Here is a 57,671-nt window from a genome sequence, read left to right on the forward strand (position 1 = left end):
TCGGAGAACTGGGGCGGGGCGGGCTCGGCGTGAACGGCCCGGGCACCGGCGGGCTGGGGCTGGGGCTGGGGCTGGGGCTGGGGCTGGGGCTGGGGCTGGGGCTGGGGCTGGGGCTGGGGGCCGAGCGTCGCACGCCCTGCCCCTGGGCGGTCGGATGGTCGCGGGTCACGGGGACCACGGGGGTGCGCTGAGCATTCCTGGCGGGCGAGTCCGACGACCCAGGCGGGCTCGTCCTCGCCGGAGGCTGGGGCATCGGGATGAGGCCGTCGAGGTGCGGTGCGGGTGCGGAAAGCGGGCCGTCGCCGGGGTGGTCCGGTTTCGGTGCGGTCGACCGCTGGACAGACGGCCCACTCCCCTGCGGTGTCGGCACCAGTCCTGGCGGGACGGCCGTCGCGGGGATGGTCGCGATCGGGGCTCCGATACCCGCCCGGGTGCGGGGAGGGGTGGGCTGATCGGGTTTCGGCGGCACAGCCGCCACCCGACCAGCGACGGGGAGGCGTCGGGCCGGTTGAGTGACGCGGCGGGCGACTGTCACGGCGGGGCCGAGAGGGCGCAGGGGGACGAGTTCCGGGCGGTCACCGGCAGCGGGGTCGGTCTCGGCACTCCGGCGGAACACTGGGACAGGCGCCGGACGAGTCCGCCCGCGCGAGCCCATCAGGGCAGAGTCGGGACCAGCAGGCCCAGTGGCGGACGCCGGGACATGGTGGGAACCAGCGGGCGCGGGACTAGCCTGCCCCTCCGGGAACACGGTGGCAGCCGCGGAAGTCCCCCCTCCCTGGGGAAAAGTCGGGCCGGGCGCAGGATTCTCCAGCCTTTCATGGTCGACCGGGGCGTGCGCGGACCGTTCCAAACCATGCCCACCAACCGGCCCAAGCACGCCACGCTCCGGCCCATGGCCAACCGAGCCAAACAAACCACGCCCCACTCCTTGACCACCAACCCGGGCAGGCGCAGGACCCTCCAGTCCACGGCCGCCCACCGGGCGATGCGCACGACGCTCCGCTCCCGGACCACCAACCGGGGCAGGGGCAGGACGCCCCGGTCCCTGGCCGCCAACCGGACCAAACGCACCACGCTCCAACCCATGGCCAATCGAGCCAAACAAACCACGCTCCACTCCTTGACCACCAACCCGGGCAGGAGCAGGACTAGCCGCTCCTTCGGGGAACGCCCGGGTGGCACCGGCCAGTCCGTGGAGGACGCCCGCGGGGGCTGTCGGGGTGACCGAGTGCCCCAGGTCCGTGCTGAAGGTGTGGTCCTGCCACGCCGCGAGGCCCGCCCGGAAGCGAAGGCCGTCGCTGACGCCCATCGCGGAGCGTTGGATCACATTGGGCATCGGGCAGGCCGCCTGCCAACCACCGTCCCAAGAGGACCGGTCGGGAACCGTCGCGCGCTGTCGCCGGAGTTTGGTCCACAGGCCCATGTGGTCACCTGCCCTCGTTCGCTCGTGTGTTGATGCGGGAGATCTCCTGCACCCAGCGCCTGCGCTCGTGGTGTTCCAGGTCCAGGATTTCCCCGCGCGGCCAGTGGAAGTGGTAGGCCACGTACGCGACCTCTTCGTGCAGCCGTTCGGCCGCGTACGTCACGATTCCCCCAGGCGGCCCCCGGCGAGGTCGACCTCGAAAGCGGTTCCGCAGGACGGGCAGGACACCCCGGCGCGGGTGTGTCCCTCGCTGTTGACGCGGCGGTAGAAGTCTTGCAGGAACGCGATGTCGGTGGCGTACATGAGCTCGACCACCCCGGCGTGCACGTCGGCGACCGTGCCGAGCTGGGTGATCACCTGGCTCAGCAGCACCACGCTCAGGTAGGCGGGATTCTCCTTGACGCGCAGGTCGATCTGTGGTCGCAGTTCGTCCCTGGCCGTCGCCAGGCGCATTCGGCCGCGCTTGTGCACCACACCGTCTTGGTCCACGTAGCCGCGGGGGAGCTCGAACTCGAACTCGGTGCGCGCGTGGGCGGGCTGCTGCTCCGCCGGGCGCGGCGCGGCGTCGACCAACTCGTCCAGGGTGACCGTGCGGCGCCTCATTCGACGACGATCTGCTCGAAGGTGATGGTCACCTTCTCCGTCGCGGCACTGGACTCACCGGCCTTGAGCGAGGGGCCTTCCCATTTGCTGGCCCAGCCGTTCATCAGCTGCAGCCTGCGCACGGTCGAGCCCTCCGAGTCCTTGATCTCGACGGTGAGGTTCTGCCGCGCCGCGCTCACCGCGCCCTTGTTCAGGGTCTCCTTGATCCACTTGGTGAACTCGCCGCTCTGGTCGAGGCCCCGGGTGATGGTGACCTCGCCGCCCTTCTGGGCGCCAGGCTGCTTGCGCACCAACGGTTTTCCCTGCGAGGTCACCTGGAAGACCTCGACCACGTCCTCTTCCACGGTCAACCCGCTGATCTCCTGGATCGACTCGACGGAGTAGCCGCCGAGCTGCACGCCGAACACGTGCGTGGAGAGAGCGTCACCTTCTGCCATGGCTGCTTCCGCCTTCCCGGGTCATGTCGCTCATTCGCTGACGAGGCTGGTGCTGTCGGAGTACTGGGAGAGCCGGAACACCACGAACTCGGCGGGTTTGACCGGCGCGACACCGATCTCGCACATCACCTGGCCGAGGTCGATGGACTCCTGCGGGTTGGTGTCGCGGTCGCACTTGACGTAGAACGCCTCTTCCGCCGTGCGGCCGAACAGCGCGCCCTGCCGCCACTGCTCGGTGAGGAACGCGGTGATGTTGCGCCGGATGCTCGCCCAGAGGCGGTCGTCGTTGGGCTCGAAGACCACCCACTGGGTGCCCAGGAGAATGGACTCCTCCAGGTAGTTGAACAACCTGCGCACATTGAGATAGCGCCACGCCGGGTCGGAGGAAAGCGTTCGGGCGCCCCAGATCCGGATGCCACGGCCGGGGAACGCGCGCACGCAGTTGACCCCGACCGGGTTGAGCAGATCCTGCTCTCCCTTGCTCAGCCCGGTTTCCAAGTCGATCGCGCCGCGGATCACCTCGTTGGCAGGCGCCTTGTGGACGCCGCGCTCGGCGTCGCTGCGCGCCCACACCCCGGCCACGTGCCCGGACGGCGGCACCAGTGTGTTGCGCCCGGTGGCCGGGTCGAACACCTTGATCCACGGGTAGTACAGCGCCGCGTAGCGCGAGTCGTACCCGGCCTCGTCCATGCGCCAGGCGCGCACCTTCTGCGCGGACAGCCCCGGCGGGGCGTCGAGCACCGCGACCCGGTCGGCCATCTGCTCGCAGTGCGAGATCATCGCCAGCTGCACGGCCTTGACGCCCTCAAGGCCGATCATGCCCCGCTGGTAGGCGCTCATCAGGTCGGGCACGGCCAGCATGGTGATCTCGTCGACCGCTTCGAGCCCGCCGAACCCGGTCCGTGCCTCGATGTCGCCGACGTACTCCTGCGCGTCGAGCTTCGCGGGCGCGCCACTCCGGCCTGCGGGCAGCGTGACGGACTGCCGGTCCGGCCGGGCCAGCGCCGTTCCGGACTGCTCGGTGACCTCGATCAGCCTGGACCGCTCGGCGACCTGGGTGACGACGTAGTTCTTGAGGTTCTTCTTGGTGGAGACGTCGAAAGTCTCCACGACCTTGCCGTCTTGGCGCACCAACAGCTTGAACCGGTCCTCCGGCGGGTTTTCTCCGTCCGCGTCGGCGATCTCGACGGCGATTTCCCCTCCTGTGGAAGGTTTCGCCGAGATCCGTAGACCGCCGAGCGTCGCGGGCACCGCTGCCTGCCCGGTTTCCTGCGTGGCACTGCCGACACGGACGATGTAGGCCGAGCCGCCGCCGTTGGCGAAGTAGCCGTAGACCGCGTGCGGAAGGTAGGCGTCCTCGCTGAAACCGCCGAAGTGCTGGGTGAACTGGTTCCAGTTCGTCACCAGGGTCGGCTCGTGGAAGGGGCCCTGCTCGGCGAAACCGACGAACGCGGCGACCGCGGTGCCGACCCCTTCGATGGGCCGGGCCCCGGACTGAACCTCCTCCACGTACACGCCTGGGGAGAGGTACGACGGCATGTTCGCTCCTTCGGTCATCCGCTCTGGCTTGGTTCAGCGTGTCCTCGCGGGGGCGGGGGCGACAGGTCTGGTGGGGCTCTGGTGGGGGCAGGGTGGCTGCCTTCTCAGGCATTGCTGAGGCTTGGGGGCCGGTTGTGGGGTTGCTCGATGGGGTGGAGTGGCAGATGCTCGGGTTTGCCGCACCGCAACCAGCGAGCACTAGACCTGGCATATGTGCGGGTGTGCTCTTCCTCCACCATCTGGCACCTAGCGGTATGGGTCAGCCAGGTCAGGAGGTTGGGTCGTGGCGGAGGGCTTCGGTGGCTGTGGCTTCGGCTGCGCGCTCGAAGTTGTCGGATGGGTCGCTTATGCGGAGGCCGTCGCCGTGGTCTTCGCCTGGCACTTTGCCTTGGCGTTGTTGGATTACGTGGGTTAGCTCGTGGGCCAGGGTGTGGCGGTCGCCGCCGTTGGGGCCTATCACTACGTGTTCACCGGAGGTGTAGGCGCGGGCGTTGATTTCGGTTGCCGAGCGGGCGGCTGCGGTGTCGGTGTGCAGGCGGACGCTGGAGAAGTTGTGGCCTAGGCGGGATTCCATGTCAGTGCGGAGGGCGGGGGGTAGGGGGGCGCCGGGAGACTTGAGGACGTCGGGGACGGTCGTGGCGGGCTCGTTGGCTGGGGCTAGCAGCCTGCTGGTGGCCTCGTTGCCCGCGGTGCGTTGCAGCGCGGCGATTCCGGCTGGCTCGTCGGGCTTGGGGGTGGCGGACGCGGGCCGTGCGGGGGTGGGGTGGTCATGGTCATGGTCATGGTCGTGGTCGCGCATCGGCTTCTCCTCGCTCGGGAATCAGGAACCGGGATCGTCCAGCCAAGGGCCGAATTCGCTTGCCAGGACCAGCCTTCCGAGCTTGCGGTACTCCTGGCGGACGGCCGCGATCACGTCGGCCATCGTCACGGGGCTGTCGGCTTCCGCTGCCAAGTAGGCCGCGGTCACCGCGCACGCTCGGATGGAGCCGCCTGCCAACTCGAAGCGCTCGGCGCAGAACTCCAGGTCCAGGTCGTCGGCGCGGGGCAGGGCCGTGCCCAGGCAGCGGTCCCAGAGGGCGCGGCGGTGGGGCGCGTCGGGCATCGGGAAGTCGGCGATGACGTCGAGGCGGCGGGTGAACGCGGGGTCGACGTTGGCGCGCAGGTTCGTGGTGAGCACGGCGATGCCGTCGAATGATTCCATGCGCTGCAACAGGTAGGCCGACTCGACGTTGGCGTATCGGTCGCGGGCGTCCTTGACCTCGGAGCGTTTGCCGAAGATCGCGTCGGCCTCGTCGAAGAGCAGGACACCGTGCACGCCCTCGGCCTCGGTGAAGATCCGTTCCAGGTTCTTCTCCGTCTCGCCGATGTACTTGTCGACCACTGTGGACAGGTCGACCACGTAGAGGTCCATGCCGACCTCGGCCGCGACCACCTCTGCCGACATGGTCTTGCCGGTCCCGGACTCGCCCGCGAACAGGGCGACCACGCCGCGGCCCCGCCCGCCGCCGGGGCGCATCTCCCACTGGCCCAGCACGCGGTCCCGGTGCCGCGCCCGCATCGCGAGTTCGCCGAGGTGCCGCCGGGTCTGCTCGGGCAGCACCAGATCGTCCCACCCGATCGACGGTGTGACCCGCCGCGCCAGCCGTTCCAGCCCGGCCCCGTTGCGTGCGCGCACTCCCGCGCGGACGTCCGCCAGGGTCACCGGCCGCCCGGCCAGGCAGGCGAGCCGGGTCGCCATGCCCACCGCCCGGTCGACGTCGTCCGCGCCGAGCCGGTAGCCGGTGAGTTCCGTGGCGAGCGCGTCGTCGCCCAGCGCCGTCGCCCACCGGGACCGCCGCTGATCGATGTCCGCCGCGGGCACCTGGACGGACACCACCGGGCACTGGGTCCACTGCGGATCCCAGTGCCGGGCGCCGTGGAGGATCATCGGAACAGTCAGCGCGCCGATCTCGCGGATCAGCCGAACCCGTTCCGCGACAAGGACATCCACCGGCCCCACGACAAGGCCCGCGCCGCGCAGCGTCGCCTCGCGGGCGGCGGCGGCCAGCGGCGGCTGGTCGGCCAACGCGGCCACGTCGAGCACCACCGCGCCGAGGCCCGCCGCCGCCAGCGCGGCCACCGCCAGCCTTCCCGCCTCGCCATCAGTGTCACGCAAGTGGACTGGTCCGGCGCTGAGGGCTGCCCCGATCGCCTGTGCCAGACCGTCTTGCGGATCTTCGGTCGCCACTATCCGGGCCATGCCCGCCAACACCGGGTCAGGCTCGTCGTCGCCGAGCAGGTGCGCCACCACCCGGTCGGGCACCCGCAGCACCCGGGACAACCCGGGCAGCCCCGGCTCCTGGACCTCGATCAGGCCGCCCGCCACCAGCGGCCCGGTCGCGGCGAACCGAAACCGGCCCGGGCCCGCCGGGGGCAGCCCGCACAGCTCCAACGCCAGCCCGATGGTCGCCCTGCGGCGGGTGACGTCGTCGTTGAGGTAGCCGTAAAGGCGCTCGAAGCGGGCGTCGATGTCCGGTGCCAGCGCGACGAGCAGCAGCTCCACCGCGACCGGGTCGAGGCCGAACCGCCGGGCCAGGGTCAGCAGCCGGGGGCCGGGCGCGGGCACCATCTCGGCGAGCAGATCGAGGTCCGGGTCTTCGACCGGCGGGACGAGCAGTGGCTCCCGGGGCGTGGAAAGCACACGCTGCACCGCTTCGGGAGTCAGGTAGAGCCCGCGGAACGGGTCGTCTGGCGTGGGGTCGGTCGTCCGCCGCGCCGCGACGGCCTGCCGGACCCGCTGCTCCACCGCCCCCAGCCGCGCCCACAGGTACATCAGGTCGGGCGCCTGCACGGACGCCACCGTGTCGGTCACCGGCTCGTCCCCCGCCGCCGCCGTCCAGGAGGCAGCGCCTTCGGCCGGGACACCGCGAAACCTTCGCCCTCGGCGCGGGTCGGGCCGTCGTAGCGGAGGCGGTGCGCCGGTTCGTGCCCGGAGCGCAGGACCACGCCCTCGGTGACCGGCGGCCCGGCCGGTGTGCGCTCCCCCGCCAGCGGCGCGGTGACCTTCAAGTCGATGGCAGGCTTGAGTTCCCCGCCGAGCGCCGACCACACGTCGGTGACCGCGCGGCCCTCGGAGACCGGTCCCGCTGTCTCCAGGGAGACCGGCAAACCCAGCTCCGCCAGGGAACCGGTGAGCCAGCGGGAAGCCAGCGTGTCGGTGCGGGTGAGGGTGGCCAGGGCCTCGGACAGCAGGCGGTGCTCGTCCTGCGGCCGGTTCGTCCACGCCGTCACCAGATAGGAAAGCTGGTACCAGCGCGGCGGTGGCCGCCACGCCACGACCATGCCGTCCGCGTCGTGCTCCTCGACCGTGCCGGTGCGCCGCAGGGCCAGGTCCTCACGGATGTCGTAGAGGAACACGTTGACCGTGGGGCCGTTGCGGCGGGCCGTCCACTCCGACGTCGGCGCGTCGAAGGCCAGTTCGCCACCGCCGCCGGGAACACCCGCCTCGGTGAGCAGTCTGCGGATGCCCTCGTCCACCTCGTGGATCACCAGCGCCTCCCGGTCATCTGCGCCGCACCCAGTCCGGCGGTCCGATGGTGCCGGGCACCACCAGGAACGGCGTGGTCACCGGCCCGAACCCGGGACCGGCCGCGGTGATCACCCGCCTGCCGGGCTGGTCCTTGCCCAGGATCAGCAGTTGGGCGGCGAACCCGCCGTCGGGCCGGGGAACCGCGGGCGCCGCGGGCGCGGTGATGCCGGGCGACCAGGTGAGCCCGACCGGCGCGCCGGGCGGGAAGTCCAGGCCGCGCACGGAAGTCACGAACCCGGGCTCGCCGATCGGCGGCACGGCGACGATCCTGGGCAGCAGCACCCGAAACGGCGTCGACGCGGTATTGTCGGCCGGGTCGGCGTCGGTTCCGGTGGTCCGCAGCGTCGCGGCCACAATGGACTCCCCCGGCGCGATAGGAGCCAGAACCACCCGCACCACCTGGGTTCCGCCCGAGGGCAGGTCCGCCAGCGCGCAGCCCGCCACCGTGCAGCCGGGTGGGACGGCCGCCACGGGCACCGACGCGGGCAGCCCGAAGTCCAGCCGCAGTCCGGTGGCCAGGCCGCCCGAACCGTTGCGCACGGTGTAGGTCACCGTCGATTGACCGCCCACATAGGACGGATTGGGCTGCGCCACGACGCTCACGCCAGGGCCTGCCCGCGGTGGTGGGGGTGGTGGAGCGGGTTCCGAACTGCCGACCGGGATCACCGTGCCCGCGGCGTTGTCGGACGGCAGCGGGTCGAGCACCGGCCCGGCGACCGTGAACCCGACACGGGGCCGTCCGGGCGCCACCCCGACCAGGTTCGCGGTGACCTCGATAGAGGCTCCCGGAGCCAGCACGTCGAAGACGCACCGCACCTCGGCCACGGCGCACCGGCCGCCGTCCGATCGCAAGTCCGCCAACCGGATCTCGTTCGGCACGGCGAGAACCAGCTCCGCGGCAGGCGACGGCGCGGGGCCGCGGTTGGTGACGGTGACGGTCACCGGCACACCGTCGCCGACGTCGACGACCTGCGCCTCCGGTGGCGCGGTGACCGCCAGGTCGACCGACTGCTGCCAGGTCGGCTCCTTCTGCCTGCCGGGCAGGCCCCAGTCGAGCGGGGTCAGCGCGCCGGTGGCCACGTCCAGCACCGCCAGCGCCTCCGGGGACCGCGCGTCGCCCGCGCGGCGGGTAGTCAGCACCAGTTGGCTGCCGTCCGGGGAAAACGTGGCGTCCCGGGGCTGAAATGGGCCTGTGGGCGCGTTGAGCGGTGTCGCGCAGGAACTCGCCGCCGCCGGGAGCAGCACCCGGCAGCCCAGGTCCGCGAGGGAGACGAGCAGCACGCCGTCGTTCTCCCGGTTGAAGACCAGCGACCGGCTGTCCGGGCTGAACGCCGAGCTGTCGTCGGTGACCGCGCAGTCGAACCCGCACACCTGGGCGCTGAGGTCGCGCTGCTGGTCCAGAGTCCCGGCCCGCGCCGTCCACACGTGGTTGTCGCGGACCTCGCCGTTCGGGCCGTCGAACACCCGGCCCCGGGTGAACGCGATCGTGCCGCCGTCCGGGGACCACGACGGCTGGGTGTCCTCCTCGCCCGCGGCTTCCGGCGGCGGGCGCAGTTCCGCGGTCACGGCGCCGGTGGCCACCTCGACCACGACGACCCGGCTGGGGCCGCCGTCCGGGCGCACCCCGCCGGGCGAGCGGCGGGCGAAGGCGATAAACCGGCCGTCGGGCGACCAGGCCGCGTCGAACTCCCAGTCGGTCGGCTGCCGGTCGGCGACCGGCAGCGGGCTCGGGTCGGCCCCGTCGGCGTCTACCAGCCAGATCCGCTGGACCCGCCTGCCGTCGACGTCCTCGAAGCGGCTCACCGCGATCCGCCGCCCGTCCGGGGAATAGCTCTGCCGCTGGTTCCACGGGTCGAATCCCGGCCGAGGGTGGAACAGCAGGTTGGGCTGCTCACCGGCGAGGGGATCTTCCCGCAGCACGGCCAATCCGAGGTCGCGCGGGTCTGCCCCGTCGGGGCGCATGTCCTGCAGGGTCGCGGTGATCCCGTCCGCGGCGGAAGTCCTGGACACCACCAGGTGTTCCCCGCGCGCGTCCTCCAGCCAGGTCGGCGAGCCGACTTGGCGGTCCTCGGCCAACAGCAGCTCGGGAATATTGGTGATGGGGATTCCGGGCGCGGTGTGGGCCTTGTAGACCTTCTCGACGTTCGGATCGGCCGTGCACGAGCAATCCTGGTCGCGGGAGAGGAACAGCAGGGCCTCTCCGTCCGGCTTCCAGGCGGGCCAGCGGCTGCCCCACCCGGCCTGGTTCCCGCCCAGCAGCGGCGTTCCCGCGCCGACGCCGTCGATCACGCGGACCTGGGACGCGGCTGCCCTGGGGAAGGGGTAGAGGGTGTAGGCGATGCGGTCGTCCACCGGGTTCCACGCCGGCTCCCTGGCGTCGCCGCCGGGCTCGCGGGTGACCTGGACGACCGGTCCGCCGGTGACCGGCCGCCGGTAGATTTCCCAGTCACCGCCCCGGTTTCCGGCGAAGGCGATAGTTCTGCCGTCCGGGGAGAAGGTCGGCCAGGTCTCGTCCGCCGCGCTGTCGGTGAGCCTGCGCAGGCCGGTCCCGTCGACACCGACCAGCCACAGATCCCGTTGCGTTCCCACGAATCCGGGCTCGGCTGAGTCGAACACCACGGTTCGCAGGTCGGGTGAGAGCTGCGGGTGCCCGGCGTCCCGGTCGGTCGTCAGCCGCCGCACCGCGCCGTCCGCGGCGCGCAGGTACACCTGGGGCCGGGTGTCGTCGCGCAGGCTGACGAACACGGCCAGGTCGCCGCGCGCGGAAACCTGGTCGTCGTAGTGCGCAGGACCCGGGCCCAGCAGCGGATCGGTCGGCCGCGGCCGGTCGGGCACCGGTTCGAGCACCGCGCCGAGACTGCGGTGTCCGGTGCCGGTGAACGCGATCCGGCCCGCGGGCGAGGGCGCCTCCTGGGCGGCGGCCCGCGTCCGCGCCGTGACTCCCCACACCACCGTGGTCCCGGCGCACAGCGCGGCGACCGCGGCGGCGGCGAGGTAGCGGGTTCGCGCCTTGTGCGCCACATCTCCACCTTCGGTCAGGTTCTGCCGCGATCCTCACCCGCGCCCGCCCGCGCCGCCGAGGTCCCCGCGGGCAGCGTCGCGGAAGACCGCGGGGACACAGGGGCAAGCGCGGATGCCCGATCAGATCAGCCCGTGCCGCAGCGCGTACCCGACCGCGTGCGCCCGGTTGCGCAACTCCAGGCGGGTGGTGACCTGGTGCAGGACGTTCTTCACGGTCCGCTCGGAGAACGACATCTTGGCCGCGATCTCGGCCGTGTCGAGCCCTTCCGAGAGCAGCCGCAGCATGTCCGCCTCGCGCGCGGTGAGCGTGGACATGCCCAGTCCCCGGGGGTCGAGCACGCTGCGCTGCAACCGGCCAACGTGGTCGAGCAGCTTGCCGAGCAAGTCGCCGGGCAGCACCGCCTCGCCCTTGGCCAGCGCGGAAACCGCGGCCACCAACCGGTCCTGGCTCGCCTCCGCGCGGCGGATCACCGCGGCCACCCCGCACTCGATGGCGGTCTGCAGCGAGTTCTGCTCGAACCGGCCGACCACGAGTCCGGTGCGGGTCGCCGACGACCGCTGCAACCGGCGCAGCAGCCGCTCGGCGTTCTCGTCCACCTGGTCCACCACCACCAGCGACACCCGCGCCCGGGACTCCTCCTCCGCCGCCAGCACCTCCACCTCGGGCCGGGGCCGCAACTGCGCGGTGATCCCGGCCCGCAGGACCGGGTCCTCCGCGTACACCGCCAGCGGAACTCTGGTCATGTCACCCCTCCTGAGCGCACCGACACCACAGCGCGAAACGGAGATCCGCGCCCGGTCCCATCCTGCGCGGATCACGCCCCGCGGGGCAGGCGCGCGCCGCCCGCTGTGCACCGCCATTGCCGGTTGATTGCCCTTTCCTCCCTGCCGCGGCCGAACCCGCGTCCCTACCGTTCGACAAGTGAGCACTACGACCGAGTTCGGGCTTCCCACCGTGGTCGTGCCCCCTGGTCTGGAGACCAGCACGACGCTTACCGTCCGCAACGACAGCGACATCGTCGAGGCGTACGAGTTCGACGTCGTGGGCGACTGCGCGCCGTGGACGAGCGTCGAGCCCGCCCGCCTTTCGCTGTATCCGGGCACTTCCGAGCGGGTGACGGTGCTGCTGCGGCCGCCGCGCTCGCCGGAGGTCCTGGCGGGCGAGACACCGCTGGGCGTGCGGGTGCTGCCGGTCGAGCGGCCGACATCGGTGGTCGTGGCCGAGACGACGGTGCTGGTCGAGCCGTTCGGGGCGCAGCGGGTCACGCTGGTCCCCGAGCGCCGCCGCGCCTGGCGCGGCGCCCGCTACCGGGTCGAGGCGCGCAACGAGGGCAACACGCCGGTCACGGTGTCGCTCGCCCCGGCGGCGGCGGACGACCAGATCGCCTACCGCGTCGAGGAATCCGCCGTCGTCCAGCCCGGCGCGGAGACCGAGGTCGGCGTGCGGGTCCGGGTCGGGAAGCTGCTGTGGTTCGGCAAGCCGGTCGACTGGCCGCTGCGGCTCACCGCGGTCGCCGACGCGGCGGGCCCGGTCGCCCTGGACCGCCAGGAGCACGACCTCGACGGCGAGTTCGTCCAGCTTCCGCTGCTGCCCAAGTGGCTGCTGGCGCTGGCCGCGCTGCTGCTGGCGCTCATCCTCGCCTGGCTGGCCCTGGTGCGCCCCGCCGTGCGCAGCGCCGCCCGCGAGGCGGCCGACGACCGGGCGCAGGAGATCGCCGACGTCGGCCGCCAGGAGCAGGACGCCCCGCCCCCGCCGCCCGCCGAGACCCCGAACCCCCCGCCCCCGCAACAGGAAGGCGGCGGCCAGGAGACCGGGCCGGGCACCGGGTCGGGCGGCGGCGGACAGCAGAGTTCGAGCACCATCGAGGTCCGCACCAACGCGGGCGACCGCGGCACGGGCAGCTACACCGTGCCCGAGGGCAAGGTGTTCCGCGTCACCGACATCCTGGTCGCCAACCACCAGGGCGACGAGGGCGTCGTCACCATCGTCTTCGGCGACCGCGTGATCACCACGATCGCCCTGGAGACCTTCCGCAACCAGGACTACCACTGGGTGACCCCGATCGACATCCCGGAGAACGCCGCCGTCTCGGTCGAGGTCGGCTGCGCCCGGCCGGGTACCCCGGCGAGCGGCAGGCAGGCCCGAAACTGCCTGCAACTGCTCAACGTCAGCGGCGAACTGGCCGACCTCCCCCGCTGACCAGGACGCGCCCGCTAGATCACTCCCGCGCGCAGGGCGTAGGCGACCGCGTGCGGCCGGTTGCGCAGGTTGAGCCGGTTGGTGACGGCGTGGATGACGTTTTTGATCATCCGCTCCGAGTAGCAGAGCCGGGCGGCGATCTCCGCGGTGTCGCACCCCTCGGCCATCAGCCGCAGCACGTCGATCTCCCTCGGGGTCAGCCCAGCGGAGTTGTGGCCCAGCGGAGCCAAGATCTCCCGTTGCAGCCGCTCGACGTGCTTGAGCAGCTCGCCGAGCAGGTTCGGCGGCAGGACCCCGCCGCCCGCGGCGGCGGCCAGCACCGCCCTCGGCAGCCGCTCGGTCGTCGCGGCCGCCCTGGGCAGCACCGCCACCACCCGGCACTCCACCGCGGTCAGCACCTCGGCCTCGCCGATCTCGTCGACCACCAGCACGACCGGCGGGCCGAGCCGGGCCGCGGCCGACCGCAGGGTCGAGACCAGCGCCGCGGTGAGCCGGGCGGCCGCGACGACGACCACCTGGGTGGCCGCGGTCGGCGCGCCCGGCTCAACGGCCAGTTCGGGGAACGACCGGAGCTGGCTGGTCAGCCCGACCAGGGTGAGGGGGTCCGCGGAGCTGACCGCGACTCGGACTCGTGTCACTTGTTCCTCCCCAATGCGGTTGTGTCTGCCCCAGCCTGGCCGGGCCGACTCCACGAACTCTTCACGCGGCCGCGGGCGCCCATCACCCGCCGCCGCCCGCGCGTTCCCTGCGGTTCCACTCATCGAGCAGGGCGTCGATCCAGGCGCGCAGCAGCACCGCGGTCTCCGCGTCGCCGCGTGCCCGGCGCAGGTCCCTGGCCGCCGCGGTGAGCTCGGCGACGAGATCGGCGGCGGCAACCTCCCCCGGCGCGCCGCTCACGGCCGCTCCCTGGCGCGCCGCGCGGCGATCCGGAATGCCTCGATGTACTTGGGCAGCTCGATGAGCGCCTGGTCCCAGTGGCCCGCGGTGACCTGTTCGGCGAACGCGGCGTCCACCGCGAGTTTCGCCACCCCCGGGGCGATGTCCGCGCCCGCGGCCGCGCGCAGCCTGCGCGCGATCTCGCGTCTGCGCAGCCGCGCTTTGACGATGTCCAGCGTCCGGTCCAATTCGGCGATCACCCGCTCGGCGTGCTCCGGGTCGACCACGAGCAGGCCCTTGTCGGCGAGGTAAAGGAAGAGGTCGCCAGCGAAGTCCTCAGCCGCGTCGCCCGCGTCATCGGGTCGCCTGCCCATCGCACCTCCGAACGGGTCCGGGAATCGACAGCGCTTCCCGGCGCCGAGATCGCGTCGCCGCACCGGCCTGCCGATCGAGCCCACCACGGCCCCGGCGCGCGGCAAAGCGTTGGGGCGCAGGTGTGCCCCCTCGGGCCCGACCGGGTGCCCGCATGGTCACTGCGCGCACGCGCGGACCGGATGCGCATGGGACCAGTCGGGGGCTCGCTTACTCCGGAAGGGCATTTCCGGCGCGATTAATGAGAATCACACCGGCTTGGTTGCGCGCACATCACAGCCGAGTGTAGGATCACATTCGGTGAATGCGAAATCACTCGCGCCGACCGGGCTACGTCGACGTTCCGCTGGTCTGAAATAAGAACAGGACAGGAAACGATGACGGCGAATAACTCGGCATCGTTGCGCATCGATCTGCTGGGCCAACCCGTCGCCCGGCGCGCAGGTGTCGAACTCGAGTTGGGCTCGGCGCGCAGACGGGCGGTGTTCTCGGTGCTCGCCGTGCGCGCGGGCGACGTGGTCACCCGGGAGCAGCTGATCGACGCGGTGTGGGACGGCGTCCCGCCCGCGAGCGCGGCGGCGATCATCCAGACCTACGTCTCCGACCTGCGCCGGGCGCTGGAACCCCGGCGGGAGCGGTGGTCCGCGGGCGAGGTGCTCACCACGACCGGCGGCGGGTACCGGCTGCTCGTCGCCGACAGCGGCCTGGACATCCGCCGCTTCGCCGCGTTGCGCGAGCAGGCGGGCAGGCATCGGCGCGACGGTGACCCGGTGGCCGAGCGGGCCGCGCTGGAGCGGGCATTGGCGCTGTGGCGCGGCGAGGCGCTCGCCGGGGTGCCTGGCCCCTTCGCGCACGGGCAGCGGGTCCGATTGACCGAACTGCGGCTGGCCACCTGGGAACGGCGCGCGGCGCTTCTTTTGCAAGCGGGCGAACATGACGAACTGGTCGGGGAATTGCCGATGCGCATTCACGAGAACCCGTTTCGGGAAGAACTTCACGGACTGCTCATGACCGCGCTCGCGCGCGGCGGTCGGCGGGCTGAGGCGCTGGCGGTCTACCGCGCGGCGCGGGAGACGCTGGCGGGCCGCACCGGGGTCGAGCCCGGCACCGCCCTGCGCGGCCTGCACGAGCGGATCCTCGCGGGCGAACCCGTCGGCGACGGCGACCCGGTCGCCCGCCCGCGCGCGGGTGGAGCCGAGGCCGTCTCGGCCAGACCCACCCGGTTCATCGGCAGACGCTTCGAGGTGTCGCGGCTGCGGGCGGCGGTGGCCGCGGTCGCGGCAGGCCGCGGCGGCTGCGTCTGGATCGAGGGCGAACGGGGAATCGGCAAGACCGCCGTGCTGACCGAGGGGCTCGCCGGGGCGGAGCGCGCTGGCTGCGGGCTGGTGTGGGCGACCGGCGACGAGGTGACCGGGACCCTGCCGCTGGCCGCGGCCATCGCCCCCGGCCAGGAAAGCCTGACAAGCCTGGGAAACCACGGAAACCTGGGCAGCCCCGAGGACATTCTGGCGCTGGTGCGGGCACGGTGCGGGCAGGCTCCCCAGGTGCTGGTGCTCGACGACGCGCAGTGGGCCGACGCGGCGACCGTCGCGCTCGGCCGCCTGCTGCACCGGCTCACCGCGACGCTGCCGCTGCTGCTGGTCGTGGCCTCCCGGTCGACCGGCGGCCGGGCGCCGGACCGGCTGCGCGCGCCGCTGGTCGGCGGCGGCGCCGAGGTGCTGCGGCTGCGGCAGCTGACCGACGAGCAGATCCGCGACCTGGTGTGGTCGCTGGCGCCCCGGCACGCCGACGCCGAGCTGGTCGCCTTCACCGCCCGGCAGGCGGGTGGGAACCCGCTCTACGCGCGGGCCGTCGTGGCCGCGGTCGTCGACGAGGGCATGGCGACCGACGACGCGGCCACCCCGCCGCCCGGGCTGGCCGAGACCGTGCGCGGGCACCTGGACGCCCTGCCCGAGGGGGCCTACGCGGCGCTGCGGTCGGCGGCCCTGCTCGGCGACGCCTGCGGTGTCGGCGAGCTCGCCGCGGCCATGGGGCTGCCGGTGGAGCGGGTGCTGCCCGACCTCGACAGCGCGATCGACGCGGGCGTGCTGGTGGTGTCCTGGGACCGGCTGCGGTTCCGGCACCCGGTGGTGCGGCGGGTGTTGCGCGGCGGCATCCCCGGCCCGATCCGGGCGGTGCTGCACCGGCAGCTGGCCGAGTCGCTGGCCGCGGCGGCCGCGCCGCCGGAGCGGGTGGCCGAGCAGCTGCTGGCGGGCGCGGCGCGGATGGACGCCTGGGCGTGCGCGTGGCTGGCCAACAATGTCCGGCAGATGTCGGAGCACGCCCCGGACACCGCGATCGATCTGCTGCGGCACACCACCGAGCAAAGCTGCGTGCCGCCGGTGCTGCGCGCGGCGTTCACCTCGACGCTGGTTCGGCTGCTGCTGAACAGAACCGAGGCGGCGAGCCGCCCGAGGTCCGAGAGCGAGACCGCGGCGCTGGACCTGGCCGCGCGGACCCGGCAGGCTCGATCACGGCGGCGCGCGGCGCCGGAGGTGCCCGCGCAGCGGCGGGCGGCGGCGTGCCTGGGCACCGGGACCCGCTCGACACGCAGGCGCGAACCACCCGGATAGCCACGAGCTCGGAAGCGGAGGGACCGTGCGGGCGTGCGACGCCGAACTGCGGGTCAGCGTTCTCGGCCCGCCACGCGCCTGGCTCGGCGACACTGAGATCGCGCTGGGCCCGGCCCGCCAGCGCGCGGTGTTCCTCGCCCTGGCCACCCGCATGGGCCAGGTCGTCGCGCGGCACGAGTTGATCGACGGCGTGTGGGGCGAGCGGCCCCCGGCGAGCGCGAACGGCAGCCTGCACACCTATGTCAGCGGACTGCGGCGCGCGTTGGGCCCGGCCCGCGCGCTGCTGGCGACCGGGGCGGCGGGCTACTCGCTGCGGCTGGCGGGGTGCGCGCTCGACGCCGAGATCTTCGACCGGGCCAGGGCGCGGGCGCAGCGGCGGTTCGCCGCGGGCGACTGGCGCGGGGCGGCGCTGGCGCTGGACGCGGTCGCCGGGCTGTGGCGCGGCGAGGCGTACGCGGGGGTGCCCGGCCCGTTCGCCGCCCTGGAGCGGGCGCGGCTGGCCGAGGCGCGGCTGAGCGCGCTGGAACTGCACGCGCGGGCGGCGATCGAACTGGGCGAGCACGGCTGCCTGCTGCCCCGGCTGCACGCGGAGATCCGCGCGCACCCGCTGCGGGAGTCGCTGCGGGAGGTGCTCATGCGCGCGCTGCACCGGTCCGGGCGGCCGGTGCAGGCGCTGGCCGCGTTCGTGGACGCGCGCCGGACCCTGCTGGCGGAACAGGGGATCGAGCCTGGACCGGCGCTGCGGGACCTGCGCGGCGCGATCTTCGCGCGGGTGGGCGCACCGGTCTCCCAGCCACCGGTCGAATCCGCTGCCTTTGTCGGCCGGGCCGACCAGGCCGCGCTGCTGCGCGGCCTGGTCGCCGACGTGGTCGCGGGCCGGGGCAGGCCGGTGTGGATCGAGGGCGAGCCCGGCATCGGGAAGTCGGCGTTGCTCGCGGTCGCGTTCGCCGACGCGGGCACGCGCGGCTGCGCCCTGGTGTGGGCGGTCGCCGACGAATCGGGCCGGGTGGTCGTCGAACACGGCCACGCGGAGCCCGCCGACCCGTTGTGGAGCACCGCGGTCGACGGGCTGTCCGCGCTGGTCGACCGGGTCCGCGCGGCCGGGCCCCTGGTGCTGGTGATCGACAATCTGCACTGGGCCGACGACGCGAGCGTGCTGCTGTGGCACCGGCTCGCCGCGGCGACCCGGCGGCTGCCGCTGCTGCTGGTGGCAGCGGCCCGGCCAGCCCCGAACCGGCCGAGGCTCGCGCAGGTCCGCCGCGGCGTGCGCGCGCACGGCGGGCCCGTGCTGGTTCTGGGGCCGTTGGACACCGCCGACACCGAGCGCCTGATCGGCCGCGTCGTCGGCGCCCATCCCGGTGCGAGTCTGCGGGCGGTGGCTCGCCGCGCCGCGGGAAACCCGCGCTATGCCAAGGAAATCACCGACAACCTGGTGCGCGAGATGGCGGTGCGGATCGTCGCGGACGTCGCGGAGGCCGACCCGGACCGCGCGGCCGAGGCGCCCCGCTCGCTGCTGGCCGGGGTGCGCCGAACGCTGGATTTCCTGTCCCCGCACGCGCGGGCGGTGCTGTGGTCGGCCGCCGTTCTGGGCGAGGAGTTCGGCGTCGACGACCTCGCGACGGTGACCGGGACGTCGCCGGTGGACCTGGTGCCCGCGCTGGACGAGGCCGCCGCCGCGGCGGTCGTCGTGGCCGCGGGCGACAACCTGGCCTTCGGCCACCCGTTCCTGCGCCAGGCCCTGTACGAGAGCGCCGCGCCACCGGAGCGCGCGGCGGCCCACCGGCGCGCCGCCGAGGCGCTGGCGGGCGCGGGGGCGCCGGTCAGGTCCGTCGCCGAGCAGGTCGCGGCCGCGCCGGTCCCGGTGGACGCGTGGGTCGTGCGCTGGCTGGTGGACAACCACGCCGCCGTCGCCGACCGGGCGCCCTCGATCGCGGTGGACCTCCTGCGCCGGGTCCTGGCCACCGGTTTGCTCACCCGGGCGCGGCGGGCAAGCCTGCTGACCGCGCTGGCCCGGGTCCGGTTTCACCTGGGGCAGCACCCCGAGGCCGAGGCAGAGCAGGCGCTGGCTGCCACGGCCGACCCGGACGAGGCCGCCGAGGCGCGGCAGGTGCTCGCGGCCCTGCGGCACCGGCGCGGGGACACCGACGGCGCGGCCGCCGCCCTGCGCGACGCGGTGGACGACCCCGCGGTGCCCCGGCCCTGGCGCGCCCGGCACCGGTCGCTGCTGGCCGGTTTCCGCCGCGGCGACATGAACGGCCTGGCCGACCCGGCCGACCTGGCCGAGGCGGAGCGGTCCGCGCGGCAGGCGCTGGCCGAGTCGGTCGCCGCAGGCGAGCCCTACCCGGTCGCGCACGCGACGCAGACCCTGTGGCTCGTGCACTCCGTCCGCCGCGACCACGGGCGGGCGCTGCGCTGCGTGGACAGCGCCCTCGCCGTCGTGGGCGAGCGCCCCGACCTCGCCGAGTTGCGCTTCGACCTGATCGACAACCGGGTGTTCACCCTGCAGAACCTGGACCGGCTCGCCGACGCCGAGGCGGCGCTGCGCTCGGCGCGGGAGACAGCCGCGCGGCACGGCCTGCCCGGCGGGCTGCCGGTGTCGGCCGCGGTGCACCACTACTGGACCGGCGACTGGGACCACGCGCTCGCCGACCTGGCCGAGGTCACCGAATACGGTCCCACCGGCATCCGCCCCGGCCTGCGCGACCCCGGCGCCGCCGCGCTGCTGCGACACGGCGTCGCGGCGCTGATCGCGGCCCGCCGCGACGACCGCGCGACGGCGGCCGCCCATCTGGACGCGATCGACGCGCGGCCGCCCAGAACGCTGCCGGAGCGGGAGAACTGCGACTTCTCCCTGATGGTCTTGGCTTTGACCGCCGAGCAGCGGGGCGCTCCCGACGAGGCGCTGCGCGTGCTCGCGCCGGTCCTGCGGCCCGATCACGCCCGGATGATGCTGCGCCACCAGTGGCTCGCGCACGTGATCCGGCTGGCCTTGTCCGTCGGCGACCCGGACCTCGCGCGGGACGCGCTGGCTGTGTGCGCGGCGGAGGCGGACAACGAGGTCGTGCCCGCGCGGGCGGCGGCGGCCCTGGCCCACTGCCAGGCCCTGGTCTCCGGCGACCCGGCCCCCGCGCTGACCGCCGCCGCGCACTACCGCGCCGTGGGCCGACCGCTGGAACTCGCCGCGGCCATGGAGGACGCCGCCGCGCTGCTGGCCGCGGCGGGGCGGGCGCAGGAGGCGACGGCCGCGCTCACCGAGGCGCTCGCGGAGTACGCCCTGGTGCGCGCGCGCTGGGACATCCGGCGCGCGGAGGCCCGACTGGCCACGTTCGGCGTCCGGGCGGACCCGGCCCGCCCCGGGTGGGCCGCGCTGTCGGCGATCGAGGTCAGGATCGCCCGCCTGCTCGCCGCTGGCCTGCCCGCCGCGGAGATCGCGATCCGGCTGGCCATCCCGCGCCGGACCGTGCAGGAGCACGTGTCCGGGGTGCTGGACAAACTGTGGGCGGGGGCAGGCGACCGCGTCGGCTGAGGCGGCACCGGTCCGGGGCGGCCCGACCCGCGGTGGCTGCCGGGTCGGGCCGCCCCGGACCGGGGCGTCACAGCAGGCTCAGCGCGTTCGCTTCCTCGGCGGGGGCGGCCGCGGGGATCGCCGCGTCGCCGACGGACCAGGTGCCCAGCGCGATCTCGGCGGTGATGCCGGGACCGAAGCCCGCGATCAGGCCCTGGGCGTCGTGGTGCGCGCCGCCGTTCTCGAAGAGCCTGCGCAGGGCGTCGAAGACCACCGCGCTGGCGATGTTGCCGTACTCGGTGAGTGTCGCCCGGCTGTGCCGGAAGGCCTCCGGCTCCACGCGCAGGAAGCGGCACAGGTCGTCGAGGATGCGCGGCCCGCCCGCGTGCACGATGTAGAAGTCGAGCCGGGAGGCGTCCCAGCCGTGCGACCGGGCCAGCGACAGCAGCGCGGGCGCCAGCGGCTCCATGGTGGTCGGCACCCGCTTGTCCAGCAGGAAATGGAACCCGGTCTCCCGCACGCTGTAGGCGATCCAGTCCTCGGTGTCTGGCACCAGGTGCGAGCCGTTGCGCCGCAGGTGGATGCCCTCGCCGCCTTGTCCGCGCACGACCGCAGCGGCCACCGCGTCGCCGAAGAGCCCGTTGGACAGCAGCGTGCCCACGCCGATATCGGTGGGCTGGTAGCACAGCGAGCAGAACTCGCAGGCCACGATCAGCACGTTGCCCTTGGGATAGGCCATGCAGAAATCGTGCGCCCGGTTGATGGCCATCCCGCCCGCCGCGCAGCCAAGCTGCGCGATGGGCATCTGCCGCGTGTCCTGCCGGAAGCCCAGATTGTTGATCATCCACGCGGTGAGCGACGGCATCATGAACCCGGTGCACGAGACGTAGATGATGAGGTCGATCTCGCTGGCGTCCAGGCCCGCGTTGGTGAGCGCGGCGTGCGCCACCGCGGGCACCCGCGCCTTGGCCTCGGCCTCGTAAACCTCGTTGCGCCAGCGGAAACCCCGGTGCCGCAGGGTCTCCTCGATTGGCTGGACCAGATGTCTCTTTCGCACGCCGGTGTTAGCGATCAGCCGCAAGGCCAACGACAGCTGCGGATGCTCGGCGTGCATCTCGCGCGCCAGATACAGCGTCTGCTCGACGGTGATCACATGCTCCGGAACGGCGACAGCCGGTTTGCACAGGATTGCCATGCGATCCCTTCCTCTTCTTCCGCCCCCGAGGCGCTCGACGCGCCAGTTTCACTGTCCATCGAGGATGGTCGTCCGCCGCGAACAAAGGCGAACGGAAGAGCATCGGATCACTGGAAAGAGTGAAAAACTTAGATCACACCCCGGCAAGTTCACGAAATCGGGGAAAGTTCGCAAATACCCCCGAACAGTGAGACCTAGATCACCGAGCCTGTTGGCGAGACGAAGAAGTCCCCGCGGTCCGCCTGCCCATGTTCTTCGCATGTGACATACGGGCCGTCGTCGCACATTGTCGAACGCGGACCGAACCGCGAGGTGCGCACTGCGCCAATCCAGTGGTCAGATCGAGAGAAGAACTCACCATGAGTGACGGCGCGCCGGAGAGTGAACTCGATAGTGGGAACCAAGAAAACGATCTCTTAACGACCATGCGCCGGGGTTACTCTCGATTTGTTCGGACCGTCCAGACCGAGGAGGATCACTATGTTGGGCCAAAGAGAATGGGAATCAGTCGCTCCCTTCGCGCCAGATCGGCAGGCCGAGGTAATCCGGTTGATCGAGGCAGGCGAGGCTCCCGAGAGCGGCGCCTTCCGGACGAGCGGTCCCCGGATGGCCGGGTTGCTGGCGCTGGGCCTCCTTCTTGCGCTATCCCCCGACCCGGACGAGAAGGAGCCGATCGAGGACAGCGCCGCCGCGCGCAGCATGTTCGACGAACTCGCCTTCGCACTGTGAAAGGTAACGGGTGAAAATCACCGAAACCCGTTCACAGGCTCCCGCGGACGCCACGGAGTCGCTGGCGGAAAGCGTGCTGCGGGCCCTCACCGGCCCGCGTCACGCTTTCCGCCTGCGGGAGCATGTGCACAATCCCACAGACCTGGCCGCGGTCCGCGTCCTCAACACCGACGCCCTCGCGCCCTTCGCCCTGCACGAGCAGCCCATCTCCGCCGAAGACGCCGAGGTGATCCGGGAAGCCGTGCTGACCTACCCGCCGCCAGAGCCGACCGACCACGGCTCCGCCCTGCTGTGGCGCTACCGGGACTGGGCCCTGGGACGCCTGCTGCGCGATCTCGGCGGGCACGACGTGCCCGGAACGCCCGAGGCCCCCGGCGGCGACTCGGAAATCTCCGCGCCCACCGCGGAGTTCCCCACCGGGCAGGGATGGCCTGCGTTCACCGCGCTGCTGGCGCAGCTTTCGTCGCTGGCCATGCCCGGTCTGCGGAGCCCCGCCAGGGACCAGGCAAGGCTTCGCCGCCAAGACCTCACCCGCGGCATGGTCCGGGCGATGCTGCGCAAAGACCCGCCGACCGCGGCGCGGCTGGCCCGCTGGGTCGCCCTCGACCTCGCAGACGAGCCGGAGCCGCTGCTCGCCCCCGCCTTGGCGCACCTGGAGTTCTACGCCACCACCGCGCCGAGGGCGCGGCTGGAACTGACGATCGCACGGCTGCTGGAGGCCAGGAAGTGACCACGACCGACAGCGCCGAGTTGGCGCACCGGGTCTACGCGCGGGCCCTGGACTGGCTCTCGGCCACCCGCTCCTGCTTCGCCCTGCCCGACCTCCCTGCCTACGACCTGGACCTCGACACGTTCAAGGCACTCGCCGAGTTGGCCGTGGCCGCGCGGATCGTGATGCGGGAGGCGGTTGCCGGGCCCAAGGCCGCCGACACGGCCCGCTCGCTGCTGGACTTCGGCTGGCACCAGCTGCGCGGCGGCGACCTGCTGTACGCGATGCAGCAGGAGATGCCGCCCACCACCCACGTGCTGGAGACGTACTCGACGTTCAAGGCGGCGGGCTACGAGCACCCGGCGCTGGAGCGGTTCCTCGCCCACCTGCAGACCGCGCGCTCGGCAACCGGCGTCGAGCTGGTGCCCAACCGGCAGCTCGGCCTGGTCGCCGCCTGCCGCAGGCTCGGCCTCCCGCCGCACCGCGACCCGGCCGAGCTGATCTCCCGGACCTGGCTCGGCACTCTTCCCGAGCCCTGGATGTTCGACGCGTACAACGGCTACGCGATGACCCACACCGTCTTCCACACCACCGATTTCGGCGAGAACCCGGCCGGGCTGCCGGAGCCGCTGCAGGACTACCTGCACCGGTGGCTGCCCGCGTGGGTCGAGGTCTACGCCGAGACCAAGCTGTGGGACCTGCTGGGCGAGCTGCTGATCGTGGGCCTGTGCCTGAGCGAGCCACAGTTCCACCCGCACGCCTGGGCCCTGCTCGCGGCGGCCCAGCGCGCCGACGGGATGCTGCCCAACGGGGTGACCAAGCCGCCGGACGACCCGGTGCGGGCGTGGCGCAACCACCACCACCCGACGGTCGTCGTGGTGATCGCCGGGACGATGATCCTGTCCCGGGTGGTCAGCGGCGCGCTGCGGCCGGTCGGCGCGTCGGCGTGACCGGCATGACCGGCACACCGCTCGCGGACCTGGTCGGCCCGAAGATCGGCGCCCTGGTGGCGCAGGGGCACACCCCCGGGGTCGCGGTCGCCGCCGTGCGCGGCGCGGACCGGGTCGTGGTGTGCCGGGGGATCGCCGACCGGGCGACCGGAGCCGCGATCGGCCCGGACACCTCCTTTGAACTGGGCTCGCTGACCAAGACGTGCACCACGCTGCTGCTGGCCAACATGGCGACCCGGGGCGAGGTCGGCTACCACGACCCGATCGCCGAGCACCTGCCGCTGACCGCCCGGCCGCGCGAGCAGGCCGCGGGCCGGATCACGCTGCTCGACCTGGCCACGCACACCTCCGGCCTGCCCAAGCTGCCCGGCAACTTCTACCGCCGCGCCCTGCCGCACTGGCTGACCGACCCGTACGCGCACTACCACCTCGACGACCTGTTCGAGGCCACCGCCCGCCTGCGCCCGCGCAGGCCGCCGGGCACGGGGGTGCGCTACTCCACCTTCGGTGTCGGCCTGCTCGGCCAACTGCTGGCCGCCGCGGCGGGCCGCGACTACCGCGGCCTGGTCACCGAGCGGGTCCTCGACCCGCTGGGCCTGTCCGGGAGCACGTTGGAACCGACCACGGCGACCGCGACCGCGCACCGCCGCGGCAAGGCGCGGCCGCACTGGCACTTCGACGCCCTCGCCCCCGCGGGCGCGTGGTGCGCCACCCCGAACGACCTGCTGCGCTACCTGACCGCGAACATCGAGCCCACGGGCTCCCCGCTCGCCGACGCCATCACCGCGGCCCAGCTTCCCCGCCACCGCAACGGCACGGTCGAGAACTGCCTCGGCTGGTCACGGCGGGCGATGCGCGGGCACATCCTGCTCTGGCACACCGGGGCGACCAGCGGCTCCCTCTGCTTCGTCGGGTTCAGCCCGACCGCGGGCGCGGGCGTCGCGCTGCTGGCCAACGCCGCCCCCACACCTCGCCAGCCGATCCTGCGGGCGGCCCGCAAGCTCTTCGGAAAACTGGTTCCCGAGTACCCCGGGACCGCGCCGTCCGCGGAGCCCACAGCGGAGGAGCAACCCCACCTCTGACAGGACGAAGCGGCGGCCACCCGACACCCACTGACCAGAATCCGCGTCGGTGAGGTCGAGATCGTCGCCGCTTAACGGAGCGGAGACGCCCAAGACACAGCGGTGGGCTTGAGTAGTCCCGGAAGCAGCACTGGCTGTAGGAGGTCCACGCACCTCAGGCCGGTCAAGCGGCGGGCTCGCGGGCCATCGGCGAGCCGCGGCCTGCGCGGCGGACGACGATTCGAGTCGGGGGTGGGCAGTGGTCGAGGCGCTGTACGGGGTGGCCCGCTGGGTCGCGTTCCTGGGGTTCGCGCTCGTCGTCGGCTCGGCGTTCTTCACGGTCGCGTGCTGGCCCGCTGGCGCGGCCCACCGGGTGGTGCGCGCGCTGCTGTGGGGCGGCTGGGGCGTGCTGCTGGCCGCCACCCTGGCGAGTCTCGCGCTGTACGGGCCCTATGTCCTGGCCGCGCCGCTGGGCGACGCGCTGAGCCCGGCGCTGCTGTCGGAGACGGCGGCCACGCCGCAGGGCACGGCGCTGCTGACCCGGGTGCTGCTGCTGTGCCTGGCCGCCGGGTTCGTCAAGGTCCTGCTCGCCCGCGCCGCGCCCCTCGGGCAGATCGGGCGGCGGCGGGCCGCCCTCGGGGTGCTGGCGGGCGCTGCCGCGCTGGCGGCGACATGGAGCGCGGTCACCCACAGCGCCGCCCGCTCCGACGGTGCGCTCGCGCTGCCGCTGGACATGGCGCACCTGGTCGCGATGGGGGTGTGGCTGGGCGGGGTGGTCGTGCTCGTCGGGGTCGTCCTGGCCGTGCGGGACCCCGAGGTGATGCGCGCGGCGCTGCCGCCGTTCTCGAAGGCGGCCCTGATCAGCGTCGCGGTCCTCGCCGTGACCGGCCTGTACACCGGCTGGCGGCAGGTGGAGACGCTGCCCGCGCTGGTGAGCACCGGCTACGGCGAACTGCTGCTGCTCAAGGTGTCCCTCGTCGCGGCCATCGTCGGGATCGCTGTGGCCGCCCGCTCGTGGGTCGGCAAGCACCTCAGGGCCCCCGTCGCGGCGGGCGACCGCAAGCGGCCCCGCGGCCCCGGCCGGAGCGAGACCGGCCGGTTCCGCGCCTGGGTGGCCGCCGAGGCGGGCATCGGCCTGGTGGTGCTGGCCGTCACCTCGGTCCTGGTCAACTTCGAGCCCGCGCACGTGGCCTACGCCCGTGCCCAGGCCGAGCGGGCCTTCGCCGAGCAGGCGGGTCTGGTCAAGCCCGCGTCGGCCAACGCCCCGGTCGCCGAGGCCCCGGTGTCGGTCCAGCTCCCCTTCGACGGCGCCATCGGAGCGACCGGGCAGGGCGTGGTGAGCGTCGTGGTCACCCCGGCCAAGGTGGGCGCGAACACCTTCCACATCGGCGTGTTCACCCTCCAGGGCACCCCCCGCTCGGTCACCGGGATGCTCGGCGAGATGAGCCTGTCCGGCGGCACGGCGCCACCGGTGCCGCTGACCATCGCCTACGGCGGCCCTGGCCACTACATCGCCGAGAACGTCACGCTGCCGACCGCGGGCCAGTGGCAGCTCAAGCTCATCCTCCGGGTCGCCAAGGACAACGCGGCGGGCGTCACCAGCGTGATCACCGTCCGCTGAGCCGACTGGTCCGCACAGGGCCAGCTAGTCCACCTAGGACAGAGCGGTCATCATGCCCGCCTCGCCGTGGTAGGCGTTGTGGCAGTGCGGCATCCACCGGCCGGGGCTGTCGGCCCTGGAAGTCGACCTCGACCATCTGTCCAGGTAGGACGATCAGGGTGTCCTCGCGCGGCCTGCGCCCGGCCCGTTCAGCGTGATCTCGCGCGTCACGTCCGGGGCGAGCGGTTCCGGGCCGCTCCAGGCCCGGTTTCCGCTCATTCCCGCCCGGAGTCGCCGCTGAACCGCCGGGCGGCGAGCAACCCGAGCGCGAGCAGCACGGCCGCGCCCGCGATCCACACCCACACCGGCACGCCGCCGCTCTCGGCGGGGGCCCGCTGGGCGGCCGGGGCCTGCTCCGGCACCGCCGCCGCGCTCGACGCCGAGGTCTCGGCGGCGCTGGGCGCCGTCGGCGGGACCGACTCGGTGCCTGCGACCGGGGGCGGGGTGTAGGTGAACCGCACCGCCCCCTTCACCGGGTGCCCGTCACCGGACAGGACCCGGTACTCGACCACGTAGTCGCCCGCCGGACCGGTCGTCTGGACCGGCACGGTCAGCGTCCCGTCCTGCGCGGTGATCTCGCCGAGGCCCCACCGCGCCCCACTGGGGCCGGACACCGTGACGGTGCTGAGCTTGGCCTGCATCGGGTCGGTGAAGGTGAGCTTGATCGCCTCCGGCGCGGCCGTGACCAGCGCGCCCTCGGCGGGTGTGCTGCTGATCAGCCGGGTGTGGGCCAGCGCCGGACTCGCGCCGGCGACCAGGGCGAGCACAGCCAGTACCAGCGCGAGCGACAGTCGCCTCACGTCTAAGCTCCTCGGGAAGACGGGGGAGAGTTCCACAACGGCCGCGCCGACCGCCGGCCCCGCCGTCGAGCCAAACCTAGGTGGGCGAACACCGTCCCGGCGCGTCCGTGCGCACCTTGTACCGCAGCCGTAACCGGTCGGTAACGGCGCGGGCAGGCGGCGCGGCCCCGGTCACTCCACAAAGGACAGGCGAGCGGTCAGTACGCGTTCGCGCGGGCGCGGTACGTCTCGGCGACCGTCGCGCCGGAGGCCTCGGGGTAGGAGATCCGGTCGGCCACGCCGTCGGAGGTGTACCGCTGCGCGGGCGCGGCGGCGATCTTGTCCAGCCACACCGTCGAGCCGAACTCGGCCTCCGTGCCCGTGGGCCCCTGCGAGCGGATGCGCGGAATCCGCAGCGGGTCGAACTCCGCCGAGTACGGCGACCGCGCCGGGTTCGCACCGACGAGCAACGCCGCCCGGTAGTGGTACTCGACGCCGTCCGCGCTGCCGTTCAGCGCGAGCGCGGGGTCGCGCGGGTGGATCCCGAACGGCAGCGAGATCGACAGCGGCGCGCCGCCCGCCGCCCGGATGGCCTGGTCGCCCTGGACGATCGCGCGCTGGGCGGCCTCCGCGGAGATGGTGCGCAGGTTCGAGTGCGACAGGGTGTGGTTGCCGATCTCCATGCCGTTCTTGCGCAGCCACAGCAGGGTCTTGCGGCCGCCCGGGTCGCCGAACGGGTCGCCGTTGACGTAGAAGCTGCCGACGCCGCGGAACTCCGGGTGCGCCGCGGCCACCTCGCGCAGGATCGCGGCCGCGGTGTCCGGGGCAGGCTCGCCCTCCGGGGTCAGCGTGAGCTGGGTGGGGTCGCCGTCGTCGAAGGTCAGCACCACCGGGTGCTTGCCCGCCGGGATGTCGATGTCCCCGGTGGCGTACTGGGCGACCGTCACGGTCACGTAGCCCTCGTTGGCCAGCCGCTCCAACTCCGCCCGGAAGTCAGCGGGCGTGCGGTCGAAGACGCTGGTGGGCTGGGCGATGATCCGGTGGTACATGAGCACCGGCACCTGGCCAAGCTCGTTCGCCGCGACCGCCTGCGGCTCCGGCGGCGGCGGGCTCGTCGGGACGCTGGCGACCGGCTCGGCGGCCGAGGCGTTCGCGGCGGGCTGGTTGGCCGGTGGGTCGCCGGACCCGGAACCCCCGCAGGCCGCCGTCAACGCCACCAGAGCGGCGGCGGCCAACACCCGCTCGGCTCGGGCGATCGGAGTTCTGGTCACCTCTCCACCGTCAACCGGCGCGCCGGTCGCCGCAACGCGGGAGACCCGAAAGTATGACTTGTGGTTATCACCGCCGCGCCGGGGGAATGACAAGGGGAAACGCGCCAGTGGAGGGACGTCACGTGGGACTTCAAGTGGGCCGTAGACGGACTCTGGTCTTGGTGGCCATCGGACTGCTCGTCACCCTGGCGATCGCGGCGCCCATCGGCGTGCGCGCCATGTCCGCCGCCGAACCGGTCGTCACCGGAATCGATGACGGCGCGACGGTGAACACCGACGCCCTGCGCGCGCTCAGCGTCCGAGCCCCCGAGGGCAAGGACATCTCCCAGGTCCAGCTGCTGCTCGACGGCGCGCCCGTGCAGACCCGCCGCGACGGCGACCGGCTGCTGCTCGCCGACCCGGCCCTGCCCGACGGCGCGCACACCCTGACCGCGCTCGTGCCGGAGAAGATGATGCCCGACCGCGAGGTCACCATGGCCTTCACCGTCGACGGCACGGCACCGACCCTGTCGGTGGACCCGGCCGCGGTCACCGATCTGCGCAAGCCCTTCACCTTGCAGGGCAAGGCGACCGGGGCCACAGTCCTGACCGCCGACGACCAAGCGGTGCCGCTGGACGGCGACGGCGCGTTCTCCCTGAAACTCCCGCACGCGCCCGGCAAGGTCCAGCTGGCCGCCCGCGACGACGCGGGCAACAGCGTCAAGCAGGAGTTCATGGTGCCGGTGCGCCACCCGGGGATGCGCGGCGTGCACATGACCGCCATCGCCTGGTCGTCGCCCGCCCTGCGCGACCCGGTGCTGCAGATGGCGCGGGACAAGCGGATCGACACCATCCAGCTGGACATCAAGGACGAGAGCGGCGAGGTCGGCTACCAGTCCCAGGTGCCGCTGGCGAAGGAGATCGGCTCCACCCGCGGCCACTACGACGCCAAGGCCGTCATCGACCAGCTGCACGCCGAGGGCATCCGGGTGGTCGGCAGGCTCGTCGCCTTCCGCGACCCGATCCTGGCCAAGGCGTCCTGGACCTCCGGCAAGAACGACCGGGTGATCCAGACCCGCGACGGCAGGCCGTGGTCGGGCTCCTACGGCGAGTACGCGTTCACCAACTTCGCCAACCCCGACGTCATCTCCTACAACATCGGCCTGGCCACCGAGGCGGCCGAACTCGGCTTCGACGACATCCTGTTCGACTACATCCGCCGCCCGGAAGGCGACCTGGCCCAGATGAAGATCCCGGGCCTGCAGGTCACCCCGGAGCAGGCGATCACCAACTTCCTCGCCAAGAGCCGCGAGGAAGTGCGCGAGCGCGGAGCCTTCCTCGGCGCCTCGGTCTTCGGCATCGCCGCCACCCGCCCCGGCCCGGTGGCCCAGGACATACCCACCATGGCCCCGCACGTGGACTACATCTCCCCCATGGTCTACCCGTCCCACTGGGGCCCGGGCGAGTACGGGGTGCCGCAGCCGGAGTCGCAGCCCTACGACATCGTGGTGCGGTCGCTGGCCGACTTCGCCGCCAAGGTCGAGGGCTCCGACACCCAGATCATCCCGTGGCTCCAGGCGTTCAACCTGCGCAAGGCCTACGGCCCGGCCGAGGTGCAGGCCCAGATCAAGGCGTCCCAGGAGAACGGGATGCAGTCCTTCCTGTTGTGGAACGCGGGCTGCCGCTACGACAACGCGGGCCTGGAGCCCAAGCCGTGACCCGACAGACGGGATAGCCGAGACAGGACGAGATAGACAGACGAGACAGCGGAGGGGCCGGGACATTCCCGGCCCCTCCGCTCGTCCCCGTCCTCCCCCAACCCCTTCTCGTCCCCGATCACTTCTCGCCCCTCATCCATCTCGCCCCCTTGTTTACTTCTCGCCCCTCCAACGTCGTCCCCCGAACCCCCTGGCCCAGCCACTCCCCCCATCTCAAACCACCGTTGCCCTTCGGCCCCCACAACGCGCCCCCGCCCACCAGCGGTGCGCTCCCGGGGCACCGCCGTTCGCCCCACTTCACACAGGCACGGTCGCCATCTCCTACCCGTCCAGGGGCCCGCGGCCGGTCGGCTCAGCGGAGTCCGTGCCCCTTGTCCGGCCCGGCCTGGGAGCCGTACTGCTCGTCCGCCCGCACCGGACTCCGGCGCAAGCCCGGACGGACGTTCCTCGCGCACAAGGACAGGCGGGCTCGGGGATGGCTATCACCCGAACCCGCCTGAGTACCAGTTGTCGTGCTATATCGGATCTAGTTGTGGTTATCGGATCTCGCTGTGGTTATCGAATCTGTTCTCCTGGTTCAGCCGTGGTTGCTGATGAGGGTGGTGGTCTCGGAGCCCACGTTGTTCACCGACACGACGTTGCCGTGCGTGCCGTTGTTGGAGACGACCGTGACGTTCTCCTCGCCCTCGCCGTTGTAGACGGAGGTGAGGTTGTCGTCGCTGCTGTTGTTGCTGACGACGGTGACGGCCTCGGCGGCGCCCTCGTTGTGGACGACGGTGGCGTTGTCCTCGCTCGCGAAGTTGCTCACGACCGTGGTGGCGCCGTCCGACTCGTCGTTCTCGACCGCGGTGTAGTTGTGGTCGGCCTCGTAGTTGCTCACAACCGTGGCGGTGTCGTCGGACTCATTGGTCGCGACGGTGGTGACGTTCCCGTCAGCCTCTTCGTTCGACACGAAGACGTGGTTGTCGTCCGAGGCGTAGGTCGCGATCTCGGTGTCGTTCGCGTCCGCGTCGTCGTTGACGACAGTGATGTCGTTGTAGTCGGACTCGGCGGTCGCGATCTCGGTGCAGTTGTCGTCAGCGTCGTCGGCGACCACGGCGATGTCGTTGCCGTCGGCCTCGTAGGTCGCGATCTCGGTGTAGTTGTCGTCAGCGTCGTCGGCGACCACGGCGATGTCGTTGAAGTCGGCCTCGTAGCTTTCGATCTCGGTGACGTTGCCCTCGGCCTCGTCGCTGACCACGGCGATGTCGTTGAAGTCGGCGTCCGCGTTGTAGATGCTGGTCGCGTTGTTCTCGGACTCTTCACTGGCGACAACGATCTCGTTGTAGTCCGAGTCCTGGTTGTAGATCTCGGTGGCGTTGCCCTCGGACTCGTCGTTGTAGGCGACGATCTCGTTCTCGTCCGAGAGGTAGTTGGCGATGGCGGTGTCGTTGTTGTCGGATTCCTCGTTGACGACACCGATCACGTTGTTGTCGGATTCCTCGTTGTACACCGCGACGTCGTTGTCGTCGGACTCTTCGTTGACAACGAAGATCTCGTTCTCCTCGGAGCCCTCGTTCATGACCTGGACGAGGTTCTCGACGCCATCGTTGTAGACGTCGACCCAGTTGTCGCTGCCCCAGAACTCTTCCGCGTCCTCGTCAGCGAGCAGGTCCTCGGTGAAGACGTACTCGGCGTCGTCAATGATCAGCTCTTCGGACTCGACCTCGTCCGAGTAAACCAGCTCGGAGCCCTCGGTGCCGTACTCGTCGGATTCCTCGTCCTGGGAGTACGCGCTGTTCGAGTGGCCGCCCTCGTCCCCGTCCTCATCCGAGTAGCCGTGGTCGGAGTCGTCGCCCTCGTCCTCGTCGTCATCGGAGTAGGCGTTGTTCGAGTGGTTCGAGTGGTCGCCCTCGTCCCCGTCCTCATCCGAGTAGCCGTGGTCCGAGTGGTCGCCCTCGTCCTCGTCGTCATCGGAGTAGGCGTTGTTCGAGTGGTTCGAGTGGTTCGAGTGGCCGCCCTCGTCCTCGTCCTCATCGGAGTAGGCGTTGTTCGAGTGGTTCGAGTGGTCGCCCTCGTCCCCGTCCTCATCCGAGTAGCCGTGGTCCGAGTGGTCGCCCTCGTCCTCGTCGTCATCGGAGTAGGCGTTGTTCGAGTGGTTCGAGTGGCCGCCCTCGTCCTCGTCCTCATCGGAGTAGGCGTTGTCCGAGTGGTCCGACTCGTCGCCCTCGGACTCGTCCTCATCCGAGTAGCCGTGGTCCGAGTGGTCGCCCTCGTCCTCGTCGTCATCGGAGTAGGCGTTGTTCGAGTGGTTCGAGTGGCCGCCCTCGTCCTCGTCCTCATCGGAGTAGGCGTTGTCCGAGTGGTCCGACTCGTCGCCCTCGGACTCGTCCTCGTCGGAGTACGCGTCCTCGTCGTCGGACTCTTCGTCGTCCACCAGGACGATGTGGTCGGACTCCTCGTCGTCGAGAAGGTCCTCGTCGTCCTCGTCGTCGTCATCGTCATCGTCGTCGTCGAGGTGCCCGAGACCCGGGTATCCGTCATAAAGCACGTCGAACACATCTGACCAGAAGAAGCCTTCCGCTTCTTCTGTGGTGGCGTTTGGGTCGTGGTCTCGAGGAACCGCTTCTGCTGAGCCCGTTGAGAAGGGCAATACGAAGGCGAGCGCTAGGGCCGTCGCCGCTTTCGAAACCCATCGATCGAAGATCACCGATCGCTTCCTTCCTTGTCGAAGACCCACAAGTCATCTCGACCCGCGGATAGGACCAGCCATAGTGGCCTGACCCTGTATTAAAGGTAACCAATCACAGACCCCCTGCCGGGTGGATCAGTGGCTCTTTCGAGGGTCCCCCGAGAACCCTGGTCATCTCATTCTTGCGGCCCTAAACACGGAAAGCGAGACACCTCAACGTCAACAGTTCACCACTTATGATCCACGCCCGTGGGATAAGCGAAGGAATCCGACTTCACACCGTGACATGCACGTGCGGCAATATGCCGACAAGTCGACAGAACGAGCGGAGGCGATCACGCCCGTCATGAAGATCTAAGCATGGTCATCGATCATCGAACCGCACTCGCATCGGCGCGTCTCGTCCTACTTTCGGGTTATATCAAGGGAGATCGCGCATAACCCGGAAAAGATCCACAATCGGAGCGGCGCGTGTGCCGATCAGCCACAGTGGACAGTGCGGGATTCACACGCCCCGAACCCGGCCGGGCCGCGGCACCGCCGACACCGGGAGAGAACGACTCTGGGACTCGATCGCCGACCGCCAGAACGCGTGGCGAGAATCCGGTGGCATCGTCGCGGCCGGGGCGAGCGACACTCGCGGATCGACGCAGGCCGCGAAAGAAGACAAGAGATGCCCTGGAAACAGCAAAACGATGGCGTGGTGCCCACTGGGTTCAGTGCGCACCACGCCATCTTCACAACGGTCTACCAAGAAGAACGCGCTGACCACAGATCGGTGCGGTCGGCATGAATTCCGGGAGCGTAGTTCTCCCGTTTTCTCGCATCAGCCCTACGACATGCGGTGATGTCCAGCTTCCGCTTTCACGTCCCTCGGGATCGACTCAGTCCTTCTGGTCGTCGTTCCCCTGGTTGATGCCCTCGCTGGCGCAGATCTCGCCGGTGGCGGCACCCTGCTCGGTCTCCGCACCCGGGGACAGCAACGGGATGGCGATGTTGTTCAGGGCGTCCTCGATCTCGATCGCGAGGACGTTGATGTGGCAGACGTTGATCGGGATGTTGGTGTTGTTCAGGTTGACCAGACCAAGCTGCTCGTAAGCCTCGTCCTGGTCCTGCGCGTCGACCTCGACATCTCCGCTGTGCGGCGGGTAGTAGTCGTCGCCCGTGCCGGTGGCCGACGCCACGCCGCCGAGCATCAGCATTCCGGCTGCGGTGCCTGCCACAACCGCGCCAAGCTTCTTGATGAACACGAAGATCTCCTTACCAAGCGGTGCTTGTCACATCATCAGGGCAGTCACGGATCGCCATATCGGAAGACACCCCTGAATCCCAGGGCGAACCGCGACTGAACGAAACCTACCGGGTCTCTCTTCACCGAATCCACCTCGTCACACCATCGTGTATTTGTCACGTCCAGTGCGAAGTGGGGTCACCCGATCGAGTTGCATAGGACCCACTCAACCCCGGCTCCACACCTCCCCAAACCGGGAAATTGGCCACGGAGAGTCGCTTTTCGGCCATCGAGATCGTCGACTTTCAGGATCTCACACAACCATAAGGACCGCTAAAATAACGCCGATAAACTGCCGCGAAACTGTGCCCAACACTCGAAAACATACCGGGTATCGACCATTGTCGACACGGCCCTACACGCCCATCAAGCATGGTCTGACCTGCGAAAACCTTTACCAACAACCGAATCTTCATACTCTCCCGACCGCGCAGACGCATCGATCAACAGGCTGGCAACCTCAGGCTGACCGAGAAGAGATCACCTGCGGGCACGACCAACATCGTCGTTCTTCGACAGCGGAGATCCAATTCAGGCCATCCGAACCGTCCACTCAAGACTTTTTCACCCAACCATTTGCTCACCGTCGCTAGATCACACCAACGAGTGAGGGGGTGATCATCTACCGGGTGATCTACGCGCCGAAGAACATCAGCACAGAGTTGCCCCATGATCGAAAGATGATCACCTCAGCCCGGTCCCTGGCTTCCCGTCCGAGCCAGAGACGGGGGGCGGCCACGCGATCCGCGGCGGCCACCGGGCCCAGGGCCGTCGAACGACCCGCCATTCGCGCGGGCTACGCCTGCCCCTGGAACGCGCGAACCCGGTTCGCGGGCCACGCGCGCCACCGTACTCGGGAATCGCGTGATCACGACTCGCCATTTCGTCACACGATCAGGGGGTTTTCTGCTCGATCAGTTGATCTCTTTGTCACCGAATCCCAGGCGGAACGGAGTCAAGCGGCATTCCCACATACTTCTTCCGAGATCATTGACCTGCGTTCGTACACTTTCGCCGCCGTCGGGGATCGCGGAGTCACCGCCGATGGGCAAGCCGAAGCTTCGGGAGGGTTTTGCGGGTGCTCGGTTACATCGAACTCGTCGCGTCCACGCTGATGTACGGCTTGGGCGTCGTCGCGCAAAGCGTCGCGGCACGGCGCTCGACAACGCGATCCGGAGCGGATCTGGGCCTACTGGTCCGGCTCGCGTCGGACCGGCTCTACCTGCTGGGTTTCGCGGGCCAGGTGGCCGGGTTCGTGCTCGCCTTCTTCGCCAGGGCCTCGCTTCCGCTGTACCTGGTGCAGGCCGGGTCCTCCGCGGCGGTCGGCGTCGCCGCGGTGTTCGGCGCGCTGGTCCTGGGCTGGCGGGTGCGGCCAGCGGAGGTCGCCGTGCTGGTCATGATGGCCCTCGGGCTCATCCTCCTGGTCGGCGCGTCGACCCCGTCGGTGGCCGACGACGTCTCGGGCAGACTCGGCCTGGCGCTGCTCGCCGTGCTGGTGGTCGGCGCCCTGCTGATCGTCCCCGCGTCCCGCGCGCGCTCCTCGGTCCCGTTGGCCGTCCTCGCGGGCGTGCAGTTCTCCGTGGTGGCGATCACCAGCCGGTCGCTCGCGGACGGCTCGCTCGCCGACCTGCCGCTCGACCCGCTGGCCTGGCTGCTGGTCCTGTCCGCGGTGGCGGGCCAGGCGTCGCTGATCTTCGCCCTGCAGCGCGGCCCGGCCACGTCGTCGGTGGCATCGATGGACGCCACCAGCGTCGTGCTCGCCTCGGTCACCGGCCTCGCCGTGCTGGGCGACCAGGTCGCCGCGGGCCGCCAGTGGTGGGTCATGCTCGGGCTCGCCCTGGTCGTCCTGGGGGTGCTGATCTTCGGCTCGGTGCTGCGCTGGGCATCGCCGCTGACCGTCACCGAACCCCAGGAGGCGGTGTGAATCCCGCGAGCCCGTTGCCCCCGGCCAGTGTCTCGCTCGACCTGGACAACCTCTGGGCCTATCTGAAGACGCACGGCGACCCAGAGTGGGAGCGGCGGCCGAGCTTCCTGCCGACCGCCGTGCCGCGCCTGCTGGAACTGCTCGGCGAGAACGGCGTGGCCACCACCGTCTTCGTGGTGGGCGCCGACGCCGAGCGCGAGGACGGCGCGAAGGCCGTCGCCGAGATCACCGCCGCGGGCCACGAGGTGGCCAACCACTCCTACGGGCACGAGCCCTGGCTGCACCGGTACTCGCGGCGGCAGCTGGAGAACGAGCTGGTCCGCACCGAGAACGCGATCGTCGCGGCTGGCGCGCCCCGGCCGGTGGGGTTCCGCGGTCCCGGCTACAGCGTGTCCCGGATGCTGTTGAAGCTGCTCATCGAGCGGGGCTACGCCTACGACGCGAGCACGCTGCCCACCTGGATCGGGCCGCTCGCCCGCGCGTACCACAACCGCGGAACGACTGCCACCGAGGGAAGCCGCGGCCGCGAAGACCTGTTCGGCGGGTTCTCCCGGGTGGCCGCGCCGATCCATCCTTACCGGTGGGGCGACAGCGACCTGGTGGAGTTGCCGGTCACCACGATGCCCCTGGCCCGGGTGCCGATCCACGGGTCCTACCTGCTGTGGCTGCACGGGCTGGCGCCGAAGGCGGCGAAGGCGTACTTCGCCGCCGCGCTGCGACTGTGCCGGGCGCGCGGCGTCGCGCCGTCGCTGCTGCTGCACCCGACCGACGTCCTCGACGGCGCCGAGGCCCCCGGCATGGAGTTCTTCCCCGGCATGACCGTGCCCGGCGCGCGCAAGGCCGAGCTGCTGGGCTGGGTGCTCGCCGCGCTGCGCCGGCACTACGAGGTGGTCGGCACCGGCGAGCACGTGCGGCGGCTGCGGGCGGCCGGGCTGGACCGGGCGCGCGGCCTCGACCGCTGCGGACCGGGCAGATGACTGTCCACACGGGGCAGAGCGACGCGCTCGCGGCCGGTCTGCTGCGGTCTTCCGCGTGCGCGGTCGTGGCGACGGCCCCGGTCGAGGGCTATCTGATGGCCCTGCACCCGCACCTGGCCAAGGCGCCCGCCGCGGTGCTGGCGACCACCTGGGTGGTGGTGCGCGTGCGGCAGCGCAGGCTGCCCGCGCCGCACCCGGCGCACGTCGTGCTCGCCGTGCTCGCGGTCGTCCTGCTCAGCACCTCGGCGGTGCACGCCGCCGAGCCGTTCAGCACGCAGTACCTGCTGCGGTGGCTGCCTTTCCTGGCCATCACGGTGATCCTGGTGGACGTGGCCGCCCGCGAGGCGCCGGTCAGGACCCTGCTCGCCGCCGCCGTCGGCGGGGCGGCCGTCGCCGGGGCGGGCGCGCTCTACAGCATGGCCGCGCTCGGCGAGTCGAGGGCGACCGGGCCGCTGGAGGACCCGAACGACCTCGCCTATGTCCTGGTCGCGGCGCTGCCGCTGACGCTCGCCCTGCTGCCGCCCTGCTCCCGGTCCGGCGCGCGCCGGACCCTGGTGGCCGTGGTCGCCGCGGTCCTGGTCCTCGGGGCCGCGGCGACATTCTCCCGCGGCGGCGCCCTCGCCGCGCTGGCCGCGGTCGGCTGGCTGCTGCTGCGCCGGACGCTGCGGGCGCGGGCGGTGGCCATGGCCGTGCTCGTCATCGGCGCGGCCGGTGTGCTCGGGGCGCTGGCGGCGAGCGAGGGTATTTCCCAGGCGCTGCGGGAGAAAACCTATATCGCCGCGACCAATGTGGACACCCGGGAGCTGCGCTGGGCGGCGGCGGCCCGGATGCTGGCCGAGAACCCGGTGCTCGGGGTCGGCGCGGGCGGTTTCCGCAGCACGTACGCCGCCGCGTCGCACAACGCGGAACTCGACGAGCAGGTCCCGGTCGCGCACAGCATGTACCTGGAGGTCGCCGCCGAACTCGGGCTCCCCGGGCTGGTGTCGTTCCTGGGGCTGGTCGCGGTCGCCATCCTGGCGAGCGAGCGAGTCCTGGCGAGCGAGCGCGGGCCGTGGGCGGGCGAGCGGCGGCTGATGGTCGCGGCGCAGGCGAGCCTGCTCGCCGTTCTCGTCGCGTCGGCTTTCCTGTCGCAGCAGTACTACCTGCCGTTGTGGTTCCTGGTCGCGCTGGTCTGCGCGGCCGACTTGCGTGTCCAAGAAGGACGGAGAGGAGGCGGCCATGCGCGTCTTGCAGGTGATCAGTGAGATGGGCACCGGCGGCGCCGAGGCGCTGGTGGTGGAGATGGTCCGGCGCGGCGCCGACTTCGGCTGGGAGTCCGCGGTCGCCAGCGGGGGCGGGCACCGGGCCGAGCAGGTCCGCGCGGCGGGCGTGCCGACCTTCGACGTCCCGGTCGCGGCACGCACCGCGGTCGGCGTGCTGCGGGCCACCGCGGCCACCCGGCGGGCGCTGCGGCGGTTCGAGCCGGACGTCGTGGTCGCGCACAACGTGTCGGCCACGGCGGTGTCCCGGCTGGCGATGGCCGTCGCCGGGCGGCGGCCGCTGGTGACCGTGTTCCACGGCGTGGCCGAGAGCGACTACCCCGGCACTGCCCGCGTCCTGACGCACGCCGCCGACCGGGTGGTCGCGGTGGCCGCGGTGACGGCGAGCAGGCTGCGGGCCGCCGGTCTGTCCAAACCGGACATCACGGTGATCCGCAACGGAGTCACCCCGGCGCCCGCGGAAAGCGACCAAGCGTCCACTCGGGCCGCGCTCGGCGTCGCGCCCGAGGTCCCGGTGGCGCTGTGCCTGGCCCGGCTGGAACCGCAGAAGCGGCACGACGTCCTGCTGGACGCGTGGGCGCGGCTCGACGGCGACGCGGTCCTGCTGGTCGCGGGCGACGGCAGCCTGCGCGAGCCGCTGGAGCAGCGGTGCGCTGTCCTGGGCCTCGGCGAGCGGGTGCGGTTCCTCGGCGACCGCGGCGACGTGCCCGCGCTGCTGGCCGCCGCCGACATCACCGTGCTGACCAGCGACTGGGAGGGGATGCCGGTCGCCGTCCTGGAGTCGCTGGCCGCCGAGCGGCCGGTGGTCGCCACCGATGTCGACGGCGTGCGCGAGGTCCTCGAACGCGGCGGCGGCACGCTGGTGCCGCGGCGCGACCCGGCCGCGGTGGCCGCCGCCGTGCGCGCGCTGCTGTTCGACGCCGACGCCCGCCGCGCGGCGGCGGCGGCGGGTCTGGCCGTCGTGCGCGCCGACCACGACCCGCACACGCTGATGAAGTCCTACGACGAACTGCTCCGGGCCGCCGTGGCAGGCAGGTCGCGATGACCGCGACGGCGACGAGGCCCGTGGCGGCGGCGAAGGTGACGGCCACGCGGCCGAGCGGGCGACGGGGCGACGGGTTCCGGCAGACCGTCGCGCTGAGCGTGCTGGTCGGCCTCGTCGCCGGGGCGCTCGTGCTCTTCGTGGTGGGGATGCGCAATCCGCTTTACGAGGGGCGGGTCGGCCTGATCGCGAGTCCGGTGTCCGAGCAGTCCGGTTCGGCCGCGCAGTACGGCGAGGTCGTCTCGCTGGTGCTGCCCGCGCTGGTCGAACTCGCCCGGAGCCCGTCGGTCCTGGCCGAGGCCACCTCGCGGGTGCCGGACGGGCCGACCCCGGCGGAACTGGGCGCGAACATCTCGGTCGAACTGGTGCCCGCGTCCGGCCTGGCCCGGCTCTCGGTCCGGGCGCCGTCGGCGGAAGCCGCCGGGGCGCTGGTGTTCGCTCTCGCCGGGGCGATCATCGACGCCGACCTGCTGCAACCGGTGAGCACCCTGCGCCTGCTCGACGACCGGGCCGACCTGACCCGGGTGGCCCCGGACTGGCCGCTGGTGATCGGGCTCGCGCTGGGCGCCGCCGCGGCGGCGGGCGTGGCGACGGCGGTCCTGCGGAACCTGCCGCGGTCCGGGCGGTCGGCGGAAGACGACGCGGTGCGCGCGGCGCTGGAGTCGGCCGGGCTGCGGCCCGCGGCGGTCCTGCGCGGAGACGACCCTCGGCTGGTCGACCGGCTCCAGATGCTGTGCGCGGCGGCGGCCCGCCCGGCGAAGGCGCTCGCCGTGGTCCCGGAACTCGCCGACCGGGCCGAGTCGCTGAACCGGGAACTGGCGGCGAAGGCGGACGGGACAGCCGAGGCCGACCCCGCGGTGATCGCGGTGGCCCGGCGCGGGCGCGGGCCGCAGGACGAGTTGACCGCGACCGTGGGCGTCCTGCCGGAGAACACGGTCTTGGTCGCGGTGGTGCTGACATGACTTCCCTCTGGCGACAACGACACAAAGAAGGACCCAAAGGCTGTGCGGCCATGACTTTCCGACTCCGGGCCCCACGGCTGGGCGCGCCGCTGGTGATCACCGCGTTCGTCGCGCTGGTCGGCGCGGTGAACGCGTGGCGCGCGCTGGCGCCCGCGCTCGCCGTGCCGCGGCCGACCCTGGACAACCGTCCCGAGGAGCGGCTGCAGGACTTCCGCGACGCGCTGTACTTCCCGGTGCGGGAGTTCCTGGCGGGCGGCAACCCATACGACCCGGCGGCGATGTTCGCGCACTGGCCGGTGCGGCAGAGCTTCAACCTCTACCAGCCCTACCACTTGGTCCTGCACCTGCCGTTCGCGCTGCCGGGGTACCGGGTGGGCGCGGTGGCCTTCGCCGTGGTGTCGTTGCTGCTGCTGGTGGTGCTCGCGTATCTGGCCGCGACCCGGTTTCGGCTGCGGGTCCCGCTGCCGCTGGCGGGCGCGACGGTCGGGTTGGCGACGCTGCTGGTCGCCAGCCAGGTGGGCAAGGCCCAGTTGTACGTCGGCCAGGTCAATCCGCTGGTGGCGGTCGGCGCGGCAGGCGCGTTGCTGCTGCGCAAGAGCAATCCCCGGTGGGCCGCTGTCGCGCTGGCGCTCGCCTGGCTGAAGCCGCAGTTCGGGCTGCCGCTCGCGGTGCTGCTGTTCGCCCGCGGCTCCCGGCGGGTCGTCCTGGCCGGGACGACCGTCGCGGCGGCGGCCACGCTGCCGGTGGTGGCGTTGCTGATCGTGCGCGGCGGCGGGGTCGGCCCGTTCCTCGACGTGATCGCCGCGAACCTCGCGCACGCCCAGGAGACCGACTACGGCGCGGTGGATTCGCTGACCGCGCAACGGGTCGACCTGGCCGCGGTGCTGTTCCGGGTCACCGGCTGGCTGCCGCCCGCGGCCGAGGGGGCCGCCCTGGTCGCGGTGCTGGCGGTGAGCGTCGCGCTCGTGCGGGCGCTCGACCGCGGCGGCGACCCGGACCACCTGGTGGTGAGCGACCTGCTCACCTGCCTCGCGGTGGTCGTGGCCGTGGTGCACCAGCCGGGCGACGTGCTGATCTCGTTCCCGGCCATGGCGTCGGCGGCGGCCCTGTGGTGGCAGCGCAGGCGCGAGCGGCGGTGGCAGCCGCTCGGGTGGGCGGTGCTGGCGCTCGCCGTGCCGTACGCGCACCTGCACATGGTGGACACGGCGATCGTCTCGGTGTTCGGAGAACGGGTGTCGGTCACCGTCGACGGGGTGGCCGTGGTGGCGTGCTGGGCGCTGCTGGTCGGGTTGGCTGTGCGGCTGTCGCGGCGGGCCGCGGCCAGCGCAGGCCGGTGACCGGCAGGCTCGCGGCCGCGGCGATGCGCGGGTCGCTGTGGCTGGCCGCGATCAACCTGGTGAGCAAGGGCAGCCAGGTCGCGGTCACGTTGACCCTGGCCGCGCACCTCGCCGAGGCCGACCTGGGCGCGGTGACCCTGGTGGTCGCGGTGGTGAACATCGCGCAGGTCGTCCAGGCCGCGGGCGTCTACGACGTGATCAGCCGGACCACGCGCGATCCGCTGCGGATGGCGGGCACCGTGCTCACCCTGAGCGTGGGCGCGGGCGTCGCGCTGGCCGGGGCGCTCGCGCTCGCCGCGCCGACGGTCGCGGCGGTGCTCGGCGCGCCGGACGCCGCGCCGCTGATCCGGCTCGCCGCGCTCACCCTGCCGTTCACGGCGGCGGGCGGGGTGCAGATGGGCCTGATGCACCGCGACTTGGATTTCCGGCGCAGGCTGCTGCCGGACGCCGGAAGCGCCGTGCTCGGCGCGGCCGTGACGATCGCGCTGGCCGCGGGCGGTGGGGGCGCGGTGTCGCTGGTGGTCGGCCTGCTGTGCGCCGCGGTGGCGCAGCCGCTGCTGGGGCTGGTCGCCGGGGCCAGGGTGCGGCCCCGCTGGGACACCGGCGCGGCGGGCGAGGCGCTGCGCTGGATCGCGGTCGTCGGGCCCGCCGCGATCGTGGCGACCCTGCTGATCAACCTGGACTACCCGGTGATCGGGCACGTGCTCGGGCCGGACGCGGTGGGCGTCTACTCGCTCGCGTACCGGATCGCGTGGATGCCCTACATCATCGGCGCGATCGTGCTCGGCGCCGTCGCGTTCCCGGTCTACACGCGACTGATCAGGACCGGGCGCCGCGCCGACCTGCCCGCGGCGGTGAGCCGCTTCACCCGGGCCGTCGCGGTGGTGACCGGTGGCCTGTACCTGGTCGCCGCGGTGCTCAGCGACCGGGTGGTGCTGCTGGGCGAGCGGTGGGCGCCGTCGGCGGGCGTGCTGGTCCTGCTGTGCGGCTACGGGCTCGCGATCAGCGTCGCGCACCTGTGGCACGAGGCGATCCGGGCGGCCGGGCATCCCCGGCTCTACCTCGCCCTGCTGCTCACGCACCTCGGCCTGCTGGTCGTGGCGCTGGCCCTGCTGACCCGCCACGGCGTGCTCGCCGTCGCCGCGGGCCAGGCGGCGGTGGCGGCCCTGCTGCTCGCGCTCACCTGGCTGACCCTGGTCCGGCTCGGGCTGGCCCCGGCCCCGCGCGAACTGGCGGGCATCGCCGTCGGCGTGCTCGGCGCGGCCGCGCTCGCCGCCCTGCCGGTGATCGCGCTCGACCGAGCCGGGTTCTTCGGCTCACCGCGATCACTGGCCGGTTCCGCGGCCGCGGCCGCGGTGCTGCTGCTGGCTTATGTCCTCGGCACCCTGCTTATCCAGCGCGGGGCCATCGGCGAACTGCGGCCCGCCCGGGTCCGCGCGGAAACGTTCGGAGAACAGCGGTGAAGATCGTGCACGTGTCCCAACCGGTCGACGCGGGCGTCGCGGCGGTGGTCTTGGCACTTGCCGTGGACCAACGGGCGCGGGGGTGGCAGGTGGACATCGTCTGCCCGCCTTCGGGCTGGCTGGTCGACCGGGCGCGCGAGTGCGGGCTGCGGACGCACCCCTGGCGGGCGGGCAGGCAGCCCGGGGTCCGGTCGGTGGCCGAGACGGCGAGCCTGCGGGCGCTGCTCCGGCGGCTCGGGCCCGACGTGGTGCACCTGCACAGCTCCAAGGCCGGACTCGCGGGCAGGCTCGCGCTGCGCGGGCGGACGCCGACGATCTTCCAGCCGCACATGTGGTCGTTCCAGTCGCTGCGGGGACCGCTGCGGCGGCTCTGCCTGGGCTGGGAGAAGGCCGCTTCCCGCTGGACGCACCAGCTGGTGTGCGTCAGCGACGACGAACTCGCCGCCGGTCGGGCCGCCGGGGTGAGCGCACCCGCCGAGGTGGTGTGCAACGGCGTGGACACCGACCGGCTGCGGCCAGCCGACCGAGCCGCCGCGCGCGGGCGGCTCGGGCTGCCCGAGGACGCGCCGCTGGCGGTGTGCGTGGGCAGGCTGGCCCAGTTCAAGGGCCAGGACCAGTTGCTGACCGCGTGGCCGTCCGTCCTGGCCGCTGTCCCGCACGCCCGCGTCGTGATCGTCGGCGACGGCCCGATGGGGCCGGTCTGGCGCGCCGAACACCCGGTGGCCCGGGACGATTCGGTGCTCTGGTGGGGGCACGGCGACGCGGCAGCCGAGTTCTACGCCGCCGCGGACGTCGTGGTGCTCCCCTCCCGCGCGGAAGGCATGGCCCTGGTTCCGTTGGAGGCCATGGCCTGCGGCCGCCCGGTCGTCGCCTTCGACGTGGGCGGGGTGCGCCAGAGCGTCGGCGACGCGGGCGCGGTCGTGTCCCCCGGCGACACCCTCGCCCTGGCGGCCGCGGTCGCGGCCCGGCTCGCCGACCCCGAACTCGCCGCGGCCGAAGGCTCCCGTGGCCGCCGCCGCGCGGTGGACCTGTTCGACCAGAGCCGCGTCGGCGACCAGTTCGCCCTGCTGGTCGACAAACTCGTCGGCGACCAGCCGTCCGAGCCCACCTGACCGACAAGGAGTTCCCATGCCGCACAAGCCACGGGTCGCGTACCTGCTCACCCAGGACCGCGGCGGGCCGGTGGACGTGACGGTGCGGCTGGCCGGGGCGCTGCTCGCGGCCGGGGACGCCGAGGTGCGGGTGTTCGGGCCGACGCCCGCGCGGGACGCGGCGGCGCTGGACGGCCACCACGAGCGCCTTTCCGTGCCCCGCAAGGGAGACCTCGGCGCGACTCGGCGGGCCAGGGCAGCGCTGCGCGCGTGGCGGCCGGACATCGTGCACGCCCAGGACCGGCGCGCCGGGCTGGTCAGCGCGGGCCTGCACCTGCTGCGCCACGGTCCCCGGGCGGTGGTCCACACCTATCACGGCGTGCCCGACGACGTCGGCGAGGCGTGGTTCCGGGGCGGCCCGGCGGCGGGGCCGTCGCGGTACACCAAGTTCGTGCTGGCCGCGGACGCGGCGGTCGCGCGGGCGGTCAGCCGCACGGTCGTGCCCGCGTCCGCGATGGGCCGATTCCTGCGCGAGCGGCTGCGGGTCCCCGGGAAACGGTTGGCGCACATCGACAACTGCGTCGAACTGCCCCCATGCCACCCGCCCGCCGGGCCGGTCCGGCACCTGGTGTTCGTGGGCCTGTTGGTGGAGCGCAAGGGAATCCTGCACCTGCTGCGGGCGCTGGCGACCCCGGGTCTCCTGCCGCCCGACGCGACACTCACCGTCGTCGGCGACGGACCGCAGCGCGCGCGGGCAGAAGAACTGGCCGCGCGGGCGCCGCTGGCCGGGCGCGTCCGGTTCCTCGGCTTCCGCACCGACGTCGCCGCCCTGCTGCGACAGGCGGACGCCTTCGTCCTCGCGTCCACAATGGAGCAGCAACCGCTGGCCGTGGCCGAGGCGATGGCGGCGGGCAAACCGGTGCTGGCCACCGACACCGGCGGCGTCGCCGACATGCTCGCCGTCGACGGCGCCGCCCGCTACCTCGCCGCCCCCGGGGACGTCGCCGACCTCGCGACCCACCTGCGCGCCCTCTTCGCCGACCCGGACCCGGCGACGACCGGTCGACTGCTCGCCGAGCACGCCCGGGCCCGGTTCAGCCCCGAGGTCTGCGCCCGACGGCACCTGGCGCTGTACCGCGATCTTCTCGGCTGACTCGGCTTACGTTCAGGGTCACGGCGCTGGCGGCGGCTCGACCAGGACGACGCCATCCGCACCCGGGAGTTCCACAGTGGACACCGGTTCGCCGTCCAGGGTGATCAGGCCCTCTGGTGGGGTGAGGATGGCGGTGACACCGGTGGGGTTGACCGCGACCCACCCGTTGTCGAAGGCCCGCGTCCAGACGCCGGACGGCTCCCGGATGGCGACATCGATGGCAGAGCCGAGGCCGGACTGCTGCAACGGCGACCACTCCGGCTGGTGGTAGTCCACTGTGGTCGCCGGGGTCCAGCAGGTCATCGGGCCCGCCAGCAGGGCGGCGCTGGCGTACCCGGCGCGTTCGTCGCGGCCGCCCTTCACCCGGGTCACCAGCAGCAGCCAGGACTCCCCCAGCGCCGCCTGCGCGCGCAACTCCTTCCATTCGTTGCCGCGGAAGGTGAGCAGCTCGCCGTTGCCGCCCTCGTCGCGGAAGCCGAAGTTCTCCTCCATCGCGCCGCCGTAGCGGGAGTGCGCGGTCCACCGGCCGGGGTTGAGGTGGGACTCGGACACGTTGGGCACCAGGATCTTCCCGGCCTTCTCCAGCGCCTCGCCCGCGGCCAGCAGCAGGCCGTCGAGTCCGTCGCGTAGCAGGCGATCGGTCTCGTTGAAGGACCCGGTGCCGTGCAGGATCGCGGCCGAGTAGTGCCGCAGGGTGTTGAAGTCGTTGTCGGCGAGCACCCCGTCCCAGCCCTGCGCCACCACCTCGGCGGCGACGGCGTTGGCCCAGGCCTGCTGGTAGGCGACGTCCCACACGGCCATCTGCCAGTGCTTGGGGTAGCCGTTCCACTCGATGCGCCTGGCCTCGGTGTCCACCGCGAACCACTCCGGGTGCTCCCGCTGCGCGGCGTTGTAGCCGATCCCGCTGGGCAGCCACTGCGCGTCGGCGTCGCCCTCCACCGCGCCCGGGTAGTTGCGCGTGCTGGAGAAGTCCTTGTAGACGAGCACCTTGATCCGCGGGTTGAGTTCGTGCAGCCGTTTCATCGCGGGGATTTCCTGCGCGTTGAGGACCACGACCCGGTAGCGCTGGGCCGCGTCCACCAACTCGGGCTCGGTCGGCGAGTCGCCGATGGCGTACCACCACGCGCACGGGGCGCTCGGCTTGGGCGGCTCGGGCGGCGAAGCGGCGCCGACGGTGCCGCTCGCGCACGCGGTCTGGACGACCAGGACGGCGGCGACAGTGAGGCGCAGCGCCCGCCGCAAACCCGCGGGAAGTCTCATGGGCGGACCCGGCGAAGCAGCTCTCCCACGGTGAGGAACAGGATCTTCGCGTCCAGCCAGAGCGACCAGTTCGCGATGTAGTAGTTGTCGTAGCGGGACCGGTCGGCGATCGAGGTGTCGCCGCGCAGGCCGTGCACCTGGGCCAGGCCGGTGAGGCCGGTGGGCACCCGGTGCCGCGCCCAGTACAGCTCGTGGATCGCCGAGAACTTCCGCACGAAGCCCGGCCGCTCCGGGCGGGGCCCGACGAAGGACATGTCGCCGCGCACGATGTTCCACAGCTGCGGCAGCTCGTCCAGCGAGGTGCGGCGCAGGAACCGGCCCACCGGGCCGACCCGGGCGTCGCCCTCCATCGACCACTTGGTCTGCGAGTCGTCCTCCTTGCCGGGGCGGACGCTGCGCAGCTTGTAGAGCACGAACGTCCGGTCGTCCATGCCGACCCTGGTCTGCTGGAAGAACATCGGGCGGCCGCTTTCCAGCAGCACAGCCAGGGCGCACAGCGCGATCACCGGCGACAGCGCGACCAGGGCGACGGAGGCGAGCACGACGTCCATGCCGCGCTTGATCCACCAACTCGGCCTGCTGGTGGGCGCGGTCCGCAGCCGCACCAGCGGGTAGCTGCGCAGCCGGTCGATGTCGGGACCGTCCTGGTAGAGCTCGTACATCCGGGGCACGACCAGGGTGGTGCAGCCGTGCCGGTGCGCGGTGACCGCCGCGGCGACCACCGGGGAGTCGCGGGCGTGGGAGAACGCGAGCACCACCGTGCCCACCCGCAAGCGCTTGATCGCGTGCGCCAGGTCGTCTTCGAGCAGGTCGACGGGCAGGGACACCGGGTCGCGCACCGGCTCGGGGTCGATGAACCCGACCGGGCGCAGGCCGAACTCCGGGTGCGCCAGCATGGAGCCCGCGAGATCGATGCCGACCTTGCCCGCGCCGACGACGATCGAGCGGTCGCAGCGGCCCAGCCTGCGGCGCGCCCAGCGCCCGAAGGTGAACACGCAGATTCGCGCTGGCTCGTCCACCAGGGCGAACAGCAGCACCGCCCACTGCGCGGGCGAGCCGGTGCCGTCGCCGTGTCCGCTGACCAGGATCACCAGGGTGACCAGGCCGAAGGCGATGGCGGTCGCGCTGACCGAGCGGGGCAGGTCGTGCAGCCAGGACAGCCACAGGCGCCTGCGGTAGAGCCTGCCGCTGGCTCGCGCGCCCACCAGGACCGCGCCAACCACGACCGTCCACTCCAGACTCAGCGCCAGCGTCCGCGCGGCCACCGTCAGGGCGACCAGGTCGACCGCGACGAGCAGCACCGCCACGGCGTTGACCCGGGCGAGCATCGCGTCCAGCCAGGACCCGTCCGGCGACCTCTCCCGCAGCCGGGCCCGCCGCCGCGCCAGCGCGGGCGGGGACTCGGCGGCCGCGGCGGTATCGATGCCGATCATCGCGCGCCACCTCGATCAGCCAAGCCCGGCGCCGGGTGCGCGCATGGCCTCGGCCGTCCTGGTGGAGTCACGCCTTTACCACGACACGGCCACGACATTGCGCGACGTCCTTTCGTTCGCTGGCCCGCGAAAATCCCCGATGCGGCGTCCGTTCGCCGACTGCCGGGGCACGCATGGGTTTCTCGACATGACGAACGCCAATGACGCGCCCGGGCATCAGACTATGCCGCGGCCGGAAGCGGGGATGACACCGGGACAATCGCCCACATCGACCTCCCTTGACGATCAAGCGCCACGGCACGCCCGATCATATCGAGGCAGCCGAATCCCAGCCCGCCGAAGGACACCACTCCTTCGGATACACCCGATGAGGTAGTAATCCAGGAAAGATCGGCCGACAACACCCCTCCCATCCGCACCGCACCGCACCGTCCTACCCGGACTTCACCTATTCGAGTGATCCACTTTCAGCGTTCCGTGATCATTGGCTCCGCGCGGAAATCACACCCACGCGGGATCACCGTAAAGAAACCCGGACAACCTGCCGAAGAGTTGCTGACGAGCAGGCCGAGAAATCGGGACGCCACGCCAGTGGAGGAATGTGAGGGCCTATGCCGCTCGACAAGACTGTGCTGTCGGAACCGCCGGGGGTGACGGACACGCGCGCGAGCGCGGTGCCACGCGCCCGGCGGCCGAGCGAGACCGGCGGCACCGCGCACGTGGTCCTGCCCGCCTACAACGAGGAGGACTCGCTGCCGCCGCTGCTGCTGCGGCTCGCCGAGGTGGCGCGCGTCGAGAAGATCACCGCGTGGGTCGTCGACGACGGCTCAGCCGACGGCACCGCGCGCGTCGCCGCCGCTGGCGCCCCCGGCCTCGACGTCCGGCTCATCCGGCACCCGGTGAACCTCGGCCTCGGGCAGGCGGTGCAGTCCGGCCTGCGGGCGGTGCTGGAGGCCGCGGCGGCCGACGACATCGTGGTGGTCATGGACGCCGACGACACCCACGACCCCAGCCTGATCACCGCGCTGCGCGCGCGGATCGCCGCGGGCGCGGACGTCGCCATCTGCTCCCGGTTCGTCGACGGGGGCGACGACCGAACCGCGCCGCCGGTGCGCAGGCTGCTCTCCCGGGGCGCGGCGCTGCTGTTCCACCGGGCCCTGCGGGTCGAGGGCGTGCGCGACTTCACCAGCGGCTTCCGCGCGTACCGGGTCAGCCTGCTCGCCCGGGCGAGCAAGCACTGGGGCGAGCGGCTGATCGAGGAACAGGGCTTCGCCTGCATGGTGGAGCTGCTGCTCAAGCTGCGCCACTGCGACCCGGTGATCACGGAGGTCCCGCTGCTGCTGCGCTACGACCGCAAACAGGGCGCGAGCAAGCTGCGGCTGCGCCGCACGATCACCCAGTACGTCAAGCTCCTGGTGCGCGACCGCCTCGCGCCCGCCCCGTACTGGACGCTGTGAGCGGCTGGTGGACGCCACGAATCAGGTGACGGTCATCGGCGGGGGAATCTGCGGGCTCGCGGTGGCGCACCGGCTCGGCCGCGCCGGGGTGCGGGTGACGCTGCTGGAAAGCAGCGACCAGCTCGGCGGCCTCGGCACGTTCTTCCCCATGGGAGACCGGTGGGTCGAGCGGTTCTACCACTGCGTGATGCCCTCGGACACCCACCTGCTCCGACTGCTCGGCGAGCTGGACCCCGGCCAGGACGTCGCCTGGCGGAACACCCGGATGGGCATGATCGTCGACGGCGCCCGGTACCCGTTCAACACCGCCCGCGACCTGCTGCGGTTCGCACCGCTGCCGCTGCCGCACCGCGTCCGCCTCGGCGTGGCGTCGCTGCTGCTGCGCAGACTCGGCCGGGGCAAAGACCTCGACAACATCCGCACCGAGGACTGGCTGCGCGGCCTGTACGGCGACACCGTGTGGGAACGCCTGCTGGCCCCGATGTTCGGCTCGAAGTTCGGACCGTCCTGCGGGGACGTGCCTGCGCTGTACCTGTGGCAGCGCCTGGGCCGGGAGAGCAACGTCGCCACCCGCGGCTACCCGGTCGGCGGCTACAAGACCGTCATCGACCGCCTCCAAGCCTCCATCGAGGCCACCGGCGGCACGGTTCGCGTCAACACCCCCGTGCTCGCCCTGCGCCACACCGGAACAGGCATGGAAATAGCCCTGCCGAACGGCGAGACCATCGAGACCGACCGCGTGGTCTCCACCGTGCCACTCCCGCTACTGCGCACCCTGGCCGACGACGACCTGTCCGCCCGCCTCCCCACCACGCAGCTGACCTACCAGGGCGTCGTGAACGCCCTGTTCTTCCTGCGCAGGCCCCTTTCCGGCCAATACTGGGCCCCGGTCCTGCACTCGAACACCGAGTTCGACGGCGTAGTGGAAATGTCCGCCCTATCCGGCCCGGAAACCTACGGCGGCAGACACCTGGCCTACGCCATGCGCTACACCGACCGAGAATCCCCCCTATACCGAGAAGACGAGTCGACCATCGCCCAACGCTGGACAAACCAGCTCCTGCGCCTCTACGCCGATCTCCCACTGACCACAGAGGACATAGTGGAGGTCAGAATCTTCAAGGCCCCCTTCGTGGAACCGGTGTACCCCTTGGGCTACCTGACCCAACGCCCCGCGATCGAAGTCCCCAACACCCCACTGCTACTGGCCACCACCGCCCACGTCTACCCGGAAGTCACCAGCTGGAATTCCAGCGTAGGCCTAGCCGAACGCGTGGCGATCACACTGCTGACAAGCATGAACCACACCCCCACCACAACAAAAACCTGACCCGCCCCACCTTGCCCTTGCCAACCGCGAGATGAAATACAGCAAGGAGCACACCCGAGCACCTGCCAGGCCGCACTGCCCCTGCCCGGTGCTCGATGGGGCGCAGGAGGGCACCCGACCCCCTGCCAACCGGCACCAGCGCCCGCCCAGTGCTCGATGGGGTGGAGTGGTTTCTTTGGGGGAGAAGGAAGATCCCTGAACTCGCCGTGGTCTTGGGGCCGAAGGCACCCCACCCGTCTTTCCCACGACGGGATCTTCCTTCGTAGGGGCCCCAAAGAAACCACTCCACCCATCGAGCAACCCAACACAGCCAACCAGCGAGCAGACAGACCCGCCAACTCACCCCCCAGGCGAGTAATGCTTCGGAGACCCCCGCTCACCCACCGGCGGCAGATTACGAAGCGGAGTCTCCACCAACGGCGCGTCAGCGGCCAAGGCCCCCCGCGCCCGCCGCCACCCAGCCCGCGCCCGGGGATGATAACGCCGCTCAAACGGCACCACCCGAAAAACACCCCCGATCATCCGCCCGACCAGCCAATGCAACCGAGCGTCGAACGAAGACCAGGAATACCCAAGCCGATCCCGAACCACCGGGTCGTACATCCCCACCGTGAGCCACAGAAACCCCCGCCCCACCAGCACCCGCGAAACCCGCCACACCCCATCAGGCACCCACCGCACCGGTTTGGCCAGCCCCCGCAGATCCAACACAGCCCGCGTGGCCTTGTTGTCCTCCAACACCTCTGCGCACATACGCTCCCAGTACGCCTGAAACTCCGCCCAAGACCCCGGCACCGACCGCATACTCATCCCATAAAGCCGATACCACTGCACGTGCTCGTCAAACAACCGTCGCCGATCGGCTTCCGTCAGCCCGCCCATAAAATGCTCCGCCACCCGCAGAACCCCGACGAAGAACGTGGCATGGGCCCAGTAAAAAGTGTCCGGGTCAAGCGCGTGATACCGCCGACCGCGCGAGTCCACCCCTTTGATCGTCTCGTGGTACCCGCGAACCTGCCGCGCCGTCTCCACCGCCCGGGGGCCGTCGTACACGACGCCGCCGATCGGATAGAGCGAACGGAACAGCCGCTGCCAGCGCTCCTCGAAGAACCGTGAGTGCTCCTCGACGCCCGCGCCCAGCCCCGGGTGCATGTTCTGCATGGACCCCGCCCACAGCGCGGTCAGCATCCCCCGCCAGTCGCCGAAGTACTTCCAGGTCAGCGAGTCGGGCCCGAGCGGGGTCGGCTCATCGGTTCGCGACATATGCGGGCTCCATCCACCGGAAATAACTGACTACGGCCGTTGTCAGATTAGGATGGGCGGGGTGCTGAGTCAACGAGCCGCCGACCGGACCTGGGGCGGCACGACCCTGACCGACCGCAAGGCCGCCCGGCGGCTGCGGCTGCTCGAAGCGGGCGTCGACCTGCTCGGCGCGCCCGAGGGCCCCGCGCTGAGCGTGCGCGCGGTGTGCAGGCACGCCAAGCTCACCGAGCGGTACTTCTACGAGAGCTTCCCCGACCGCGACGAACTCGTCCTCGCCGTGTACGAGCACGTCGCGGCCGCCGCGCGCCAGGCCCTGGTCGACGCTGTGCGGTCCAGCCCGCCCGACCCGCCCGCACTGGCCCGCGCCGCGGTCACCGCGTTCGTCGAACTCATGGTGGACGACCCCCGGCGCGGCCGCGTCCTGCTGCTCGCCCCGCTGACCGACCCGGCGCTGTCCAGCCGGGGTATGGCGCTGCTGCCCGCGTTCGCCGCGCTGATCCGGGAACAGCTGCCCGAAGACGAGTCGGAGACCGACCGGGAGATGACCGCGATAGGGCTGGTCGGGGCGCTGACCCACCTGTTCTCCGCGTATCTCGACGGGACGCTCACGGTCGACCGCGATCAGCTTGTGGATCACTGCGTGCGGCTGCTGACTCGGGCCTGACCTGGTTTCGACACCGGCCGGACCGGGAAGTCCGGCCGGGAGATGCAGACTTTCCTGCCGTATCCGGATTTCGTCGCCAGCGCCGCAGCGCTAGACCGAGGAAGGCTCGGGAAGCAGCGGGTGGAGGCGGTGCAGATTCTGCGTGCGCTCGTGTGGCCGGTGTACGGGTGGAAGCATCACCCGGCGGTGGCCATGTGGCGTGGGTTCGTGCCCGCCCTGGTGCTGTACACCGCCGCCGTCTGTCGCCGCTGGACGGACCTGGGGCACGCGGACTCCGTGCTGGCGCAGGCCCTGGCGTTCACGGGTGGGCGCTTGCCTGAGCCGGACCGGCTCGCTGACGAGGGGATGCTGCCGCCGTGGCTGGGTGAACCGGCGGTGCACCTGAGCCATCAGGCTTCGCTGCTGCGCAAGGACCCTGAGCATTACCGCCCGCTCTTCGGGGACGACGTGCCGGATGACCTGCCTTACGCTTGGCCGTCTCCGGTGTATCCGCGGTGGCCGCTGCGGCGAGGACACCCCCATGCGCTGCCGCTGCCTGACGCGCTCGACCTGCTGGGGGTCGCTCCGCCTGACGCCGCGGAGTCCGCTGCGCTGGATGATGTCCTCGCTGGGCGCGGCGCTGTGCTTGTCGGGGCCGATCCGGTGCGCCTTGCCGAGGTGGGACTGCTTGCGGGGCTGTGCACGCCGGGGCGGACCGCATGGGTCAGTCCGCTGCCGTTGCCTCGGGTCACGCACCCTGGGGCTACGCCTGTTGTCGGTCCTGACTATGGGGGCGGACGGCAGCCGGATGCGGCCGCCGTCGCCGCTATGCGGGCGGAATGCCTGGCTACGCCGGACTTCGCGTTCTTTCGGGAAGGGTCGGTTAACGGGTTTTCCTCGGACGTCGACCTGGTTGTGTTGGATCGGGTTCGGGTGATGGTCGATCGGCCTGCTCTGAGTCTGGTTGTGGGGGGTTAGTGGTTCTCCTGGGGGCTGACTCTCGTGGGTCTGCTCGATGGGGTGGAGCGGCCTGGCAGACGCTCGGGTGTGCTCCTTGACCCCATCGAGCACTTGGCTGGCCTTCTGGCAGGTAGGTGGATGTGCTCTTGCGCCCCATCCGGCACTTCGCAGGCGTGGGTGTTCGCTGGCGGGTGGAGGGGTCTGCTGCTCCGCTTCCATTGAGCGCCTGGGGGCTGGGTGGGGTTGGTTGACAGCTGGCGGGCGGGTCTGACCTGTGGAACTGAGGTCAGTGGTCCGAGGGTGGCCGTTGGGGGGTGGCCAGCCAGGAGGGGGCTATGTCGGTGGGGGGTGGGGCGCCCAGGTCGCGGGGGTGGTAGCCGTTGGGGTAGCCGGGGTAGGTGCGGTTGTGGGGGTCGTTGGATAGGCGTGACGTTGTGCGGGGTGGTAGGTGGCGTACCACTGCCGAGCGGGCTCGTAGGGCTTGGTGGGTGGCTTTTCGCAGCCAGGTGGGGGCGGCTGGGAAGTCGAAGGCGGTCAGCATTTGTTCGCTCAGCAGGCCGTGCACGGCTTGGCGGACCAAGGGACGGACCGGTGGCCAGTACCAGGAGCACATGAGTTCCCGGGTCTGGACGCCGATTCTGTGGTTGGTTTCGCTGTAGCGGAAGTTGGCGTGTTCGTAGTCCACTTTGAACTGGCGGAACTCGGCGTAGTCGGTGGGGATGTCGCGGATGCCTAGGCGTTTGCCTACCTCGCGGTAGAAGTGGAAGGCCGCTATCCGCTCGTGGTTGGACAGTTGGCGCCAGCCGAACTCGTCGATCCAGTCTATGGGGTCGTAGATGAAGGTCGTCAGGACGTAGCGCATGTCTTCTTGGGTGATTCGGAATCGCCCGTGGGCGCGGTTGATGACGCGGAGCGCCTCCCGGCCGCGTGGGGAGTCGTAGCCATGTTCGGCGATTTCGGCGATCAGCAGCGCGGTGTCGTCGTAGCGGCGTTGGGGGCGGTTGGCGAACTCGCCGGTGGCGTCGAGGAGGGCGGAGATGCTGGGGACGCAGTAGGTGCGGTAGAGGGCCAACTCCAGGGAGCGCTGGTAGTCCCAGGGGAACTCGTGGCCCGCGGTTATCCGGTGGATCTCGTGGTGGTCGGCTACCGGGTCCAGTGCCTCGATCCGGCGCAGCCAGGCATACCTGCGGGTGGTTCGCGCGCTGGGCATGGCGCCTCCTTGCGACCGCCGGGGTGGGTGGCGGGCACTCCAGGCTACTGGCCCTGGCCAGCGGTCTCCCACTTCAGTTCTGGCCGTGCTCGTCGGCCAGGCTCACGAAGCGGACCGCGGCGGTCGACTCGGTGGGCGGGGGCCAGTCGGCCACGGCGTCGTGGTTGCGGATGGGGTGCCAGGTCACCACGATGTTGACCCGGCGGCGGAGCTGGCTGATCAGGCGCTCCAGGAAGTGGCGGACCTCCTTGCCGTCGAACGGGTCCGCCGTGGCCAAGAACGACATGGCGCCCCGGTTGGACACCGCCTGCAGCACGCTGACGTCGGGCCAGCCGGTCTCGTCGTGGGTGGGGAGGCCGGAGCGGCCCGCCAGCCAGCGGGGGCTGCCGTAGCCGACCCAGACGACCTCGGCGCCGGAAAGCCAGGTCCGTCTGGCCTCGGGGAGAGCGGGGGTGTTCGCGGCGGCGACGGCGTTGCGGGCGCGCAGGGCACGCAGGAGGTCTTGGGGGCAGGGCAGGCCCCAGCGGACCAGGTAGTTGCCGACCGTCGTGGCGCCGAGCATCACCAGGAACTCGCGGTTGATCAGCTCGGTCACCGCCTGGCGGGTCCACACCTGGTACCGCAGGCCGACCGCGTCGGGGGTGCGCCGGGCGATGGTGCCCGCGACCCACAGCTGCTGGGCGGTGGTCAGGGCGAGCTGCTCACCGGGTCTGCGGCCGCGGCGGGCGGGCACGAACGCGTTGTCCCCCCGGTTGCGGTACTCGCGGACCCACACCCCGACGGTCTGCCGGGACACCCCAAACAGCCGGGCGACCTCCACCTGGGCGGTGCCCGCCTCGACCGCGGCGACGACCCGCTTGCGCAACTCGACCAACGCGTCGGACGACAGGCCCCGCGCGTCCCCGGCGGCCATCGGCATCGACTGGTGCATACGCCCCCCTCATCTGGTGCAGGCCCAACGAGCGGCCAAGACCTCCGGATATGGCACGGATTCGCATGTCATCTGGTGTTTACAGGCACTCGCACTGTGGTCTGGTCGATCGCGGAGGTGCGGACCACCACCGCGAGTTCCCACTGGCCCGCCATGGGCATGGCGATTTCGGAGGAGATGTAGTGCGACGGGCCGCCGCTGACCAGCGGCACGGAGATCGGGCCGATGTTCGCCGACGGCAAGCGCAGGTCGGCGCGCACCTCGGGCACATTCTTCGACTGGCCCGCCGGGTCGAGCACGACCAGGTGGAGCTGGTTGGGGCCGACCTTCGCCGGGGTCAGCACGAACGCGACCTGGCCCTTGCCGTTGAGTCCGCCCGCGTCGAACGGGATCGCGAGCGAGACCGGCCCTTCGGCGGCGCCTGCTTGCGGCGGGTTGCGCTCCCGGTCCTGCTCGGCGCGCGCGGGCTCGGTGCCGACCAGGGACACGGTCACGGTGAGCAGCAGCGCGCCGATGGCGACCTCGGCCATGACCAGCTTGCGGAACCGGCCGACCTCGCCGGTCTCCGGGGCGCGCTTGGCCTTGCGCTTGTCGGTGACGGTCACGACCTCGAACCCGTAGTGCCCGCGCACCCACCGCCGGGCGAGCGCGCCGCTGGCGAGCAGCACCGCGACGATGGCGACCTTGCCCAGCAGGTACCAGCCGTAGGTGGTGCCGAACAGCGCGGAGACCGTGCCCACCTGCCGCCAGGTCTGGTAGAGCCCGGTCACCACGACCACCGCGACGCACACTCCGGCGATCGTGGAGAACCGCGGCACGGCGATCTTCATCGCGTTGGCGTCCCCGGAGCGCAGCAGCACGGCGAGCGCGGGCAGGCCGCCGAGCCACACGCTCGCCGCGGTGAGGTGGGCGATGTCGACCGGCACGGACAGCGGCGCGAGCCCGCCCGCCGCGCCGTGCGCCACCAGGCTCCAGGTCGCCGCGAGGGCCACCGCGCCGCCCAGGACCACCGCGCCCCGGCGGGTGCGCGTGCGGCGAGGCAGGTCCCCCTCGGCGTGCTCTTGGCGCCAGAACCGAACGATGAGCACAGCGGCGGCGGCCAGCAGCAGCAGGCGCGCGGCCAGGCTCAGGCCGATCCGGCTGCCCAGGGTCGTCCCGATCAGGCCGGGGTCGGCCAGCGAGCCCAGCGACCGGCCGCTGGCGTAGGGCCCGTAGAGCAGCAGGGCGAGCACGGTCGCCGCCGCGGTCGCCGCCAGGCCGACCACGGCCAGCCCGCGCCCGCCGCGCCGGGCGGCCAGCGCGGGCCAGCACACCGCCGCGACGAACGTGGTGCCGACCAGCAGGGCTAGCCCGGCGGTGGCCAGCCACCTGGAAAGTCCATAGAGGACGGTCACGGTCCCGTCGCCGCCCTGGTCGCCACCGGCCCCGACCGCGGCGGGGGCGGTGGCCTCGCGGACGCTGAAGGTGAACGCGCCCTGCACCGGGTGGGTGTCGGCGGAGACGACCCGCCAGGCGACGGTGTGCGTGCCGTTGGGCAGCGTCTCACCCACCCGGACGGTGATGGTGTCCTGCTTGCCATCGGGGTGTTCCGGCTTCCCGATGCCGGTGACGTCCTTGCCGCTCGGCCCGATCACCCGCACGCTCGCCAGGCCGAGGTCGACCGGCTCGCTGAACCGCAGGGACACCTCCCCGGGCGAGTCGCCGAGCAGTTGCCAGCCGCCGGGGGTGGTGGACAGCAGCACCGCGTGCGCGGCGGCTGGCGCCGGGTTGGCGATCATCGCGAGCAGCGTGATCAAGAGGGCGGTGA

47 protein-coding genes (1 of these 47 running past the window's edge) are annotated in these 57,671 nt (G+C 72.0%); 23 read left to right on the top strand and 24 right to left on the bottom strand.

Going from position 1 to position 57,671, the window contains the following annotated elements; translation table 11 throughout:
- Positions 1–191 (top strand): hypothetical protein (locus BLS56_RS32575; protein ID WP_228771944.1); only part of this gene is annotated, 191 nt, incomplete at its 5' end.
- Positions 192–1,427: 1,236 nt separating this feature from the next.
- Here the strand turns inward: BLS56_RS32575 and BLS56_RS31800 are convergent.
- From BLS56_RS31800 to BLS56_RS26080, 9 genes are all read right to left on the bottom strand, one after another.
- Entirely contained in the window at positions 1,428–1,586 is a 159-nt protein-coding gene (locus tag BLS56_RS31800) for a DUF6760 family protein (RefSeq protein WP_175483051.1), read from the bottom strand.
- Positions 1,583–2,026, bottom strand: a complete 444-nt coding sequence (locus BLS56_RS26045) for a hypothetical protein (protein WP_091456083.1) — start codon at positions 2,024–2,026, stop codon at positions 1,583–1,585. Before BLS56_RS26045 ends, BLS56_RS31800 begins: the two co-directional genes overlap by 4 nt.
- Positions 2,023–2,463, bottom strand: coding sequence for a phage tail protein (locus BLS56_RS26050; protein WP_091456086.1), 441 nt, complete (start codon positions 2,461–2,463; stop codon positions 2,023–2,025). The genes BLS56_RS26045 and BLS56_RS26050 overlap by 4 nt, the downstream gene beginning before the upstream one ends.
- Before the next feature lie 30 nt (positions 2,464–2,493).
- The gene (locus BLS56_RS26055) at positions 2,494–4,002 is read right to left on the bottom strand and encodes a phage tail sheath family protein (RefSeq protein ID WP_091456285.1); all 1,509 of its coding nucleotides are present in this window, start codon (positions 4,000–4,002) and stop codon (positions 2,494–2,496) included.
- A 268-nt stretch (positions 4,003–4,270) separates the two neighbouring features.
- Positions 4,271–4,801 carry an eCIS core domain-containing protein gene (locus tag BLS56_RS26060; RefSeq protein WP_091456089.1) on the bottom strand — a complete coding sequence of 177 codons (531 nt, stop codon included), beginning with the start codon at positions 4,799–4,801 and terminating at the stop codon, positions 4,271–4,273.
- A gap of 21 nt (positions 4,802–4,822) precedes the next feature.
- The gene (locus BLS56_RS26065) at positions 4,823–6,814 is read right to left on the bottom strand and encodes an ATP-binding protein (RefSeq protein WP_091456288.1); all 1,992 of its coding nucleotides are present in this window, start codon (positions 6,812–6,814) and stop codon (positions 4,823–4,825) included.
- A gap of 35 nt (positions 6,815–6,849) precedes the next feature.
- Positions 6,850–7,530 (bottom strand): DUF4255 domain-containing protein, encoded by a 681-nt coding sequence (locus BLS56_RS26070; protein WP_091456091.1) that lies wholly within the window; start codon positions 7,528–7,530, stop codon positions 6,850–6,852.
- A gap of 13 nt (positions 7,531–7,543) precedes the next feature.
- Positions 7,544–10,591, bottom strand: coding sequence for a DUF11 domain-containing protein (locus BLS56_RS26075; protein ID WP_091456093.1), 3,048 nt, complete (start codon positions 10,589–10,591; stop codon positions 7,544–7,546).
- Positions 10,592–10,711: 120 nt separating this feature from the next.
- Entirely contained in the window at positions 10,712–11,335 is a 624-nt protein-coding gene (locus tag BLS56_RS26080) for a helix-turn-helix transcriptional regulator (protein WP_091456096.1), read from the bottom strand.
- Positions 11,336–11,513: 178 nt separating this feature from the next.
- On the opposite strand from BLS56_RS26080, the gene BLS56_RS26085 reads away from it, so the two are divergent.
- A complete protein-coding gene (locus tag BLS56_RS26085; protein ID WP_091456099.1) occupies positions 11,514–12,791 on the top strand; it encodes a COG1470 family protein in 1,278 nt (425 codons plus the stop codon).
- A 14-nt stretch (positions 12,792–12,805) separates the two neighbouring features.
- On the opposite strand, the gene BLS56_RS26090 is transcribed toward BLS56_RS26085, so the two are convergent.
- From BLS56_RS26090 to BLS56_RS26095, 3 genes are all read right to left on the bottom strand, one after another.
- Positions 12,806–13,429 carry a helix-turn-helix transcriptional regulator gene (locus BLS56_RS26090; protein WP_091456101.1) on the bottom strand — a complete coding sequence of 208 codons (624 nt, stop codon included), beginning with the start codon at positions 13,427–13,429 and terminating at the stop codon, positions 12,806–12,808.
- Positions 13,430–13,511: 82 nt separating this feature from the next.
- Positions 13,512–13,688 (bottom strand): hypothetical protein, encoded by a 177-nt coding sequence (locus BLS56_RS31805; RefSeq protein WP_175483053.1) that lies wholly within the window; start codon positions 13,686–13,688, stop codon positions 13,512–13,514.
- Positions 13,685–14,041 (bottom strand): hypothetical protein, encoded by a 357-nt coding sequence (locus tag BLS56_RS26095; RefSeq protein ID WP_091456103.1) that lies wholly within the window; start codon positions 14,039–14,041, stop codon positions 13,685–13,687. The genes BLS56_RS31805 and BLS56_RS26095 overlap by 4 nt, the downstream gene beginning before the upstream one ends.
- A 375-nt stretch (positions 14,042–14,416) precedes the next feature.
- Here BLS56_RS26095 and BLS56_RS26100 point away from each other — a divergent pair, with 375 nt between their 5' ends.
- The gene (locus tag BLS56_RS26100) at positions 14,417–16,651 is read left to right on the top strand and encodes a BTAD domain-containing putative transcriptional regulator (protein WP_091456107.1); all 2,235 of its coding nucleotides are present in this window, start codon (positions 14,417–14,419) and stop codon (positions 16,649–16,651) included.
- 25 nt (positions 16,652–16,676) lie between these two features.
- A complete protein-coding gene (locus BLS56_RS26105; protein WP_267463949.1) occupies positions 16,677–20,177 on the top strand; it encodes a BTAD domain-containing putative transcriptional regulator in 3,501 nt (1,166 codons plus the stop codon).
- A gap of 67 nt (positions 20,178–20,244) precedes the next feature.
- Here the strand turns inward: BLS56_RS26105 and BLS56_RS26110 are convergent, their stop codons facing one another.
- A complete protein-coding gene (locus tag BLS56_RS26110) occupies positions 20,245–21,351 on the bottom strand; it encodes a type III polyketide synthase (protein WP_091456109.1) in 1,107 nt (368 codons plus the stop codon).
- 480 nt (positions 21,352–21,831) lie between these two features.
- Here BLS56_RS26110 and BLS56_RS26115 point away from each other — a divergent pair, with 480 nt between their 5' ends.
- The 5 genes from BLS56_RS26115 (at position 21,832) to BLS56_RS26135 (ending at position 26,421) form a co-directional block, all read left to right on the top strand.
- Complete coding sequence (locus BLS56_RS26115; RefSeq protein ID WP_091456111.1) at positions 21,832–22,080, top strand: hypothetical protein; 249 nt, start codon at positions 21,832–21,834, stop codon at positions 22,078–22,080.
- Positions 22,081–22,090: 10 nt separating this feature from the next.
- Complete coding sequence (locus BLS56_RS26120; RefSeq protein ID WP_091456114.1) at positions 22,091–22,810, top strand: hypothetical protein; 720 nt, start codon at positions 22,091–22,093, stop codon at positions 22,808–22,810.
- Positions 22,807–23,739: a DUF6895 family protein gene (locus BLS56_RS26125; protein ID WP_091456116.1), complete on the top strand. Its 933-nt coding sequence runs from the start codon at positions 22,807–22,809 to the stop codon at positions 23,737–23,739. Before BLS56_RS26120 ends, BLS56_RS26125 begins: the two co-directional genes overlap by 4 nt.
- A 5-nt stretch (positions 23,740–23,744) precedes the next feature.
- Entirely contained in the window at positions 23,745–24,821 is a 1,077-nt protein-coding gene (locus BLS56_RS26130; protein WP_139191006.1) for a serine hydrolase domain-containing protein, read from the top strand.
- A gap of 238 nt (positions 24,822–25,059) precedes the next feature.
- Entirely contained in the window at positions 25,060–26,421 is a 1,362-nt protein-coding gene (locus BLS56_RS26135) for a copper resistance D family protein (protein ID WP_091456121.1), read from the top strand.
- Between the two features lie 33 nt (positions 26,422–26,454).
- Here BLS56_RS26135 and BLS56_RS32580 read toward each other — a convergent pair whose 3' ends face one another.
- The 3 genes from BLS56_RS32580 to BLS56_RS26150 form a co-directional block, all read right to left on the bottom strand.
- Positions 26,455–26,514, bottom strand: coding sequence for a hypothetical protein (locus BLS56_RS32580; RefSeq protein ID WP_228771961.1), 60 nt, complete (start codon positions 26,512–26,514; stop codon positions 26,455–26,457).
- Between the two features lie 161 nt (positions 26,515–26,675).
- Positions 26,676–27,260 (bottom strand): copper resistance CopC family protein, encoded by a 585-nt coding sequence (locus tag BLS56_RS26145; protein ID WP_091456123.1) that lies wholly within the window; start codon positions 27,258–27,260, stop codon positions 26,676–26,678.
- A gap of 197 nt (positions 27,261–27,457) precedes the next feature.
- A complete protein-coding gene (locus BLS56_RS26150) occupies positions 27,458–28,510 on the bottom strand; it encodes a polysaccharide deacetylase family protein (protein WP_228771945.1) in 1,053 nt (350 codons plus the stop codon).
- Between the two features lie 161 nt (positions 28,511–28,671).
- On the opposite strand from BLS56_RS26150, the gene BLS56_RS26155 reads away from it, so the two are divergent.
- Complete coding sequence (locus BLS56_RS26155) at positions 28,672–30,207, top strand: putative glycoside hydrolase (protein ID WP_228771946.1); 1,536 nt, start codon at positions 28,672–28,674, stop codon at positions 30,205–30,207.
- 577 nt (positions 30,208–30,784) lie between these two features.
- Here BLS56_RS26155 and BLS56_RS26160 read toward each other — a convergent pair.
- Both BLS56_RS26160 and BLS56_RS26170 read right to left on the bottom strand, forming a co-directional pair.
- On the bottom strand, positions 30,785–32,737 hold the full coding sequence (locus BLS56_RS26160) for a midas domain-containing protein (RefSeq protein WP_175483054.1): 1,953 nt from the start codon (positions 32,735–32,737) through the stop codon (positions 30,785–30,787).
- A 1,025-nt stretch (positions 32,738–33,762) separates the two neighbouring features.
- On the bottom strand, positions 33,763–34,128 hold the full coding sequence (locus tag BLS56_RS26170) for a hypothetical protein (RefSeq protein ID WP_091456135.1): 366 nt from the start codon (positions 34,126–34,128) through the stop codon (positions 33,763–33,765).
- 1,119 nt (positions 34,129–35,247) lie between these two features.
- On the opposite strand from BLS56_RS26170, the gene BLS56_RS26175 reads away from it, so the two are divergent.
- The 9 genes from BLS56_RS26175 to BLS56_RS26215 are packed head-to-tail and all read left to right on the top strand — an operon-like array spanning position 35,248 to position 45,377.
- Positions 35,248–36,093, top strand: a complete 846-nt coding sequence (locus BLS56_RS26175) for a DMT family protein (RefSeq protein ID WP_091456137.1) — start codon at positions 35,248–35,250, stop codon at positions 36,091–36,093.
- Positions 36,090–37,070 (top strand): polysaccharide deacetylase family protein, encoded by a 981-nt coding sequence (locus BLS56_RS26180; protein WP_228771947.1) that lies wholly within the window; start codon positions 36,090–36,092, stop codon positions 37,068–37,070. The genes BLS56_RS26175 and BLS56_RS26180 overlap by 4 nt, the downstream gene beginning before the upstream one ends.
- Positions 37,067–38,314, top strand: coding sequence for an O-antigen ligase family protein (locus BLS56_RS26185; RefSeq protein ID WP_091456298.1), 1,248 nt, complete (start codon positions 37,067–37,069; stop codon positions 38,312–38,314). The genes BLS56_RS26180 and BLS56_RS26185 overlap by 4 nt, the downstream gene beginning before the upstream one ends.
- Positions 38,289–39,374: a glycosyltransferase gene (locus tag BLS56_RS26190; protein WP_091456139.1), complete on the top strand. Its 1,086-nt coding sequence runs from the start codon at positions 38,289–38,291 to the stop codon at positions 39,372–39,374. The genes BLS56_RS26185 and BLS56_RS26190 overlap by 26 nt, the downstream gene beginning before the upstream one ends.
- A complete protein-coding gene (locus BLS56_RS26195; protein ID WP_228771948.1) occupies positions 39,371–40,333 on the top strand; it encodes a YveK family protein in 963 nt (320 codons plus the stop codon). The genes BLS56_RS26190 and BLS56_RS26195 overlap by 4 nt, the downstream gene beginning before the upstream one ends.
- Positions 40,334–40,383: 50 nt before the next feature.
- Positions 40,384–41,670 (top strand): glycosyltransferase 87 family protein, encoded by a 1,287-nt coding sequence (locus BLS56_RS26200; RefSeq protein ID WP_091456141.1) that lies wholly within the window; start codon positions 40,384–40,386, stop codon positions 41,668–41,670.
- Positions 41,667–43,133: an oligosaccharide flippase family protein gene (locus tag BLS56_RS26205; protein WP_228771949.1), complete on the top strand. Its 1,467-nt coding sequence runs from the start codon at positions 41,667–41,669 to the stop codon at positions 43,131–43,133. Before BLS56_RS26200 ends, BLS56_RS26205 begins: the two co-directional genes overlap by 4 nt.
- The gene (locus BLS56_RS26210; protein ID WP_091456144.1) at positions 43,130–44,245 is read left to right on the top strand and encodes a glycosyltransferase; all 1,116 of its coding nucleotides are present in this window, start codon (positions 43,130–43,132) and stop codon (positions 44,243–44,245) included. Before BLS56_RS26205 ends, BLS56_RS26210 begins: the two co-directional genes overlap by 4 nt.
- A gap of 16 nt (positions 44,246–44,261) precedes the next feature.
- Complete coding sequence (locus BLS56_RS26215) at positions 44,262–45,377, top strand: glycosyltransferase family 4 protein (protein ID WP_091456146.1); 1,116 nt, start codon at positions 44,262–44,264, stop codon at positions 45,375–45,377.
- Positions 45,378–45,395: 18 nt separating this feature from the next.
- Here the strand turns inward: BLS56_RS26215 and BLS56_RS26220 are convergent, their stop codons facing one another.
- Positions 45,396–46,637, bottom strand: a complete 1,242-nt coding sequence (locus tag BLS56_RS26220) for a putative glycoside hydrolase family 15 protein (protein ID WP_091456149.1) — start codon at positions 46,635–46,637, stop codon at positions 45,396–45,398.
- Positions 46,634–48,070, bottom strand: a complete 1,437-nt coding sequence (locus tag BLS56_RS26225) for a sugar transferase (RefSeq protein WP_091456151.1) — start codon at positions 48,068–48,070, stop codon at positions 46,634–46,636. Before BLS56_RS26225 ends, BLS56_RS26220 begins: the two co-directional genes overlap by 4 nt.
- Before the next feature lie 611 nt (positions 48,071–48,681).
- On the opposite strand from BLS56_RS26225, the gene BLS56_RS26230 reads away from it, so the two are divergent.
- Together BLS56_RS26230 and BLS56_RS26235 are read left to right on the top strand one after the other, a co-directional pair.
- Positions 48,682–49,527, top strand: a complete 846-nt coding sequence (locus BLS56_RS26230) for a glycosyltransferase (RefSeq protein WP_091456153.1) — start codon at positions 48,682–48,684, stop codon at positions 49,525–49,527.
- 7 nt (positions 49,528–49,534) lie between these two features.
- A complete protein-coding gene (locus BLS56_RS26235; protein WP_228771950.1) occupies positions 49,535–50,857 on the top strand; it encodes an NAD(P)/FAD-dependent oxidoreductase in 1,323 nt (440 codons plus the stop codon).
- Between the two features lie 339 nt (positions 50,858–51,196).
- Here BLS56_RS26235 and BLS56_RS26240 read toward each other — a convergent pair whose 3' ends face one another.
- On the bottom strand, positions 51,197–52,120 hold the full coding sequence (locus tag BLS56_RS26240) for an oxygenase MpaB family protein (protein ID WP_091456157.1): 924 nt from the start codon (positions 52,118–52,120) through the stop codon (positions 51,197–51,199).
- A gap of 61 nt (positions 52,121–52,181) precedes the next feature.
- On the opposite strand from BLS56_RS26240, the gene BLS56_RS26245 reads away from it, so the two are divergent.
- Both BLS56_RS26245 and BLS56_RS31810 read left to right on the top strand, forming a co-directional pair.
- Entirely contained in the window at positions 52,182–52,784 is a 603-nt protein-coding gene (locus BLS56_RS26245; RefSeq protein ID WP_228771951.1) for a TetR/AcrR family transcriptional regulator, read from the top strand.
- Positions 52,785–52,826: 42 nt separating this feature from the next.
- Positions 52,827–53,741 carry an MSMEG_6728 family protein gene (locus BLS56_RS31810; RefSeq protein WP_175483055.1) on the top strand — a complete coding sequence of 305 codons (915 nt, stop codon included), beginning with the start codon at positions 52,827–52,829 and terminating at the stop codon, positions 53,739–53,741.
- Positions 53,742–54,009: 268 nt separating this feature from the next.
- Here the strand turns inward: BLS56_RS31810 and BLS56_RS26255 are convergent, their stop codons facing one another.
- The 3 genes from BLS56_RS26255 to BLS56_RS26265 form a co-directional block, all read right to left on the bottom strand.
- Positions 54,010–54,933 (bottom strand): oxygenase MpaB family protein, encoded by a 924-nt coding sequence (locus BLS56_RS26255; RefSeq protein ID WP_091456163.1) that lies wholly within the window; start codon positions 54,931–54,933, stop codon positions 54,010–54,012.
- 73 nt (positions 54,934–55,006) lie between these two features.
- Positions 55,007–55,864: a helix-turn-helix domain-containing protein gene (locus BLS56_RS26260; RefSeq protein ID WP_091456164.1), complete on the bottom strand. Its 858-nt coding sequence runs from the start codon at positions 55,862–55,864 to the stop codon at positions 55,007–55,009.
- Positions 55,865–55,932: 68 nt separating this feature from the next.
- On the bottom strand, positions 55,933–57,671 hold the 3' portion of the coding sequence (locus BLS56_RS26265) for a copper resistance CopC/CopD family protein (RefSeq protein WP_091456167.1). The gene runs 37 nt beyond the window's last position; only the last 1,739 of its 1,776 coding nucleotides appear in the window; its start codon lies beyond the right edge, outside the window; its stop codon occupies positions 55,933–55,935.

The sequence above is a fragment of the Actinokineospora iranica genome (genome assembly GCF_900101685.1).
In the GTDB taxonomy this organism is placed as follows: Bacteria; Actinomycetota; Actinomycetes; order Mycobacteriales; family Pseudonocardiaceae; genus Actinokineospora; species Actinokineospora iranica.

Bases quoted from the DNA above. Each gene is read 5' to 3' on its own strand.
- BLS56_RS26225 (WP_091456151.1), bottom strand. From the start codon at position 48,070: ATGATCGGCATCGATACCGCCGCGGCCGCCGAGTCCCCGCCCGCGCTG.
- BLS56_RS26190 (WP_091456139.1), top strand. From the start codon at position 38,289: ATGCGCGTCTTGCAGGTGATCAGTGAGATGGGCACCGGCGGCGCCGAG.
- BLS56_RS26240 (WP_091456157.1), bottom strand. From the start codon at position 52,120: ATGTCGCGAACCGATGAGCCGACCCCGCTCGGGCCCGACTCGCTGACC.
- BLS56_RS31810 (WP_175483055.1), top strand. From the start codon at position 52,827: ATGCAGACTTTCCTGCCGTATCCGGATTTCGTCGCCAGCGCCGCAGCG.
- BLS56_RS26095 (WP_091456103.1), bottom strand. From the start codon at position 14,041: ATGGGCAGGCGACCCGATGACGCGGGCGACGCGGCTGAGGACTTCGCT.
- BLS56_RS26220 (WP_091456149.1), bottom strand. From the start codon at position 46,637: ATGAGACTTCCCGCGGGTTTGCGGCGGGCGCTGCGCCTCACTGTCGCC.
- BLS56_RS26110 (WP_091456109.1), bottom strand. From the start codon at position 21,351: ATGGCAATCCTGTGCAAACCGGCTGTCGCCGTTCCGGAGCATGTGATC.
- BLS56_RS26185 (WP_091456298.1), top strand. From the start codon at position 37,067: ATGACTGTCCACACGGGGCAGAGCGACGCGCTCGCGGCCGGTCTGCTG.
- BLS56_RS26130 (WP_139191006.1), top strand. From the start codon at position 23,745: ATGACCGGCACACCGCTCGCGGACCTGGTCGGCCCGAAGATCGGCGCC.
- BLS56_RS26045 (WP_091456083.1), bottom strand. From the start codon at position 2,026: ATGAGGCGCCGCACGGTCACCCTGGACGAGTTGGTCGACGCCGCGCCG.
- BLS56_RS26050 (WP_091456086.1), bottom strand. From the start codon at position 2,463: ATGGCAGAAGGTGACGCTCTCTCCACGCACGTGTTCGGCGTGCAGCTC.
- BLS56_RS26100 (WP_091456107.1), top strand. From the start codon at position 14,417: ATGACGGCGAATAACTCGGCATCGTTGCGCATCGATCTGCTGGGCCAA.
- BLS56_RS26115 (WP_091456111.1), top strand. From the start codon at position 21,832: ATGTTGGGCCAAAGAGAATGGGAATCAGTCGCTCCCTTCGCGCCAGAT.
- BLS56_RS26065 (WP_091456288.1), bottom strand. From the start codon at position 6,814: ATGTACCTGTGGGCGCGGCTGGGGGCGGTGGAGCAGCGGGTCCGGCAG.
- BLS56_RS26055 (WP_091456285.1), bottom strand. From the start codon at position 4,002: ATGCCGTCGTACCTCTCCCCAGGCGTGTACGTGGAGGAGGTTCAGTCC.
- BLS56_RS26200 (WP_091456141.1), top strand. From the start codon at position 40,384: ATGACTTTCCGACTCCGGGCCCCACGGCTGGGCGCGCCGCTGGTGATC.
- BLS56_RS26215 (WP_091456146.1), top strand. From the start codon at position 44,262: ATGCCGCACAAGCCACGGGTCGCGTACCTGCTCACCCAGGACCGCGGC.
- BLS56_RS26195 (WP_228771948.1), top strand. From the start codon at position 39,371: ATGACCGCGACGGCGACGAGGCCCGTGGCGGCGGCGAAGGTGACGGCC.
- BLS56_RS26260 (WP_091456164.1), bottom strand. From the start codon at position 55,864: ATGCACCAGTCGATGCCGATGGCCGCCGGGGACGCGCGGGGCCTGTCG.
- BLS56_RS26230 (WP_091456153.1), top strand. From the start codon at position 48,682: ATGCCGCTCGACAAGACTGTGCTGTCGGAACCGCCGGGGGTGACGGAC.
- BLS56_RS26060 (WP_091456089.1), bottom strand. From the start codon at position 4,801: ATGCGCGACCACGACCATGACCATGACCATGACCACCCCACCCCCGCA.
- BLS56_RS26080 (WP_091456096.1), bottom strand. From the start codon at position 11,335: ATGACCAGAGTTCCGCTGGCGGTGTACGCGGAGGACCCGGTCCTGCGG.
- BLS56_RS26255 (WP_091456163.1), bottom strand. From the start codon at position 54,933: ATGCCCAGCGCGCGAACCACCCGCAGGTATGCCTGGCTGCGCCGGATC.